General features: G+C 33.4%; 46 protein-coding genes and 1 riboswitch (2 of these 47 running past the window's edge). Of the genes, 3 read left to right on the top strand and 43 right to left on the bottom strand.

The genetic code is table 11. The features are described from left to right. The 9 genes from ACJDUG_RS05375 to ACJDUG_RS05335 form a co-directional block, all read right to left on the bottom strand. Positions 1-3,510: the 5' portion of a glycoside hydrolase family 38 N-terminal domain-containing protein gene (locus tag ACJDUG_RS05375; protein WP_406768876.1), read on the bottom strand. Its footprint begins 1,191 nt before the window's first position; 3,510 of the gene's 4,701 nt are visible here — the first part of the coding sequence; it begins with the start codon at positions 3,508-3,510; its stop codon lies off the left edge, out of view. Positions 3,511-3,740: 230 nt separating this feature from the next. Beyond that, complete coding sequence (locus tag ACJDUG_RS05370; protein WP_406768875.1) at positions 3,741-9,296, bottom strand: glycoside hydrolase family 38 N-terminal domain-containing protein; 5,556 nt, start codon at positions 9,294-9,296, stop codon at positions 3,741-3,743. Between the two features lie 148 nt (positions 9,297-9,444). After that, a complete protein-coding gene (locus ACJDUG_RS05365; RefSeq protein ID WP_406768874.1) occupies positions 9,445-11,238 on the bottom strand; it encodes a hypothetical protein in 1,794 nt (597 codons plus the stop codon). Positions 11,239-11,350: 112 nt separating this feature from the next. Further along, a complete protein-coding gene (locus tag ACJDUG_RS05360; protein WP_406768873.1) occupies positions 11,351-11,662 on the bottom strand; it encodes a PTS fructose transporter subunit IIB in 312 nt (103 codons plus the stop codon). A 25-nt stretch (positions 11,663-11,687) separates the two neighbouring features. Next, positions 11,688-12,734 (bottom strand): PTS fructose transporter subunit IIC, encoded by a 1,047-nt coding sequence (locus tag ACJDUG_RS05355; RefSeq protein ID WP_406768872.1) that lies wholly within the window; start codon positions 12,732-12,734, stop codon positions 11,688-11,690. Positions 12,735-12,806: 72 nt separating this feature from the next. After that, the gene (locus ACJDUG_RS05350; RefSeq protein WP_406768871.1) at positions 12,807-13,256 is read right to left on the bottom strand and encodes a PTS sugar transporter subunit IIA; all 450 of its coding nucleotides are present in this window, start codon (positions 13,254-13,256) and stop codon (positions 12,807-12,809) included. Further along, complete coding sequence (locus ACJDUG_RS05345) at positions 13,243-15,225, bottom strand: BglG family transcription antiterminator (protein WP_406768870.1); 1,983 nt, start codon at positions 15,223-15,225, stop codon at positions 13,243-13,245. Before ACJDUG_RS05345 ends, ACJDUG_RS05350 begins: the two co-directional genes overlap by 14 nt. 170 nt (positions 15,226-15,395) lie before the next feature. Beyond that, complete coding sequence (locus ACJDUG_RS05340) at positions 15,396-16,343, bottom strand: glycosyltransferase family 2 protein (protein WP_406768869.1); 948 nt, start codon at positions 16,341-16,343, stop codon at positions 15,396-15,398. 35 nt (positions 16,344-16,378) lie between these two features. After that, the gene (locus tag ACJDUG_RS05335) at positions 16,379-17,836 is read right to left on the bottom strand and encodes a glycosyltransferase family 39 protein (RefSeq protein WP_406768868.1); all 1,458 of its coding nucleotides are present in this window, start codon (positions 17,834-17,836) and stop codon (positions 16,379-16,381) included. A gap of 253 nt (positions 17,837-18,089) precedes the next feature. Here ACJDUG_RS05335 and ACJDUG_RS05330 point away from each other — a divergent pair, with 253 nt between their 5' ends. Then, complete coding sequence (locus ACJDUG_RS05330) at positions 18,090-18,773, top strand: deoxynucleoside kinase (protein WP_406768867.1); 684 nt, start codon at positions 18,090-18,092, stop codon at positions 18,771-18,773. Between the two features lie 94 nt (positions 18,774-18,867). Here ACJDUG_RS05330 and ACJDUG_RS05325 read toward each other — a convergent pair whose 3' ends face one another. From ACJDUG_RS05325 to ACJDUG_RS05235, 19 genes are all read right to left on the bottom strand, one after another. Beyond that, positions 18,868-20,064, bottom strand: coding sequence for an oxygen-binding di-iron domain-containing protein (locus tag ACJDUG_RS05325; RefSeq protein WP_406768866.1), 1,197 nt, complete (start codon positions 20,062-20,064; stop codon positions 18,868-18,870). 115 nt (positions 20,065-20,179) lie between these two features. Then, positions 20,180-21,505, bottom strand: coding sequence for a GH1 family beta-glucosidase (locus ACJDUG_RS05320; protein WP_406768865.1), 1,326 nt, complete (start codon positions 21,503-21,505; stop codon positions 20,180-20,182). Positions 21,506-21,560: 55 nt separating this feature from the next. Next, a complete protein-coding gene (locus tag ACJDUG_RS05315) occupies positions 21,561-22,577 on the bottom strand; it encodes a LacI family DNA-binding transcriptional regulator (protein ID WP_406768864.1) in 1,017 nt (338 codons plus the stop codon). 59 nt (positions 22,578-22,636) lie between these two features. Continuing rightward, a complete protein-coding gene (locus tag ACJDUG_RS05310) occupies positions 22,637-24,196 on the bottom strand; it encodes a glycoside hydrolase family 43 protein (protein ID WP_406768863.1) in 1,560 nt (519 codons plus the stop codon). A 24-nt stretch (positions 24,197-24,220) separates the two neighbouring features. After that, positions 24,221-25,060, bottom strand: coding sequence for a carbohydrate ABC transporter permease (locus ACJDUG_RS05305; RefSeq protein ID WP_406768862.1), 840 nt, complete (start codon positions 25,058-25,060; stop codon positions 24,221-24,223). Beyond that, on the bottom strand, positions 25,057-26,031 hold the full coding sequence (locus tag ACJDUG_RS05300; RefSeq protein ID WP_406768861.1) for a carbohydrate ABC transporter permease: 975 nt from the start codon (positions 26,029-26,031) through the stop codon (positions 25,057-25,059). The genes ACJDUG_RS05305 and ACJDUG_RS05300 overlap by 4 nt, the downstream gene beginning before the upstream one ends. 161 nt (positions 26,032-26,192) lie before the next feature. Continuing rightward, positions 26,193-27,623: an ABC transporter substrate-binding protein gene (locus ACJDUG_RS05295; protein WP_406768860.1), complete on the bottom strand. Its 1,431-nt coding sequence runs from the start codon at positions 27,621-27,623 to the stop codon at positions 26,193-26,195. A 289-nt stretch (positions 27,624-27,912) separates the two neighbouring features. After that, complete coding sequence (gene mmsB, locus ACJDUG_RS05290) at positions 27,913-29,136, bottom strand: multiple monosaccharide ABC transporter permease (RefSeq protein WP_406768859.1); 1,224 nt, start codon at positions 29,134-29,136, stop codon at positions 27,913-27,915. After that, positions 29,136-30,671, bottom strand: a complete 1,536-nt coding sequence (mmsA, locus tag ACJDUG_RS05285) for a multiple monosaccharide ABC transporter ATP-binding protein (RefSeq protein ID WP_406768858.1) — start codon at positions 30,669-30,671, stop codon at positions 29,136-29,138. Before mmsA ends, mmsB begins: the two co-directional genes overlap by 1 nt. Before the next feature lie 140 nt (positions 30,672-30,811). After that, the gene (gene chvE, locus ACJDUG_RS05280; RefSeq protein WP_406768857.1) at positions 30,812-31,915 is read right to left on the bottom strand and encodes a multiple monosaccharide ABC transporter substrate-binding protein; all 1,104 of its coding nucleotides are present in this window, start codon (positions 31,913-31,915) and stop codon (positions 30,812-30,814) included. A gap of 152 nt (positions 31,916-32,067) precedes the next feature. Further along, positions 32,068-33,351 (bottom strand): response regulator, encoded by a 1,284-nt coding sequence (locus ACJDUG_RS05275; RefSeq protein WP_406768856.1) that lies wholly within the window; start codon positions 33,349-33,351, stop codon positions 32,068-32,070. Continuing rightward, complete coding sequence (locus ACJDUG_RS05270) at positions 33,348-34,826, bottom strand: sensor histidine kinase (protein ID WP_406768855.1); 1,479 nt, start codon at positions 34,824-34,826, stop codon at positions 33,348-33,350. Before ACJDUG_RS05270 ends, ACJDUG_RS05275 begins: the two co-directional genes overlap by 4 nt. Further along, positions 34,816-35,748 carry a substrate-binding domain-containing protein gene (locus ACJDUG_RS05265; RefSeq protein WP_406768854.1) on the bottom strand — a complete coding sequence of 311 codons (933 nt, stop codon included), beginning with the start codon at positions 35,746-35,748 and terminating at the stop codon, positions 34,816-34,818. The genes ACJDUG_RS05270 and ACJDUG_RS05265 overlap by 11 nt, the downstream gene beginning before the upstream one ends. 204 nt (positions 35,749-35,952) lie before the next feature. After that, positions 35,953-36,546, bottom strand: coding sequence for a hypothetical protein (locus ACJDUG_RS05260; RefSeq protein WP_406768853.1), 594 nt, complete (start codon positions 36,544-36,546; stop codon positions 35,953-35,955). A 10-nt stretch (positions 36,547-36,556) separates the two neighbouring features. Further along, positions 36,557-37,867 (bottom strand): cobyrinic acid a,c-diamide synthase CobB, encoded by a 1,311-nt coding sequence (locus tag ACJDUG_RS05255; protein ID WP_406768852.1) that lies wholly within the window; start codon positions 37,865-37,867, stop codon positions 36,557-36,559. A gap of 34 nt (positions 37,868-37,901) precedes the next feature. Next, on the bottom strand, positions 37,902-38,441 hold the full coding sequence (locus ACJDUG_RS05250; protein ID WP_406769097.1) for a cob(I)yrinic acid a,c-diamide adenosyltransferase: 540 nt from the start codon (positions 38,439-38,441) through the stop codon (positions 37,902-37,904). Between the two features lie 150 nt (positions 38,442-38,591). Beyond that, positions 38,592-39,635 carry a pyridoxal phosphate-dependent aminotransferase gene (locus tag ACJDUG_RS05245; RefSeq protein ID WP_406769096.1) on the bottom strand — a complete coding sequence of 348 codons (1,044 nt, stop codon included), beginning with the start codon at positions 39,633-39,635 and terminating at the stop codon, positions 38,592-38,594. 48 nt (positions 39,636-39,683) lie between these two features. After that, on the bottom strand, positions 39,684-40,622 hold the full coding sequence (cbiB, locus tag ACJDUG_RS05240) for an adenosylcobinamide-phosphate synthase CbiB (RefSeq protein ID WP_406768851.1): 939 nt from the start codon (positions 40,620-40,622) through the stop codon (positions 39,684-39,686). After that, entirely contained in the window at positions 40,619-42,142 is a 1,524-nt protein-coding gene (locus tag ACJDUG_RS05235; RefSeq protein ID WP_406768850.1) for a cobyric acid synthase, read from the bottom strand. Before ACJDUG_RS05235 ends, cbiB begins: the two co-directional genes overlap by 4 nt. A 247-nt stretch (positions 42,143-42,389) precedes the next feature. Beyond that, positions 42,390-42,595, bottom strand: a riboswitch (cobalamin riboswitch). Positions 42,596-42,902: 307 nt separating this feature from the next. On the opposite strand from ACJDUG_RS05235, the gene ACJDUG_RS05230 reads away from it, so the two are divergent. Beyond that, on the top strand, positions 42,903-43,331 hold the full coding sequence (locus tag ACJDUG_RS05230; protein WP_406768849.1) for a CBS domain-containing protein: 429 nt from the start codon (positions 42,903-42,905) through the stop codon (positions 43,329-43,331). 86 nt (positions 43,332-43,417) lie between these two features. On the opposite strand, the gene ACJDUG_RS05225 is transcribed toward ACJDUG_RS05230, so the two are convergent. Beyond that, the gene (locus ACJDUG_RS05225) at positions 43,418-43,855 is read right to left on the bottom strand and encodes a putative ABC transporter permease (RefSeq protein WP_406768848.1); all 438 of its coding nucleotides are present in this window, start codon (positions 43,853-43,855) and stop codon (positions 43,418-43,420) included. Positions 43,856-43,989: 134 nt separating this feature from the next. On the opposite strand from ACJDUG_RS05225, the gene ACJDUG_RS05220 reads away from it, so the two are divergent. After that, positions 43,990-44,766 (top strand): alpha/beta hydrolase, encoded by a 777-nt coding sequence (locus ACJDUG_RS05220; RefSeq protein WP_406768847.1) that lies wholly within the window; start codon positions 43,990-43,992, stop codon positions 44,764-44,766. 90 nt (positions 44,767-44,856) lie between these two features. Here ACJDUG_RS05220 and lplA (ACJDUG_RS05215) read toward each other — a convergent pair whose 3' ends face one another. The 14 genes from lplA (ACJDUG_RS05215) to ACJDUG_RS05150 all read right to left on the bottom strand — a co-directional run. Beyond that, positions 44,857-45,837, bottom strand: a complete 981-nt coding sequence (lplA, locus tag ACJDUG_RS05215; protein ID WP_406768846.1) for a lipoate--protein ligase — start codon at positions 45,835-45,837, stop codon at positions 44,857-44,859. After that, positions 45,834-46,694, bottom strand: coding sequence for a lipoyl synthase (gene lipA / locus ACJDUG_RS05210; RefSeq protein WP_406768845.1), 861 nt, complete (start codon positions 46,692-46,694; stop codon positions 45,834-45,836). The genes lplA (ACJDUG_RS05215) and lipA overlap by 4 nt, the downstream gene beginning before the upstream one ends. A 50-nt stretch (positions 46,695-46,744) precedes the next feature. Continuing rightward, positions 46,745-46,981, bottom strand: coding sequence for a biotin/lipoyl-containing protein (locus ACJDUG_RS05205; RefSeq protein WP_406768844.1), 237 nt, complete (start codon positions 46,979-46,981; stop codon positions 46,745-46,747). Between the two features lie 19 nt (positions 46,982-47,000). Continuing rightward, the gene (gene lplA / locus ACJDUG_RS05200) at positions 47,001-47,963 is read right to left on the bottom strand and encodes a lipoate--protein ligase (protein WP_406768843.1); all 963 of its coding nucleotides are present in this window, start codon (positions 47,961-47,963) and stop codon (positions 47,001-47,003) included. A gap of 269 nt (positions 47,964-48,232) precedes the next feature. Next, on the bottom strand, positions 48,233-49,282 hold the full coding sequence (locus tag ACJDUG_RS05195; RefSeq protein ID WP_406768842.1) for an aldose epimerase family protein: 1,050 nt from the start codon (positions 49,280-49,282) through the stop codon (positions 48,233-48,235). 202 nt (positions 49,283-49,484) lie between these two features. Next, complete coding sequence (gene xylB, locus ACJDUG_RS05190; RefSeq protein WP_406768841.1) at positions 49,485-50,972, bottom strand: xylulokinase; 1,488 nt, start codon at positions 50,970-50,972, stop codon at positions 49,485-49,487. A 35-nt stretch (positions 50,973-51,007) separates the two neighbouring features. Next, on the bottom strand, positions 51,008-52,150 hold the full coding sequence (locus ACJDUG_RS05185) for an ROK family transcriptional regulator (RefSeq protein WP_406768840.1): 1,143 nt from the start codon (positions 52,148-52,150) through the stop codon (positions 51,008-51,010). A gap of 59 nt (positions 52,151-52,209) precedes the next feature. Beyond that, a complete protein-coding gene (xylA, locus tag ACJDUG_RS05180) occupies positions 52,210-53,526 on the bottom strand; it encodes a xylose isomerase (RefSeq protein WP_406768839.1) in 1,317 nt (438 codons plus the stop codon). 195 nt (positions 53,527-53,721) lie between these two features. Beyond that, positions 53,722-54,249: a translation initiation factor IF-3 gene (gene infC / locus ACJDUG_RS05175; protein ID WP_406769095.1), complete on the bottom strand. Its 528-nt coding sequence runs from the start codon at positions 54,247-54,249 to the stop codon at positions 53,722-53,724. A gap of 587 nt (positions 54,250-54,836) precedes the next feature. Then, entirely contained in the window at positions 54,837-55,334 is a 498-nt protein-coding gene (locus ACJDUG_RS05170) for a hypothetical protein (protein WP_406768838.1), read from the bottom strand. Between the two features lie 130 nt (positions 55,335-55,464). Next, positions 55,465-55,668, bottom strand: a complete 204-nt coding sequence (locus ACJDUG_RS05165) for a cold-shock protein (protein WP_406768837.1) — start codon at positions 55,666-55,668, stop codon at positions 55,465-55,467. A gap of 115 nt (positions 55,669-55,783) precedes the next feature. Beyond that, positions 55,784-56,347 carry an orotate phosphoribosyltransferase gene (pyrE, locus tag ACJDUG_RS05160; protein WP_406768836.1) on the bottom strand — a complete coding sequence of 188 codons (564 nt, stop codon included), beginning with the start codon at positions 56,345-56,347 and terminating at the stop codon, positions 55,784-55,786. 13 nt (positions 56,348-56,360) lie between these two features. Continuing rightward, a complete protein-coding gene (locus ACJDUG_RS05155) occupies positions 56,361-57,257 on the bottom strand; it encodes a dihydroorotate dehydrogenase (protein ID WP_406768835.1) in 897 nt (298 codons plus the stop codon). Beyond that, positions 57,250-57,671, bottom strand: the 3' portion of a protein-coding gene (locus ACJDUG_RS05150; protein ID WP_406768834.1) for a dihydroorotate dehydrogenase electron transfer subunit. It continues 319 nt past the right edge of the window; 422 of the gene's 741 nt are visible here — the last part of the coding sequence; its start codon lies beyond the right edge, outside the window — the gene reads right to left on this strand; the stop codon is at positions 57,250-57,252. The genes ACJDUG_RS05155 and ACJDUG_RS05150 overlap by 8 nt, the downstream gene beginning before the upstream one ends.

Raw genomic sequence — 57,671 nt, 5'->3', positions numbered from 1 at the left:
AAGCTCATTATTGTTCGTAGCTCCTGTTGCAGTTGCAGCTGCATTTAATGCCAGGTCTGGTCCTAGATAGGTTAATAGCGCTTTAACAGTTATAGGATCTGTTCCCATAGTAACTGTAGTATCACTTGACTTCTTATCTGCTACAGGTCCTTCCCACTCTTTAAACATATAGCCTGCAGGAACAACTGCAGAAATGGATACCTGTGTTCCTTCAGGATAGCTTCCTGCTCCTGATCCGTTTTCTACTGACAGTGGGTAGGTCTTTGCAGCTTCTTTTACATCGTAAAGCGGAGCAGCTGACTTTGTATTTTCATTTTTGTTGTTTGCTGCAGTCATAGCAAATATTAAAATATTACTGTTGTTTGGAAGAGTTATGGTGTTAGCGCCTTCTGGCAAATCAATCTTATACTTAAACATGTAATCAAAATCATAGGCGCTGTTTCCGGGTGCAGAAATAGGTGATGAAGGTGTTTTAACATTTGGATTATGAGTATGAGTAGCTACCCAAGCCACATCGTCACGCTTAATACCCATATAAGTTCCTGCAGCTAAGTTATCCCATCCGCCTACATTCTGTTTATAATCTTCTATCTTTACATTTACTGGATTACCGTTAACTTTGAAGCTGTCTGTTAAATCTCCTGCAGTGGAGGCAGCAAGCACATATAACTGCTTATAACCGGTTGGTATTTTTATTTCCTGACCGCTGCTTACTACCGCATTATTTTGTCCATCTGCAGTAGGCCCTGTCTTAAAGCTTATTCCGCCGCTTTTTATTTCAGCTGGTATAAGTTCTGCAGGAATTGAATTCCCCAGTGTGTCTAGCGTTCCATCTGCCTTATTTCCATCAAAGCTTACAACGTCTTTATTATAAGGCAATGCCACGGAAGTTGAGGTTGGCGCATTTTCCTTAACTGACGGTGCAGCTAAAGTTATTGCAAAGGATTTAGGTTCATATTTTGTCATGTTAAATTTCAATTTGCCATTTTCTACTACAGCAGGTCCTATATTATCTTCATTCCCATTTACTTCTCTTGCGCTAGCTATACCGCTGCCCATAGATAAGGTAATATCTGAAATCGGGCTTCCGCTGGTTTCCTGAACTCTAACTATATACTCATTGCTGTTTTCAGCTTTTTTAATAGCCTTAACAGTTACATTAGGATTGCTTATAGTTAAGAAGGATGTTTCTTTACCTAAGTTTCCGCCATGATTTACAGTTTGGAAGGCCTTTAATTGCTGATTAAGTCTTTCACCCTGAGTTACAGTATTTCCATTTACATAATTTCCGCTGTGTCCATAAATAGAATACATAAATCTATTTTCGCCAAAGTCCTGCACATCCTGCTTGTTAGCACCATAGGAACCTTGAGGGGTGTGTATTAAAGTAAGCCTAAGCAAATTATCTGCTGGCTTATCCCAGCCATATTTGCTGTCATTTAATATACTTACTCCATAGTCTCCTGAATTATCAGTAATATCTGCCCACTCCTGTGCTGGAACTTCATATTCGTTTGCAGTGTTATTCCCTCTTTGAATTGTTCCAAGTCCAAGGTCATAAGTAGCCTTAGGGTTAGAAGCAGTAAGTGGGAAGGATACCTTTAAATTTGCAGCCTTGGTATTCCAATTTACATTATTATCTACATCTACTCGCTGTGCATCATCACCAGCACTCAATCTTATAGTCTGAGTAAATACAGAACCTAAAGTATTACGTGTAACCTTAAGAGCTACTCTTGCAGGTCCGTTCTCAACTACTTGAATGTCAGCAGGACCGCTTACATACGCCTTTGGAGCAGCACTTAAATCACTAAGTTTTACTTCCCAAGAAGGCCATGTAGTAGATGTGTCATTAAGTAGCTCAAGTCTTGATGGAGCAGAAAGAAGTTCTTTATTGTTTACTTTATCATAAACACTTGCTATATCTCCATCAGTATTAATAGTAACTCTATAGGAATTGTTCTCCAATGTAGAATTGCTAACACTTAAACCTGTTGACATATTGCTTGCTGTAGAAGAAGGCTTTACATCATAAGTCTTGTAGCCTACAGAAGGCATGTCTGCAAGAAATAATACAGTGGCAGTATTTCCCTCTGTTGCTTCAATTTGTGAAGGTACTTCCTTTCCCTCTGGGTCAAATACTCTTACTGCTTTTGGGGCTGCTTCTGGGAAGCTTACCTTTGCCTCAACTACATCCTTACGTGCTTTTGAAACTGGGTTATACACTACTACAGGAATTCCAGATACTTGAGTATCCATTGCATTGGCAACTGCTCCCACACCATTTGTAAGTTCCTGAGCAAACTGATTCAAAGATAATACATAATCGTTCCATGAAAAGTTGTATGCTGAAGGTATACTTGTACCAGTTAAATCATCATGGAATTGATGCCATAAAAAACGCTGCCAAGCAGTGTTAAGCTGTTCCTGAGGGTAAGGTGCTCCTCCCAGCCAATCTGCCATAACACTTGTTCTTTCTGTAGCATCTGCAAGAAGTTCATCTTCTCTGTTGAATCTTTTAGACACTGCTTTTGAGGTATAGGAGCCTGTACCGTGCTGTATAGCAACAAGCTCACCATCAAAGGAAGGAAGCTTGTCTGCCAGTCCCTGCTCAGCTATGTCTCTATACATCTGATCTGCTGGTGCACTAACAACATTAACACCTGTTGTTGGATTTGTACCATTTTTAATATCTTGTTCTACATAATTTACTGAACCATCTGTTGGAGATCCGCCGGTATCACCTGTTCCATAATATTTATAGGCAGCATATACTCCAAAGTTAGTACCATTAGCATTAACTCTATTAACCCAGGTAGTATCATTGCTTACAGGCGTAGTAATGGAGGAGGAGTAACTTCCTGGATTTAATGCGGATATTAAGTATTTTCCATCTGGTCCATACCATTTTCCTATATCAAAGGGAATACCATTTGCAGAGCCCCAGGTTAGTTTCTGGGTTGAGAAGCCTGTTAATCCCATATGAGATGCAATAGATGGAAGGGCATACCCAAATCCAAAGCAGTCAGGTAGGAATATATCAGTACTTGTTTTCCCAAATTCTTTTTTGAAATACTGATTCCCATATAAAATATTACGCATTACAGCCTCTGGAGACGGAACATTAACATCCCCTGCATCCCAGGAACTTCCTGTAACATACCACCTGTTGTTTGCAATATAGTTTTTCAGTTGTTCATATTGAGCAGGAAAGTATTCTTTTGCAAGGGCATACCTGAAGGCTCCCTCAAAACTGAACTTATAGTCAGGATACTTTTCAAATAAATTGAAATTATTTACCAGTGTCTTTGGAATATAACTGTTAATGGTTGTCCTTATATCCCAGTTCCATTGGGTATCAAGATGTGCTGTAGCTACTGTATATACAGTTTTGTCTTTAGTTAGGTCATAAGCGTACAAATTTGTAGTAATCATTGAAGTTGTTAAGCAGGTTGATAAGACAGTTGCTAAAGCAGCTTTTTTCTTTAGCTTTTTTTTAGCTTTTCCCATTTTTATTCCTCCTTTTAGTCGGAAGCACTGAGCAATTAAGATTACTCGCTTCCGCTCGCTAATTGCTCGTTAAAGTCCATTTAGGACTTTAACCTCCTTTTAGTCGGAAGCACTGAGCAATTAAGATTACTCGCTTCCGCTCATATTTAGATAATTAAAAAGCCGCTCTTTATGGAAATTATGACAGTCCTTTAGAGCGGCAATAATACAGTATTTATTCTTAATTTTAGCTACTTAGACCACTTGTTTATAAGGGCCTGAGCATCAAGGTTTAAGATTCCCTTGGCGGAATCTGATATGCGGCTGTCCATTGGAGGATTATTAAGGTGCTTTATAAAGTCTCCAATATGATAAATAGCTTGATCCATTTTACTATCATTACTGAAAAACTTTGCTTGGCCTAAACTGTTTGTTAATTGCGGTACTAATGGGCCAACTATATCCTTTCTCTGTGAATAACCGGATAACAGTCTTTCTATGGAAGCAATACTTGTATCTACGGTAATAGTTACTTTATTACTTTCTACAGTTACACCATCTAGGGTTACCTTAGTATAGATTTTTGCTGTACCTACATTACCTGCTGTAATAACACCTTTATTCTTGTCAATAGCTGCAACTGTTGAATCACTTGTGAAATACTCTACCTTTACCTTAGTTATATCAATATCGGTTCCATCATCTAATTTTGCTGTAACAGCTACGTTTGCAGTGTTATTTCTTTCAAGAGCTGTTGGATTAACCTTTATTTCTGCACTGCCTATCTTTACAACAAAGTTTATTTTGTAGGTTGCTGTAGTTAGACCATCCTCAGCAGTAACTCCAATTGATGCAGTTCCAGGGAACTTGCTAGCCTGAGTTACAACTGCATATGCATTTGGGTCATCAGTTGTTACTGTTACCTTAGGTGCAGCTGTGGTTGAAGCTGGAAGCGGTACATTATACTCTAACGTTCCCTTATCAAAACTTGCTAAAGGAGTATCTCCTATCTTTATAGTGCTTAAGCTAGTATTATGAGATAAGGTATCAGGATCCACTAGATTTACTAGGGACATAGCAAATATCTTAGCTCCACTCTTATTTGGCAACGTTATACTTGTAATTTGTTTTGAGCTGTCTACAACAATTGGTTGAATAAACAAATTTGTAGCCGGCCCGGTTATACCGGATTTAGTGTATATTCTATGATCCATAGAATATGCTACCTTTTCGCTTGAGCTTGGGCTTTGGCACCAGTCAGTAAAGTTCAATGATTTAGTTGTATTTGTTCCATCAGAATAATTCACTTTTATACTAACACCAGATTGCGTTCCCGCACCGGATTCAATTAGGTATATTCTATTAGCAGCCGTTGCAGTAGGCAAGGTTATAGTTTGACCTACACAGGAAACTATATTCTTATCAGTGCCTGCCATAGATCCAAGCATAAATTTAATATTAGCATAATTAATAACTGATGGCATTACAGCAGCGTCATAAGCCCATCCAACTGTATCAAACATACCTTCTGCTGGTTTATCAGGTGTACTTGCACCATCAAGATTGAAATAGCTAGATAAATCTACAGAGGTAGATTTATTTTGGAATACCTTAAAGCTTGTTTCTTGTGAAGCTTTACCTTCTCCTAAGATGTTATAAGGAATAACTGTAAAGTAATAAGTCTTTCCTATAGATAGATTATTAACAGTTACGGTATTTCCCATTACTCCTGTGATTACATTGTCATATACCCCTGGTTTTGTACCATATTTTACAGTAATGCTGTCTGTATCTTTAGCAAAATTAAGATTCAATACAGCAGAAGTGTCATTTTGCACTATACTTGTAATTTGTGGTGCTTCAGGCACAGCTTGTGGGAAATCTTTATCATCGCCATACACTTGAAGTTCATAGATTCTCGCTGCTACATCTGATGTATTTGTAGGCTTTGTAGCTTCAAATCTTACATATCTTCCGGTTACTGGTGTAGATAATAAATCTTCTGTAATATTATCCTTGTTTCCAGTTCGTGTAACAGCTGTAGTCCAATTTGTATTGTCGCTGCTTACTAAAATTTTGTATGCACTAGTATTCCAGTCAGTAGTTTCTCCACCAGCTGCTGCATGATAAATCTTGAAACCATCGATTGTCTTATCAGTGCCTAAATCGATAGTGTTCCAGTGTACTTTAGTTGTCCCATCGTTGTAGCACCATTTTGTTGATATATTACCATCGTTGATAAGTGAAGCTGCCTCACTTGCATTCATTTCACCATCAGCTGTTGTAGGTCTAAATAAAGCAATATTGGCTCCGGCATATACTGAGTTTATATTAGATAGAGGACCGATATTACCTGCTTCATCCTGAGCACATACAGCATAATAGTACTTATTTACACTTGCAAAATCTGAATCAGTATACTTAGTATCAGCTGTATTTGCAAGTAACTTAGCATCTGAAAGATCTTCTTTAGTTGCCCTGTAAATGAAATAATTAACAACACCTACATTATCGCTAGCTGCATCCCAGGTTAAATTTATTGAAGGATTATAATACTTTTTAGTTCCTGTAGTCTTAAGATTATTTACTTGGGATGGAGCTTGTTGGTCTGAGGAGATTAGAACATTTCCATCAACAAAAGTCATAGCAGCAAGTTTTATAGCTTTTGCATCAGGTAATGTTATGCTCTTGATTGTTTTTGACGGATCAAGAACCATTTTATAAACATACAGGTTATTATCTATGTCAAAGGTATTTCCAGTTGGTGTGTGTGTATGTGATAGGTTAATTCCTATAGTATCCTTAATATAAGTCTTTTGAGCATAACCTACTGTGTCCTGCCAGCCCGCAAAACTAAAGGTTCTTGTTGAAGAAGTTCCATCTGTATAGTTGACTTTAAATTCTCCAATACCAACTCCTGCTGTAGAATTTCCAAGCATGAATAAGTATTGGTGTTTTCCGGCATTAGCAGTTTCAATTGTCTGGCCTGTTGCCTGAACAATATTTTTATTCCCATCTGCCTTTGGTCCAACATTAAATGTTACATCCTCACTGGTAACCTTATCAGGCATTAAATCTGCAGAAAAGGTTTCACCATTTCCATTTAGATTTCCGTCTTTTCTATTTGAATCAAAAGACATACCGTCTAAATTGTAGTAAGTTGCAAGGTCTACAGGTTGAGTTTGAGGTTTTTGATTTTTAAACATTTCAACAGCATTAAACTTAACCAGAAATGTTTTTATTTCATACTTATTTAGTGTAGTTGAGAAACTCTTTCCGCTAACCTCAGGAGCAGCTGCACCTGAAATTGTATCTTCGATCAGGTTAACTTCCTTGGCGCTTGTAATATTAGCTGGAAGAGTAACATTAACCTTTGTATTATCCTTTCCCTCTGTCTCAACAAGTCTTACTATATAACTGTTAGATCTATCTTCATTATTCTTTTGGTCTATTTGCCTTGTTTCCGCCTTCTTAAATACTGATAATATAGCATTATTATCAGCAGAAGTTGCTTTAGCAAAGGAAGCTGATGCTGCTAAATCTCCTGAGTGATTTATTGCTGCTAAACTCGAAATAGGATAATTGTACTCATAGGATTTTGCTTCAACATCTGCAGTTTTCCAATCTCCGCTGTGTGGATAGAAGGAATATTTTATTTCTCTATTTCCTATATCAGTTGCTCCGCCTCTATTGTCTATTGGAGACCTTAAGAGAGAAAGACGCAGCACACCATTTGGGCAATCCCATCCTTCTTTGCTATCACTTAAAACAGCCACACCATAACCATCCTTAGACATATCAGCAAATTTATAACCTTCTACTTCAAACATGCCTTTTGTATTGGTCGCAGGTCTGCTTATTGTAGAATAAGCTATATCATAGGTAACATTTTGCGGGTGTACGCTCATTGGGAAAGCAACCTTAAGCATTTTCTGCTTTTCATTCCAGTTAACCTTAAGATCTAAATCTATTCTATTAATGTTATTGTATAGAGTTATATACTCATCAATAGTAGATAATCCTGTTGGAGAAGCCTTTGAAACCTTAAAGGTAGCCTTTGTAGGGCCATTTTCAACTAAGGTTACAGGTGCGGTTACAGAATTAACTTCTGTTGGAGCAGCAGACATATCGTCATAGTCAATGTTCCAGGACTCATATTCATTAGGAGTATCAGCCAAGAATTGAAGTCTGTTAAATTGCTGACCAGCATCTACCACTTCTTTATTGTTCTGTTTATCAAATATGCTTGCAATATTCCCAGTAACAGGATCTATGCTTACCTTAAAAAATTGATTTTCAAAGCTCTTATTTGCATTATCAACCTTAATAGTTGTTGAGAAATCAGCGCTCTTTTTTTCTACAGCTCTGTAAATGGAATAACCTAAAGCCGGAATAGCTGCCTCAAATGCCACAACTGCTTTATTTCCGCTCTTGCTTATTACCTGATTTGGTACTTCATTACCATTAACATCCAATATGGTTACGCTGCTGTCTGGAGATGATAAATTTATATCTGTTTGAACTGCATCTGTCCTATCCCAAGATAATGCATTATATAACAATATTGGCTGACCATCACCTTGAGTATTAATTCTATTTGCAATGCCATTTAATGCAGTATTTTTTGCACTGTTTAATTCATTTAAGGCAATTTCTGCATCATTAAAGGCATCAGCATATACTGGTGCTATTGCTGATCCAGGTAGTACGTCATGGAATTGATTAAGTAAGGTCTTTTGCCAAGCGGCATTGATCTTTTGCTGGGGATATGCTGCTGAACCTAAAATTGAAGCAACAGAGCTAAATTTTTCTGCTTGTTCAGCAGTTTCTTCTGAATAGCGATTATATTTCTTCATTGGATCTGCTGTTGTCATTACACCTCTATGATATTGAAAATACAGCTCATTATCTACGTTAGGAAGAACTGCATTTTTATCTTTCACCTGCTGATCAAGGCTTTTTAGAGTTTCGGCTGTAGTTGACATTTTAATTGTTGGATTAGTCGAATTGTTATTGATATTTTTAATATTATTAATATCATTTTGAGTTGGTCCTCCACCGTGGTCACCAGAACCATAAAGTACAAGACTTGAATTAAGGCCTAAACTTGAAGTATAGTTTAAGGTATTTGATAAATTTGAAGCAGTAATAGAACCTCCGCTTAAGGAATAATCATTGGTTGGTTTATAACTAGTGACAGCGCTTCCATCTGGTGCTGTCCAGTTAAAATACTCATAGGGCCATTTATTTGTATCCTGCCAATTAAGCTTTGTGGTAACAAAATAATCCATACCGCTTTTTTTAAGTATCTGAGGCATATTGTAATTAAAGCCGAAAACATCAGGGACCCAACCAATATTAGGCAAAATCCCATAATTGTCTCTAAAGAAATTTTGTGCTAGTAAGGACTGTCTTACTAAAGATTCACCATTTGTATTATTTAAATCTGGTTCAATAACCTGTCCTCCTACAATTTCCCACTGACCATTTTTTATCTTATCATCAATTCTTGCTGCTAAGTCAGGGTAATATTCCTTTGCCCATTGATAAAGCTGAGAAGAAGATTGGCTGAAACGATAATCAGGGTTGGCATCCATTAAATCCAAGGCCCTTTTAAAGGTATCAGGGATTACTGTGCTGATTGTTTCAGCGTATCTCCAATTCCATGCCGCATCAATATGTGCGTTGCCTATCATATTTACTGTAGAAGTTTTATCATATGCTTGAACAGTACCAGCAGGGAGTGTTGTAAGCAGCATTGATGCTGCCATCCCTGCACCCATAAGCTTTTTTATTCCTTTTTTCATACTATCCTCCCATTTTTAATTTACATATGCAGCTTTACTGCATATATACTGAAACAAGCAATTTATAGGGGTAAAATACATTGGATAACTTTTAGTCACCTCCCTCAATTTTAATAAAACACTTTGCTGAAGCTTCTCGTTAGTAAATTTATTTTAAGTTTTTCTTAAAAGTATCCCATTTGTCTAAGTTGCTCTTGCTTGCTGTAAGTTTCTCTCTTAAAGCTGTATCACTATATGCTACAGAACATACCTTAGCTCTAAGAGCATATTCCTTTAATAAATTGTAAATAGTTGGGGAAGTATTTTTTATAGTCTCCTCTGTAGCCTTGTCTGCAAATACGGCCCCTTCTTTTTCTGCTTCCTTAGAAAGTTTCACTAAGTCAGTATCCTCGGTTATATCAAATTGATACAACTGGTTTTCCAATGAAAACCAAGTATATAATTCAAGCTCATAATCATTTAATCTTTTTACTGTCTCTTTATCATCTTTATTTTTATTAGCCATTGTACTCCAAAGTGGTAAAATTTCACTTCCTGTTAAATATTTATTTTCAAAGCTATCAGCATCCTTTCCTAAAAGCTTGCTGACGATTTTTTCAACTGTTACAGTAGTATCTCTGCTATTATCCATTATGTAACTAATAATATTATTCTTCTTACCAGTTTTTTTCCCCACTAAATCCTCCATATAACTTACAGTTAATGGCATCTGCGTATAATGAAGAAATTCTATCCTTGCAGGTGAACTCTGAAGCTGTACTTCCTCAAGAGGAATAAGAGATAGATTTTGTGGATCCTTTAATTTCATATAGGTATAGCGTTCAAATAGATAGCCTAACTCCTTTTCGGGAGATATTTTTAAACTGGTTTTTATATTATCAGGAAGACTTTCTAATGCCATATTTTCATAATAGGTTGCAAGACCTTCATAGAACTCTAATAGAGGAGCTTTAAGATATCTATCAGAAGGAATTTTAGATTCAAAAAATGAATGAAAAACTCTATGAGACAGTAACTGCCAATCTCTCTTATTTGAAGGATCGAAGGTGCTGGCTACGTTTTGTGTACATAAGCCGCCAATAATATAGTTTTTATTTTCCTCACTTTTTCTAAGCAATACAATTGAGTAATTATCCATATCATAATTAAATAGTTCAGTGTAATAATTATATAAATTTTCTATTCCCTTTTTTGCATTTTCATCGTAGTACTGTTCAGCATTATTATCTATATAAACGGTGTAGCCTTTTCCCTTGGAATCTATATGCACATCCTTTTTAAAATTTCCAAAAGTAAAAGTTCCCTGTCTAATTTCATACAAATTATTCCAAGAAGGTTTATCTATTTCAGTTAGGGCATTATCACCTTCTTTTGCAAAAGGTATAATAGCTTCCCAAGTATTTGGTGTTAGGCACTTTACTGAAATTTTATTAATTATATCCTCCTTGACACTGTCATAATTAAGAGCTCTTAGAGGTAAAGCCAATACCGATTCACCAGCAAAAGTTAGCATATCTTGATATGCTTGTCCATTGTCTCCATGCTTACCTGCTCCACCTATAGTTACCTTATAGGAATAATTTAGATATTTAGCGTCATCGCTTAATTTATCCATAACAACAATGCCATTTTCACTTTTAAAATTTACATTTCTATTTAAATCATCTGTACATTTCTCATCACTTGTAAGCATACTTCCTTTGACTAATACAAAGGTTTTGTCATTACCTTTATTTAATGGCTTAATTTTTACATTAACATTCATTATTTTTTCTTCTACAGAATATGGACTCACAGTATATTCTAATTCTATTTTTCTAGGATAGCTGTATATTGCGTATATGACTATACAAACTATTAAACACAGCAAAAACGCAATTAACTTAAACATATAGTTTTTTTTCAACTTCATTTCTTTTTGCTTTTTTTTAGTTTTTTCCATGTTTTCCCCCATACTATTTAGAATTTATTTTTAAAGGTTTTAAAAAATACAGGGCAGGAATAAGCCTGCAGCTTTACTTCCCGCCCAAAATTTTAAAGACATATTTAATTAATTATTGATTTAATATTTTAACTGCATCCTCCACAATGGCCTTAGGATTTTTTATAGCTTTTTGAGCCTCGGCTCTAAAAATTGGCTTATTTTTAAATCGTTTTTCTTCTTTTACTGCAACGTCTGCTGCAAAAATAACTAGATCAGCATTATCCACTTCCTTTTGTGTTATTTTATTTTCTATTCCTATAGAGCCTTGGGTTTCTACTTTTATTTGATGTCCCATACTTTTAGCGGCCTTTTCTAAGGCTTCTGCAGCCATATAGGTATGTGCTATTCCTGTGGGGCATGCTGTAACTGCAACTATTTTCATCTTAATCCTCCAAAATAATTAAATATTACATTCCTAAGCCTTCGTTTTCTTCAACTTCCTGTGAAACTGGTTTCTTTAATGCATTAACCATTAATGAAGTTACTGTAATGCCTACTAAAACAGCTATAATAAACATAACCTTATTATCAACAACTGGTAATACAATTGGCCCTCCATGTGGTGCATGGTCAGCTACCTTACCTAATGCAGCCACTGCTGCACCTACAGATGAACCTATCATTATTGATGGAATAACTCTTAATGGATCGGCTGCTGCAAAAGGTATAGCTCCTTCTGTTATACCTATAAGTCCCATAGCAAGAGCACCCTTACCAGCTTCTTTTTCAGTCTCTGAATATTTCTTAGGTGCTAATAGTGTTGCTACTCCCATTCCAAGTGGTGGAATACATATTGCGGCTGCAACAGGTCCCATAACCGTAGATATACCTTCCGTAATCATTGCAGCTCCAAACATAAAGGCAACCTTATTTACTGGACCACCCATATCAAAGGCAATCATTGCTCCCATAATTAATGCTAAAAATACTGAGCTTCCTTGACTCATGCTCTTTAATCCATTTGTCATGCTTGCCATTAAAGAACTTATTGGACCACCTAAAACATATATCATAAGTCCGCCAACTATTAATGAAGTTAATAGTGGAATAACGAATATTGGCATTATTGGTCTTAGATTTTTATTAACTTTCCATCCTTTTATCCATCTAGCAATATAACCAGCTAATAAACCTGCAATTATACCACCCAAGAATCCAGCCTTTATGTTATTAGCTAAAACACCGCAAACCATACCAGGTGCAATACCAGGTCTATCTGCTATACCATAAGCTATGAAGCCAGCTAAAATAGGTACCATTAGCGAAAATGCAGCAGAACCGATATCCATCATATTTTTTAATACTGGAGCGGTAACAACGGCGCCTTTTCCTGGTTGTACTCCGCTTAGAGCTATAGAGAAAGCAATAAGCACACCACCTATAACCACTATAGGTATCATGTAAGAAACTCCTGTCATTAAATACTCACGAAGTCTTTTAAGCTCGTCATTCATTTAAAATTACCCCCTGTTTAAATTTTTATTGCAAACCCTTTAAAAATTACTAAGGGTTTTCAATCCTTTTAATTAACCTACTTCAATTTCTGATAAGGCATTATAAATTTCCTGCTTGTTATGAGACCCCCTTAATTTTTTTACAAAGTCTTCATCCATTAGTTTTCTAGATAACTGAGCTAGTATCTTAAGATGCAAATTTTCTGTATTTTTTTCCGGCACTCCAAGTAAAAAGATTAAATCCACCAGCTCATTATCTATAGAACTCCAATCTATTTTTTTATTTAGCTTTGCAAAGGCAACAATTGCTTCCTTAACTGTATCAGATTTACCATGAGGTATAGCTATTCCATTTCCAACTCCTGTACTAAATTCGCCTTCTCTATCTAAAACGCATTTATAAAATTCCTCTTCTGAATTAATTTTATTTTCTGCTTTAATTAAAGTAATAAGTCTTTCTATTGCTTCTCTTTTATCCTCTACTTCCATATCTGTTACAATAAGATTTTTATTTATCAACATATAAAAACTCCTCCATTATGCTATAGATCTCTTCACTTTTTTTTGCCTTCTTTAAAATCTCTCTGTTTTTATCATTTTCTATAAAGTTATATAAGCTTCTTACCCACTTTTTTGCTCTTTCTCCATCCTCTGTTCTTATACAAAGAAGAAATATGGTATCAACTTTCTCACTTCCCCAGGTAATAGGTTCCATTAGCCTATTTACAGCTAGGCATGATTGCTTAACAAATTTTGTATCTCCATGAGGAATTGCTATTCCCCAGCCAATTTCCGTTGGCGAAAGCACTTCCCTTTCAAGGACACTGTTCACAAATTCTTCCTGAATATAATTGAAATGTATTAAATCGGTACACATCTCTCTAATTAATGCTTCCATATCCTTAAGGGCGCTGCTTAGCTTAATTAAACTTTTATCAATAATTTTAGGTGATGGTTGATATTCAAAATCTTCTTTAGAGAAGTCTTCTATAAATAATTCAATCCTTCTTATATCATTTTGCTTAAGCAGAGGGCTTATCATTAAAACAGGCTTATTACATTCCACTGGAACTGTTGATATCACTAAATCAATATCCTCTGTTTTTCTACGCTTTAGTTCAATTATAGATATAACATCCACAATATCTATTTGCCTGAAGCTCCTTTCCAGTCTAGCGGAAAGAAACTGTGATGTCCCAATCCCACTAGCGCAAACCACTAATACTTTAATAGGATTCTTATTGCGCTCAACTGCAGCCGCCAAATGTAGACATATATAACCTATTTCTTCTTCAGGCATTGTAATGCCTAAATACCTTTCAAAGATTGTATTTGTCATCCAAGCTGCTCCAAATATTTCAATGTAGTTTTCCTTAATCTCCTTAAGTATTGTATTATGCAAGGTTAGTCCATATTTTAATCGATTTATAGTTGGCCTAAGATGAAGTATTAATCCATTTAATAATTGCTTATCACTGCTTAAATTAATATGTAAAGCTCTTTGAGATACATTTATTATCTCTTTGGCCATAATAACTGCTAGTTCGCTTTCACTTTCATTCTCAAAACTGAAGCCAAGTTTACTGCTTTTGCCTTCTAAAAGCTTTGTTCCTAGAATATGAAGTAAGATATAGCCAATTTCTGATTCTGGAAGCTTTATATTAAAGGAGTTCTGAATATCAAGTGCAATTTGCATTGCTGTTTCATATTCTTCATTTTCTTTTAGAGCACTTAACATTTCATCAGACAGCTTAACATCCTTTTTTTCATTTAATCTCTTAATTGCAATTGCAATATGTATAATTAAGCTTACAAAGGCCTCATCTGAAAATTTAAAGTTTAATTTCGCCTCTGCATTAGTGACTATCTTTTCCAAAATCCTATAATCAATATCAACCAGCTCCTTCAATTTAGAAATTGAGGTATAATCTATTTTCCCATCATAGTCCTCGTAAATAATTTCCCTTAGAATATTATTATATTCCTTATCGCTATCTAAAAGGCTTGCAATGGCCTTTCTTAGGTCCTCTTCCTTCCCGGTAACTTCTATGCCATAATTGGTTTTTCTAATAAGCTTAATCTTAAAGTTAGAAAGCCATTTATCCACTTTCTCTAAATCTTTTAACAGTGTTGCCCTGCTAATATAGAGGCTATCAGAAAGTTCTTTCATAGTAATTGAGGTTTTACTCATAAATAAAGTCTTTAAAATATAGTTAAGTCTATCCTCAGGTGAGTAGGGCTCTATGTAATTGATACTACTTCTTATATTATTTAAAACTTCTAATTTTTTTTCTTCTAAGCCCTCAATAGCTATACCAACACCAGGTTTCTTATTAAGAGTTAAATTTGACTTCTTAACAATTTCTTCTATTTTAAACAAATCATTTCGTATGGTTTTATTAGAGACCTTCAAATTTTCGGCAATAAAGTCAACGGATATGTAATTTTCACTTTTTAATATAAGTTCTAATATTTTAAATATCCTATCCATCACAATTCACCTTTTACATTTATTTACTATTGTATTTTAATTATATCGTTTTCATTGAATTTTATCAATATTCCCAGGTAACCCATTTGTTTCCACAACATTGTGGTAAAACTTTACTAATAAAAAATATGAGCAGTAATTAGTTTAATCTAATTACTGCTCGTTTTGTTTCACTTTGAACTATCCTCAATATTAATTTTACTTTTAATTATGTATAAAGGACGTCCTTTCATTTCGTCATTCATTCTAGAGATATATTCCCCTACAACTCCTAATGAAAGCATTTGAACCCCGCTAAAAAAAGTAATTGCAACCATTATAGAAGTCCAGCCTCGTTCAACATTTCCATTTACAATCTTTATTATTAATGAATATATCAATACAATTAATGACAAAGCAACTGATAATATGCCTAGGTGTGTAATAATTTTTAAAGGCTTATTTGAAAAGCCTATTATTCCATCAGCTGCAAACTTTATCATCTTCTTAAAGGGATATTTGGTTTCTCCAGCAAAGCGTTCGTTTCTTACATATTCAATTGCTATTTGATTAAAGCCTATCCAAGAAATCATGCCTCTAATGAACCTATTTTTCTCAGGCATCGCCAAAAATGCGTCTGCTACCTTGCGGTCTATTAATCTAAAATCCCCTGTATCACTAGGTATATCAATATCAGACATAAAATTTAAAAACTTGTAAAAATATTTTGCGGTAAATAATTTAATCCAGGTTTCCCCTTCTCTCTTTCTTCTTTTTGCATATACAACTTCATAGCCTTGTTTCCAAAGAACAATCATATCCTTTATAAGCTCCGGCGGATCCTGAAGATCAGCGTCAATTATTACTATGGCATCACCCTGAGCCGCTTTAACTCCTGCAGTAACGGCCGCTTGATGTCCGAAGTTTCTTGCAAAATTTATTATCTTTACTCTGTTATCCTTTAATGCAAGTTCTTCCAAAATCGCTTGGGTATTGTCCTTACTGCCATCATTTACAAATATAAGTTCATAGTTTTGTTCATTTTTCTCCATTTCTAAGGTAAGCCTTTTATAACATTCCCCTGCAACAGCCTCTTCGTAGTACATTGGTACAACTATTGAAAGTAAAAATCCCTCCACTCGTAATCTCCCCTTTTAAAGTTCATTTTTTATATTTAAATTGTTATATGTTTTCTTGCAGGTATATTACAGACATTCCTATTTCTAACTGCAAAAATCACTAGTAACCATGCTGCTATAAAGCCGTATCTTTCTTGGGTTTCAGTAATTAGATAGAGAAGTACAAACCCTCCAAAAAGTATAAAAAAGAAATTCATTTTTTCAAAGTCCTCATACTCCCTTTTATACATTGCAATTAGTATTCTTATTAATAAAGAAATATAAATTAAGTTACTTAAAATATTAATTTCAGATTTTGCATATTTCATAAAACTTGCTGCATTTGTATTATCAGCATCCTCAACTGACCAGCCATATGCACCGAAATCTCCAAGCCCCCATTGCGTTGCAAGTTTTACCACATAATGAAAAGCTACTTTATATATAGGAGTCTCTGTAAGTCTTTGAATTATAATTTTTTTTGAAGCCTCTTTAATAGCTTTGGGGTCATAATTAAACTTATAAGGAATACTAGCGTCCTCTTTATTCCATCTTCCATAGTGCGCAATATTTGTACCTTTAAGAATAGAGGTAATTGCTGGTTCCTTCGAATTCCACAATTGAACTTCAGTAATTCCTGTAGAAATCAGTGTCTGGCTAACTAAAACCAATAATAATGTAAAACTTATAATTATTTTTATGGATGATTTTAACCCTTCTTTAAATCCTTTATAAATTAAAAGATACATTATAAATGCTATTAAAAATACTTCTCCTACCATTCTAAACATATTCCCTATCGATAAACTAAGCCCGCAAAGAAACAAGAAAGTATTTCTATTATTATTCTTGAAAGCTTTCAAAAACAAATAAACACTAAGTAAATAAAAAGGTAATGCAATATTCTCAGACATTGCCTCTGATGTATACATTATATAAGCAGGAAATACTGTCATAATAATAGACCCGATAATTGCACTTTTCTTTCCAATAGCTTCTTTAATAACAAGATACAATAAAAAAACTGAAGCAGTTTCATAAATTATATTTAACAGTTTAATTAAAGGTAGTGGATTATTTGTAAGGTGATAAAATAATGAGAAATATAAAACAGTAATAGTATCATGTGCAAATCTAGCAAAATAAGAATTATCTTTAAACATATAAAATTGACCTTTTGCTACATCAGCCGCAGATTTATACATAAGTCCAAAATCTGAGGTAGGATTTGTGGGAATGTTTATTACCCAAAATACCCTGATTATTAAAGCTGCAATAATAATAAAAACTATTACTTTTTCATTATTAAAATCTAATACTTCAGCAATTTTGTTCTTATACTTTCTGTATATTATAAAAATAAAAAAATAAAAAACCAATGTTAAAACGCAAAATATCTTATTATTACTAATGTAAAAGAAGTAACCAACATAAATTATAGACATAATTAAGGCAAAGAAAAGAACAAACATAACAGCAGAATTTAGAAATCTGCTAAAGTATCTATTAAACATTAGTAACCCCCTAGTAAAATAAAGCTATATTAATACATTCTTCAATAATATCATCCTATTATTTACACCCTTATACAATTTATACTTTTTTATACTATAATAACATATATTTTTGATTTTGAATACATTTCAGTTATATATATACATTTGGTGAACTTTATGTTAATAAAATTATAGCAGCTATTATATTTGTATAAACAGCAAAGAAATATTATAATTTTATTGTAACTATATAATTTGAAGGAGAATTAAAATGTCCTTTTATAATAAAATACTTAAACATGTTGGATACGGAGGATATAATGCAATGAAAGAAAATAACTCTATTATTATAGATGCTGTTGTAGGTGCTGGTAAGTCTGCACTAATGCAATTATTAGAAGAAGCTAGAAGTTTTAAAGCCTTCCCTGAACCGGTAGTAAACAACCCTTTGCTGGATGATTTTTATCATGACAGGCAGCGATACAGTTTTCCATTACAGATTTTCTTTCTAAATAAGCGCTTTAAGCATATTAAAGAAGCGTCAAAGTTAGAAAATGCTATTATGGATAGAAGTATTTATGGAGATGCTATTTTTTCTAAGCTGCTTCATGATAATAATGAAATGTCCACTGTAGAATTTGAACTATACTGTGAACTGCTGCAAAATATGCTGGAACATGTTCAAAAGCCCAAATTGATGATTTATCTTGAAATAAGCACAGATGAAGCAATAAAAAGAATAACTAAAAGGGGCCGTTCTTATGAATTAATAGTAGAAAGAGACTATTGGGAACACCTTAATAGGGAATATAGAGCATATTTTTCTCAGTATGATATATCCCCATTGTTAACCATAAGCGTTGACGGGCTTGACTTTATTGGAAACGAAAAGGATAAGGCATATATTCTAGACTTAATTGATAATAAACTGAGAGAAATAGAAGGCAAAGTCTAATTATAGGTTACAAGACAAGGGGCTGTCGTATATATTGCGATAGCCCCTTAATTCATAGATTTTATTTTATAAAACTATGTAATTGCTTTGTAAATTATTGATTCATGGAAGCTGTAACTGCTGCAGCAAATTCTCTGCCAAATTTAATGCATTCCTCTAGATCCTTCTCATCAGGCATAAATTTTATTTTTAATCCTTCCTGTACAACATTAACTTTTGCCTTTTGTAAATAATCCGTAAGGAGCTTTGGACTTTCTCCACTCCAGCCATAGCTTCCAAAGGAGGTTCCTACTTTATTAATAAACTTCAGGCCCATTAAATCTTCTATAACAGGCATTAAGGAGGTTAACAGTCCATTATTTACTGTTGAGGAGCCTAGTATTACACCTTTAGATTTAAACACTTCTGCCATTACATCATTTCTGTCAGCTGTGGAAATATTGAAGATCTTATAGCTTATTCCTTCCCGGCCTATTCCCTTACCTATAAATTCAGCCATTTTATGAGTTGCGCCCCACATTGAATTATATATTATCACCACACTGTTTTCTGATTTACCCCTTGCCCATTCATGGTACTTTTCTACAATCTGCATTGGGTCCTTTCGCCATATTATGCCATGGCTTGGCGCAATAATATCAATAGGAAGATTTAGCTCTTCAAGCATTTCTATTTTCTTAGTTACCATTCTGCTAAAGGGAGTTAAAATATTTGCATAGTATTTCAGTGCTTCTTGATAGACTTCAGTTTCATCAACTTCATCATTAAAAATTCCTGAGGAAGCAAAATGCTGGCCAAAAGCATCATTAGAAAATAATATATTCTCTCCATCTAAATATGTAAACATACTGTCTGGCCAATGCAGCATAGTGGCCTCAATAAAGGTTAAATTATTTTTTCCTATATTTATTTTTTCACCGTTTGAAACTATCTTTAAATTCCAATCCTTATGATAATGTCTCTTAATACTTTCTTCACCTTTTTTGGAAACTATAATAGTTGCACTTGGAATATATTCCATTATAGCTGGAAGTGCGCCTGAATGATCTGGCTCTAGGTGATTCATAACTACATAATCGATAGCCTTAATGTCTACAACTTCACTTAAGTTCTCAATAAATCTATCTGTAAGGGGCTCCCAAACAGTATCTATCAGTACAGTTTTTTCATCTTTAATTAGGTAAGAATTATAGGTACTTCCTCTATGAGTAGATAACTCGTAACCATGAAAATGTCTCACTTTCCAATCTGTTGCACCAACCCAATAAATATTATCTTTTAACTTTTTCATTGCCTTCCTCCTTTCTGTTCCTTTTATTTTTATCCAATTAACCATATTCTATGTAAAAATACAAGATTTAAAAATATCTCAAGCTAGAAAATAAAATTCTAACTTGAGATATTTTTTATACTTCATGGTTTTTAATAATTTCTGCATATTTATAAAAACTGTCCTTTTTTATACGCTGCTGAGTTTCAAAATCCACGTACACTATTCCAAACCTCTCCGAGTAGCCATGAGCCCATTCAAAGTTATCTAAAAGAGACCAGCAAAAATATCCAGCAACATTTAAGTGCAATTCATTCATTTTTGCTACTGCCTGTAAATGGCTTAGTAAATAATTAATTCTTCCTGTATCCTGAATATGACCTTCCTTTATAGTATCTCTCCAGGAAGAACCATTTTCTGTAATATAAATAGGTAGATTTGTATATTTTTCTCTAATCATTTTTATTAAATCAATAAATTCATCAGGAGATATATCCCATCCCATATCTGTTTTAGGGTAGGAGGAATAAGCAGCACTGCATAGGGAAAGAGCCAATGAATCAAACTTAACTATGGAGCGATTATAGTAGTTTACTCCTAAGAAATCACACTTTTCGCTTATAATATCAAAGTCACCCTCTTTTATAAAGGTAAAATCAGAACAGCGTGATGAGTACAAATTTACTATATCTACAGGATAACTTCCTTTAAATATAGGCTCTAAGAACCATCTGTTAAAAGTACCATCCATATTATTTGCGGCTAGTTTATCTGAGAAGCTATTACTTGCAGCATATGCTGGTGTAAGGTTTAATGTAATTCCAATTGGCTTTTGAAAGCCTAATTTATGATAGGCTTTTACTGCCAATCCATGGGATAAAAGCAGATGATGGGCTACCTTTAAGGCTGCAGATATATCCTTTTTACCTGGTGCATGCTCTCCTATGGCATTTGATAAAATTGAAGTACACCAGGGTTCATTATGGGTTATCCACATGTCTACCAGCTCATTAAGCTCTGTAAAACATTTCTCTGCATATTCTAGAAATAAATCAGTTGAATTTCTAACTTCCCAGCCACCCATATCCTGCAGCCATTGCGGCAAATCCCAATGATATAGAGTAACTGCCGTTTTAATACCTTTGCCTTTAAGCTCTGTAAGTAAATTTTTATAGAATTCCATTCCCTTGGGATTATATTTACCATACTCAGGGAATATTCTTGGCCAAGCTATAGAAAATCTATAAAAATCTGCACCTAAATCCTTAATTATTGAGATATCTTCTTTATAGCGATGATAGTGATCGCAAGCCACTGTACCATTATCCATATTAAAAACATTACCTTCAGTATTTGCAAAGGTGTCCCAAATAGAAGGGGTTTTGCCGTCCTCATTATAAGCACCTTCTATTTGATAAGAGGAAGTAGCTACGCCAAAAATAAAATCTTTATTAAAATTCATATTTTTCCCTCCTTGTACTGCACTAAATGATAATTAATCATTTAGCTTCTTGTAATTATATTCTCATGCAGCTGTTTCTTACTATTAATTTAGTTGGAACTCTATTTTCAAGATCTTCCTCAATAGGCCTGTTTTCTATTAATTTGATCAGTGTATCAGCTGCTTTTTTTCCAATTGTTTCTCTATCCTGTTCAATTGTAGTAAGTGAAGGTGATGTGAGCCCTGATACCCGTAAATTGTCGAAGCCAACAACAGATAAATCCTCAGGAATTCTAAAACCCTGTGCTTGAAATGTAGTCATGGCAAATACTGCCGCCTCATCATAAGCTATATAAACAGCGGTAGGTAAATCGCCTATACATTGCTGCAATAACTTACTAGCTGCTCTTGCACCTGATTCAGGAACGTAATCTTCAGCTTCTACTACATAATTTGGGTTTTCTTCAATTCCTTTTAATTTTAAAAATTCTTTATAAGCTGCATATCGTTCCTTACCTGCAACACTATAAAGCGGACAAGCAATATGAGCTATTTTTCTATGGCCAAGAAAATAAAGATACTCCAAAGCCTGCATTGTGCCCATTCTGTTATCTGAAATTACAGTATACTTCCCTGGGTATACCATTTCTACAGATACGCATTTAAGATCGCTGGATAGAACACATTGAATTTCATGTGTATGTGTAGCACCAGCTGCAAGAAGCACTCCATCTACACCTCTATATAAGCAATGTTCAAGATAGGATTCTTCCTTATTTCCAATCTTTTTATTAACAAAAAGAACATCATAACCGTATTCCCAGGCTCTGCTTTGAAAGCTTTGCAAAATTCCGCTAAAATGGGGATGTGCTATACCTGTTCCTACATCTTCAGATAAAAGCACTCCAATAAGCCAAGTTTTTCTTGTAGCTAAGGCTCTTGCATTTGTATTGGGTATATATTCAAGCTCTTCTGCAGCATCCATTACTTTTTTATAGGTCAATTCGTTAACGCCATTATAGTTGTTAAATACCTTAGATACAGTAGCAGGTGAACAACCTGCCAGCTTTGCTACATCATATATTGTTACCACAATTTTCTACCTCGGTTCCTAAATTATATCTTACATTATATACCATACAAATTTGTACTTCAATCTAATACCGTATACTTAAAATAAAAGAAATCTGCATATGAACTGTTACTTTCTAAGTCCTGAGAACCCATACCTACAAAAGCACCAGTAAAGCCCATAGGATCAGCATATTCATCAGATATGATGCTTGAATCAATTTTGTAGGATATTACCTGCCACTTTAGATCCTCCTTGGCATAAGAAAAGTATCCAAATCTATTTTTCACTGTAAGCCTTAGATAAACCTTTCCACTTCCTACAGGTATTTCTTTATCTAATAAAGGCATTGAAAAATTATTTTTATTAAAGCTAAGTATTGCTAATGACTTTTCTCCAAGTTCCTCATTATAAGCAAGCCTCAAGTAATACTGGTTTTCTTCATCATAGCGATAAATAAGCCCTGCCATCTTTTGAAAATGATCAAAGGGCAAAGATAGGCAGGTTTCAGCTTCAAAACTAAAGGCTGTCTGTCTTCTCACTAGCATATTCTGATTATGAACTGAGGATAGAGATTCCTTGCCATATAATCGTAATATACCATCTTTAAGGAGTTCATATTTCGCTGGAACTCTGAGAGACATAAAGTCATTTTTGAAACTTTTATCAGTAAAATTATATAGAGTTTCCTTATTTTCTAATTTGTCACCATAGCCTTCAAAGCTTTCTGGAGGCAGCATTGTAAAGTCTTTAAGATAAGGCCATGCATCCTTCCAAATAACTTCTGCGATGGAGGTTTCCCTTCCAAGAGGACATCGCATACTTTCATCTATAGGACGTCCGCAGAGAAAGGCTGCGAACCATCTTCCATCAGGTCCTCCACATATGCTTCCATGTCCAGCTTTCTTAATATAAGAATTAGGAGCACCCTTTGAACTTACCAAATGTTTATTTGGATGAAGCTCATAAGGCCCCTCAATGTTTTTCGACCTTGCTACAGTAACTGCATGGTCATAGGAGGTTCCCCCTTCTGCGGTAATAAGATAATAATAATCCTTCACCCTATAAAGATGAGGTCCTTCTACCAAGCCTCTATCGGAGCCTTTAAAAATCTTTACTGGTTTTGAAATAGGTTTTAAGGTTTCTGCATCAAGTTCAGTAAGCAGAATGCCCGTGAATTGAGCGTCTCCCAGTTTCCTATAATCCCATTCCATGTTAACTAAATATTTTCTTCCATCACTGTCATGAAATAGTGATGGGTCAAAGCCTGAACAGTTTACAAATACTGGGTCACTCCATGGCCCCTCAATATTTTCTGATGTTGTAATATAATTAGGTGTATCTTTAAATGGACTAAAGGTCCATGTTTTTACATCAGTAAACACTAGATAAAATAGGCCCTTAAAGTAGCTAAGACAAGGAGCCCAAATTCCACCTGATTTAGGATTACCCCTCATATTTAGCATATGAATACTATTAAGTGGTGCAGGGATGCTGCTCCAATTTGCCAAGTCCTTTGAGGAGCTGATACAAACTCCTGGAAAATATTCAAAAGTAGAATTTGCAACATAAAAGGTTCCATCCACACAAATCATGCTTGGATCTGGATGAAAGCCAGGAAGTACTGGATTCTTAATCATTTTAGCACCAACCTTCTGGATAATTTATTCTTTTACTGCCCCCATAGCTATTCCATTAACAATGTACTTTGAAAAAATAGCATAAACAACTATTATTGGCACAATTGATACCGCAAGACCGAGATAAATGCTGCCGTATTCAGTTCTGTAGGTATCACCTCTTAAGGTTTGTACAAGCATTGGCAAGGTGTACAGTTTCATTTTTGAAATCATAATAAAAGGTGTAAAGAAGTTGTTCCAAGAGGCAACAAAGGCAAATATACCCATAGTGAAGGCACCTGGTTTTGCAATGGGAAGCATTATATTATGAAATATTTTTAATTCACTGCAGCCATCTATTCTGGCAGCATCAATTAAGTCTTTGACAATTACAGCATCTAGATACTGCTTTGCAAAGAATATGGAGCCCGGTGCAGCAATTGCAGGTAAAATAAGCGGAATATATGAGTTAATAAGTTTTAAATTGGACATATATCTATAGAAGCCAATTATTGATACCTGTGTAGGTAATAGAACCAAAACAATTACAAAGCCATAAATAAACTTATTATATGAAAAATCATAAACATGAATAGCATAGGCAAACATCATAGAGAAATATACAGTTAGAACAGTAACAGAAACAGAAATTTCAATGCTGTTTAAGAATCCACGTGAAATACTAAAGCCTCTTCCTGTAAGGGTTTGCCAGTTTCTTATAAGATTATGTCCCGGAAGTAAACTTATGCCTTGCTGTATTTGAGCAGTACTTCGGGTAGAATTAACTAGTAATATCCAAAGAGGTAAAACACATATAACTAATAAAATAACTAATACAGCGTATACGAAGATTCTTAATAGTCTTGTTTTCATTTTATAACTCATGCTGTTATATCCCCCTTTACTGCTTTTTTAGCTGTACTTTTACTCCCCTTGGGTTCTCTATCTCTAAGCAATCTTAATACTATTAGTGCTGCAATACTTGTTACTATAAATATCATAATACCAACACTGGCTGCTGCTCCAATATGGCCTTTACTGCTTGAAAATTTCATATACATAAGTACATTCATAGTCATAATTGAACCATTAGGGGAGCCTCTTCCATCTGTAAGCATATAAGGAATATCAAACATTTGCATACCACCTACTAAGGAAGTAACTAATGTGTAGACAAGTATAGGTCTTAGAAGTGGAAGCGTTATTTTTCTAAACATCTGCATACCGCTTGCACCGTCAACCATTGCTGATTCATAATAACTTGGGGAAATAGAAGTCATACCTGCCATAAGAATAATAAGGGTAGAACCAAACCACATCCACCACTGCACAAAAACAACTATTGCCTGTGTCCAACCTGTGCTTCTAAAATAATCAATAGCACCATTTACAATTCCGGAACGCACAGTGATCTGATTAATAGGACCATAAAGTGAAAATAGATTAAAAAATAACACAGCTATAGTAGCTGGCATAAGAAGATTTGGTAAATAATAAATAGCACGCCAAACTCCTACAAATTTCAATTTAAGTCTAGTGCTTGTAAACCAAACAGATAAAAGCATTGCAAAGCCAATCTGTGGTATAAAATTAATTAGCCATATTTTCCATGTATTTCCTAAAGCTTGAACAAAAAATTTATCTTGAAAAAGGTTTTTAAAATTGTCAAGTCCTACAAGTTTATAGCCGTCACCCATAAGTGTCATATTTGTAAAGCTTAAATAAAAAGTATATATCAAAGGATAGAAACTAAATGCTAAAAAGCCAATTATAAAGGGAGCAGTAAATAAATAGCCATAGTAATTCTTATTTATTTTACCGCTGCGTTTTTTTAATTTAGAAGTGCTATTTAACACGGCAAAACTTCCTTTCTCTAAAAATCAAACTTCTTAAAACAACTTAATCTATTAAGGATGTAGCTAATTTAAAATTAATTTAAACTCTTCATATCTCCAAATTATTGATAAAATCTGCGATGCTAAATAAGCACCGCAGATTTTATCTATAAGAAATGAGCTTAATTTACAGTTAAATCCGGTAAGGCATTTTTAACTGCATCTTTAAATTGCTTTATAGCCTCGTCCTTTGTAGCTTTTCCAGAAGCATAGTTTGTCATAGGATCATTTAACGCACGCTGAATAGCATCATCTGAAGCTTGAATTAATTTAAGGCTTATATTTGGTGCTATTTGTGCAAAGTTCTTATAGGAGTTTTGTCCAGATAAGAATTTGCTAGTTGTAGCATTATCAAACTCAGGTATTATTTCATTAACTACCTTTTGACTTGATACAAAGTCTCCAGCGCCTTGAGCTAGTTTGTCACCTATAGTTGGATCTATTTTCTTTAAGTAATCATTTGTATAAACACCAGTTGCCCAGTTTTTAAGTGTAGTTGCATTTAAAGTACAGAATTTAATAAATTCTTTAGCTAAGTCTTGGTTTTTTGAATCTTTTAATGCACCTATAAAGGTTCCACCCCATTGATAAGGCATTGGTCCATCTATGCAAGCCCAGTCGCCAGAAGTATCTTTTCCAACTTTAGCAGTCTTATCAGCATTGTCCTTTGGAGCAGCATTAGGCATTAATGTATATGGAAGTCCCCAAGTAGGAAGCAAATAACTAAATACTTGTTTTGCATTACCTTTTGCATCTACTAGAGAATCATTCATTCCAGCAAACCAGCCTTCCTGCCACTGTGTAGCTTGAGCTTCATAACCATTTTGTCTGAAGGATTTTGCCATATCTAAAAGTTCATTAACCTTGGGATCGATTACAAGTTTGTTATCAACTACCCATGGAGACTTACGATTAGCAAAGTATAAATTAGCAAAGTCACCTGTAGAAGCTACCATATAGGTATTTCCATTGGACTTTTCTTTAACTGTCTTAGCTGCCGCTTCAAACTTACTCATATCTGAAACTAGTGCTTGAATTTTAACTGGGTCATCAGTTCCAAAGTATTGTTTTGCAAGGCTTCTTCTATAGAACATTGCACCTGGAGTAGCTTGATAGGAATAAGCTTTTGTCTTACCCTCATATGTTCCGATATCTAAAGTAAATTGGTATGTTCCAAGATCTTTAGCTGTAGGTAATAAATCTGATAAATCTGATAAGTAATTACTTTCAACATATTCTCTTACAAAGGAAATTTCTAGTGAAACAACATCAGGTACATCTCCTGACTGAAGTGTTGATTTTAGTTTTGTTTGGAATTCGCCATTTGTCATAGGAATCATGGTGTATTCTATTTTTACGTCTGGATGTTCTTTTTGGAATGCCAAAGCCATGGTTTTTACTTCATCAGTAAAAGACCAAACCTTAAGTGTCTTAGTAGCAGTACCAGGTTTATCAGTGCTTGGCCCATTTGTCGCAGCTGAATTAGAGCAGCCCGCGAATAGACCTACTGTCATTAGACAAGAAAGTGCTAATGCAAGAGTCCTTCTTTTCATTTTTTACCACCCCATAAAAATAATTTTAAACTAATGTCAATTATGGAAACCGGTTTCATTCCATAATTAAATATTATCATAGTTGCATTTATTTTACAATATATTTTTTCAATTTTCTTAATAGTTTGTTAATATATTTAAAAACGGGCTTATCAGCCCAAATACAAAGTATTAATTCATTGAAATGATCATAGATTTTAAATAAGCTATATGTCAAACAATTAACAAATAAAGTAAACTTATATTATATGTTTCGAAACCGCTTTCTATGACAGTTTTCTATAACTTCTTAACTTCTTTCCTTCTTTTTAGAGAGAACATCAAAGGCCACAGCCATTAGAAGTACAAAGCCCTTAATAGTCATCTGCATATCGCTGCCTACACCTATAATAGACATGCCATTGTTAAGAACACCCATAACTAAGGCTCCTATAATCGCTCCAACAACCGTTCCAACGCCACCATAGGCTGAAGCTCCTCCAATAAAGCAGGCAGCAATAGCATCTAATTCAAAATTCATTCCTGTTTGCGGAGATGCAGCGTTTAGACGAGAACTAAAAGCTATTCCTGCAACTGCAGCTAGAACAGCCATATTAACATAAGTAAAGAACAGCACTTTGTTTGTATTAATACCTGAAAGCTTGGCAGCTTTTTCATTTCCACCCATGGCATATATAAATCTTCCTTGAACAGTTCTTGTGGTAAAGAAGGAATAAATAAATATTAATGCCCCGATAACTAGCAATATTACTGGAATACCCTTGTATTTTGCTAACCAATAAGAAAATAGATTAATTACAAATAAAATAACTATAATTTGAGAAATAAAAAGTGGTAAGGATACCTCATCCAAATTATATTTTTGTCTTTCCTTTCTCTTTTTTGCCTGCACAAACACATAAATAACTGATATTATAACTCCTAATAAAATTGCAGTAAAATTTAGTTTTGTCCCAAAACCTTTAAAAATATCTGGCAGAAAGCCAGCACTGATTATTTGAAACCTTTCGGGAAAGGGTGATAATGTAAGGCCTTTAAGCATTGTAATAGTTAGCCCTCTAAACATAAGCATGCCTGCTAGCGTAACTATAAAAGCTGGTATTCTAACGTAGGCAATCCAAAATCCCTGCCAAAGCCCAACTATAACTCCAATTAAAAGGCAAATTGCTATAGCAATTATAATATTTATTTTCATGTTTATCATAAGAATTCCAGCGATTGCACCAATAAATGCACATAGGGAGCCCACCGATAGATCTATGTTTCCACCTGTTAAAATGCAAAGAGTCATACCTATTGCTAAAATAATAACATAGCTGTTTTGAAGTATTAAATTAGCAACATTCATTGGTACAAGAAGTATGCCTTTGGTTAATATTTGAAAGAACACAATAATAACTAAAAGAGCAATAAGCATGGCATATTGTTTAAAATTGCTCTTAAAAGTATTTTTAATAGTTTCAGAAGCCTTTTGTTTTAATTCATTATTAGGAGTATTCTTAACTGTTTGCATTATACAACCTCCCTGTTACTCTGCATTATGCACTTCATAATACTTTCTTGAGATGCATTATTTTTCTCAAGTTCTCCAACAATTCTTCCCTCATTCATTACATAAATCCTATCACACATTCCTAATATTTCAGGCAATTCTGAGGAAATAAGTATAATTGCTTTTCCCTCTTCTGCTAATTTGTTTATTATAGTGTAAATTTCATATTTAGCTCCTACATCAATTCCCCTAGTTGGCTCATCTAAAATTAGCACCTCTGGATCAGTAAATATAGACTTACTCAGTACCACCTTTTGCTGATTTCCGCCTGAAAGATTTCCCGTTCTTTGTAAAATACTTGAGGATTTTATATTTAATCTCTTTCTATAATCTTCAGCTAGTTTAAACTCCTTATTTTCATCAATAATCTGATACCTGCTTATTTTAGAAAGTTTTGAAAGAGAAATATTTCTTTTTATATTGTCAATTAGAACAAGTCCTGCTGCTTTACGATCTTCTGTAACATAGGCTAAGCCATTTACTATGGCCTGCCGTACATTTTTTATTATTATTTCTTTACCATCCTTTATAACCTTTCCAGTAATGTGTTTTCCATATGCTCTGCCAAAAATACTCATAGCAAGCTCTGTTCTTCCTGAACCCATGAGCCCTGATAAACCAATAACCTCTCCTTTGTTTACTTTAATACTTACATCTTTAATAACCTTTCTGCCTTCAATTAAAGGATCAAAGACATTCCAGTTCTTGACTTCGAAATAAACCCGACCAATTTTAGTTTCTCTTTTAGGAAAGCGATTTAGTAAGTCCCGACCTACCATTCCTTTAATAATTATATCCTCACTTACATTATTTTCGTTTCTTAAGGTTTCAATTGTTGCTCCATCCCTTAATACTGTAATTGTATCTGCTACCTTTAAAACCTCATTAAGCTTATGAGAAATAAGGATTGAAGTTATTCCATCCTTTTTAATCTCCAATATTAGATTCAATAAATTGTTGGAATCCTCTTCGTTTAATGCTGCTGTGGGCTCATCTAAAATAAGTAATTTTACCTCCTTTGCTAACGCCTTGGCAATTTCAACTAGCTGCTGCTTTCCTACTCCAATATCTTTGATGAGCGTTTGTGTTCTTTCCCTAAGCCCAACTTTTTTTAAAAATTCAGCTGCTTGTTTATGAGTTAAATCCCAATGTATGATGTTGTTTTTTGATCTCTCGTTACCTAAAAATAAATTTTCGCCTATTGAAAGATATGGTATAAGTGCTAGTTCTTGATGAATTATAGCAATACCTATTTTTTCACTATCCTTTATTGATCTAAAAATACATTCTTTACCTTCAAAATTTATTTCGCCGCTGTAGGTACCATAGGGGTATATTCCACTAAGCACACTCATTAATGTAGATTTACCAGCCCCATTTTCTCCAACAAGTGCATGAATTTCGCCTGATTTTACTTTGAAATTTACATTATCAAGTGCTTTAACCCCTGGAAAAAGCTTAGTAATATTTTTCATTTCAAGTATAAATTCAGCCATACCCTCACCTCCAATAACTATGTTTTACGAAATGAATGATGAATGAAGAATTGTGAATGTTTTTAACAGAAAAATCTATTCTGCCAAGCTGTACATTCTTAATTCTTCATTCTTCATGCTTCTTTATTTATCAATTGCTGCTAATTTGCCTTAAGGTCAGATTCTTTATAATATCCACTATCTATAAGTATCTGCTTGTAATTATTAACATCTGCATAAACAGGATCACAAAGGAAGGAAGGTACTACTTTAACCCCATTATTATAAGTCTTAGTGTCGTTAACTGAAGCTTCCTTTCCTTGAAGAACAGCATCAACCATTTCAACAACCTTTGCTGCTAGAGTTCTTGTGTCTTTAAAAATTGACATGGATTGTTGACCATTGATCATGGCAATTACGTTAGGCTTATCACAATCTTGTCCTGTAATTATTGGATATGGCTTGTCAGAAGTACCATAACCTGCATTCTTAAGTGAGGCAATTATTCCTATTGCTAAACTATCATTAGGTGAAAGTACTACATCTAGTTTTTTACCATTAGCGTAGTTAGCAGTAATAAGATTATCCATTCTTGCCTGTGCTTTTGCAGATTCCCAGCCTTGAATTGCAATTTTGGTAAATTCCTTTTGTCCGCTTACTACAACAAGCTTACCATTGTCTATATAAGGCTGCAAAACACTCATTGCGCCATTAAAGAAGAAGGTGGCATTATTGTCGTCTGGTGATCCACCGAATAATTCAATGTTAAAAGGTCCCTTCCCGTCTTTAAGTCCTAGTTTGGTTTCAATATATTGTCCTTGAGTAACACCAACTTTGAAATTATCAAAGGTTGCATAATAGTCAACATTACTGCTGTTCATTATTAGTCTGTCATAAGCTATAACCTTAATCTTATTATCAGCAGCTTTTTTAAGAACATCAGTAAGCGCTGAGCCATCAATAGATGCAATTACAAGAGTTTTACAGCCCTTTGTAATCATATTCTCAATTTGTTGTGTCTGAGTATTTACATCATTGTTAGCGTACTGAAGGTCAACCTTGTACCCTTTTGCTTCAAGCTGAGACTTCATATTTGCACCGTCTTGATTCCAGCGCTGAAGTGATTGTGTAGGCATTGCAACACCTATTAACTGTGCTGCTGAATCCTTTGATGGATTATTAGTTGAATTTGTTGGATTACTGCTGCAGCCTACCACCCCAAAAGCTAAAGCTGCCGTTAAAATTGAAGCAATTATCTTTTTCATTTTTATTCCCCCTAAAAATGTATTGTTTTTACATCTTAATAATAATACTTGTAAACATTACTATAAATGGATAATGTTGCTATATTGCTTGAAATTATTGCTTACTTTTTTACTATTGGAAGCAAAAAAATGCTAGGCATTTTGCCAAGCATTTATTTTAATTTCTCTTTAAATTCTGTAGGACTAATACTTTCGTATTTCTTAAAAACCTTGCTAAAATAATTTGGATCGCTATAGCCTACTGAATAACCTATTTCTTTAATACTCATATAGTCTATTTTAAGAAGTTCCTTTGCCTTTTTTATTCTAGCAATATTAATAAAATCAGAAAAATTATAGCCCATAGCCTCCTTAAAGCTTCTGCTAAAATAATATGGACTTAAATTAAATCTTGCTGCAGTATTTTCTAAATCTAATTCCTTCTTCAAATTATCTGTAATATATTGCTCTACCTGCTTAAAAACGGCAATTTTTTTCTTCTCGAGGTTTTGAAATTTTTCATTAGCAGCGTTGCTAAGTATCAAGCTATTTTTGATATCTTCAAAATGAATTATATTTACATTCTCTGATTTGTATTCTAATGAGCTCATAGCCTCTTCATAGGATTTGTGTATTAAATCTAACCCACTGTAACATTTGCCGATACCAATTTTTAAGGATACATTAAATGTACTTTTAACCTCTCTTCTAATACCAGCTGAAAGGTTAACAGTTTGATACCTTGCCTCATACTCATCTAACAAATTATTAATTTGAATGAAATAAACAAAATCCTTAGAAAACCTATAACTTCCTATTGCTCTATATTTTCTATTTATATATTCCTTTATATATTCTCCAAGTTGAAGTTTAACCTCTTCATCGTAAATTTTTTCCTTACTTTGCATAACAATTGAACAAGCTTTATTAAAGCTAATATCTAGATATCTTAAATAAGTTTCATATTCCCTTAAGTTGATGGTATTATTTATTATTGAATAGCTTAACTCATTTTCTAATACAGGTATTAGATTATATAATTTTTCTTGATTTTCAATTTCGCTTTTTCTCCTCTCCTTTTCAGTATTAATAAAATCAATGCCTATTTTAATTTTCTCAGTAAGCTCATTTCTACTGAATGGTTTTAAAATATAACCTTTAACATTATTTTTAACAGCTTCAATTGCAAAGTCAAAATAATCATATGCAGTCAATATTATAAAATAGGCATTAGGAAGAAACTTTCTTATTTCTTCTATGGCCTTAAGCCCATTAATACCTGGCATTTTAATATCCATAATTATTATTTCCGGTCTCAACCTCTCTGATATCTCAATAGCTTCTCTTCCATTTCTGGCTTCATCAATGTCCAGCAGATCTTTAAAGGAGAGACTTAATATGTGATTTATTGATTCCCTATCATATTTTTCATCATCAGCTATTAACAGCTTTATCATAGAAATTTCAACTCCTTAAGTGGGATTTTCAGGTAGATACTTGTACCCAAGTCTTTTTTGCTCTCAATCTCAAATATATTTTTTACGTCATACATTATTTCTAGCCTTTCTACAACACTTCTTATTCCCATTCCAGTAGTATGACCTATATGATCTGCATATTTTTCTTTAGAAACAATTTTAGTTAAAATATCCTCATCTATTCCACAGCCATTATCCTTAATTTCTACAATGCAGGCTTCTCCCTTTTCATAAATATCAATATCTATATTGCCGCCTTCTTCCTTAGGCTCTATACCATGAATAAAGGCATTTTCAACAAAGGGTTGAAGTGTCATTCCTGGCACCTTTACCTTTGTTAAATCTGCTTTAATATTAATAGTATATTTGAATCTATCTTTATATCTTGATTCCTGTATAAACATGTACTCTCTAGTAATATTTATTTCTTCCTCAAGTGTTGCATCTCTATCCATCATATTTAAGCTATATCTTAATATATCTGCTACTGATTTTATTAAGCTTTCTGTCAGCGCCGCATCTTCTTTTATGGCAGTCTGATTTATGCAGTTAAGAGTATTAAATAGAAAATGAGGATTTATTTGTGACTGTAAAATCTTAAGCTGGGACATTTTTAAGGCATTTTCGTATTTTAAAAGCTTCATTCGGTCATCCCTGATTTTACTTTCTAATTTAGCGTTTTCCTCTATTGAGTTAATATGTTTCTTAATATTATTAATCATTGTACTAAAGGCTTCAGATAATATATCTAATTCATAAATTGAGGTTTTCTTACCTTCCTTATAAGAGAAGTCACCAAAAGAAACTTTTTTTGAGGAATCAACAAGCTCACTAAGCTTGTTTAAAATATCTTTAATAAAGAGCAAAGTATAAATTATGCTAATGGATAAAGCAGTAATTATATAAATTACCATAACCCAATAAACAAACCTTTCCTTATCCTTAAGTTTATTATAAATATTGTTGTTATATTTAAGATAGCTGTCAATTAACTTTGAAATAAAAGTGTTACAGTAAGATGAAATTTCCTTTGTAAATACGTAATCCTCATAATATGCATCAACTGAGCTTTTCTTACTATATATATAAATTGTTTTATCTGCAGATACATTATAACTTTCAAGTGAATTTAATAAATCTCTTAAAATATACTGACTTTCTAAATCAGAATTTAATTGAAGGAGTTTAACCTTATCAATAGCCTTATTGTAATTAACCTCATAAAGCCTCTTACTTTCATTAGAATTTGTTAATATATATTTATTAAAATTAGAAAAAGAATCATTAAGACTGTTTTTTATTTCATTGGTCATGCTCATTTTACTCAGCATTATATTATAATTTTCATTAATCTTCCTGCTCATTATAATGGTAATAATATTACTTGTAGCTATAGGGGTAATAATAATAATGGCAAATATTATGAACTTCCTCTTTAAACTGCTAGTTTTCATTTAAATAATTTCCTTGCTCTTTTTTAAAATCTTGAAGGTTATCCTTATTAATTACAGATACATCAGTAAGAAACACCCCTTTTGTTTCTTTTCCCTCAATATTATCCATAATTATATTTACAGCCTTATACCCCATAATATAAGGCATTTGCACAATTGTAGAGGTTATAATACCCTTTTCTATGTAATTAAGGGTTTCAGGTAAATCATCGAAACAAATTATCTTAACCTTTCCTTCCATACCGAGTCCAGTTATTGCCTTTGCTGCTCCTTCTCCATCTAAAGCTGAAGTACAGAGTAATGCCTTAATGTCCCAGTTATTAATTAGAATTTTCTTTGCAGCAAGCTCAGCTTCTAAAAGGTATGAATCAGAAGATTCAATTTCAGAAATAGCTAGCTTTGAATTCTTATCTATGTATTGTTTAAAACCCTCTACTCGCTCCACTTGGTTTTTAACAGTTTTTCCTCCCATAATTATTCCTACTTTTCCGCTCGTACCAACTTTATCGATCATTTCTTTTGCAGCCATAGTTCCTGCAGCCGTATTATCAGTACCAACATAAGCTAATCGATTACTATTCTCTGCATCTGAGTCCACAGTTACAATGGGAACTCCTCCTTCTACTACCCTATTAATAATAGGCTTGTACCTGTTTTCATCCTGCACATAGGCAATAATGCCGCTTGCTTTTGCAGCATAGGCCATGTTTATAAATTTAATGCCTTCATCTATGTTTGCAGTATCAGGCCCTTGAAAATCAATGACTGCATTTCTTTCTTTAGCTGCCTTCTCAGCACCCATTTTAATGTACTGCCAATAGGGATTCGAATAAACATGAGCTATAAGAACTATTTTGGGCTTAATATATCCTTCAACAGCTTTTTCCCCTATTAAGCTATTTAAAAGAATAAAGTTAAACATAATAAAGAGTAAAAAAATAGCGACATATCTTATAAATCTTAAGAATCTCCTCATTTTCATCCCTCATAACTATTTTCCATTATTAACTATATTATATATAAATTAGCAGTAAATAATCAATATAATAAGAAAAATGTTTTTTAAAAGAAAAAGCAGCAGAGTAAAAATACTCTTCTGCTTTATAAGATACATATAATAATAAATTTATGTAAAATCTTTTATAATATCTTTTACATTATTAACATATTTATTGCTAGCTTTTATATTCATATTTTGAAAGGCAATGCCATCAAATAGACTTAAGCCAAATTTATTAAATAATTCTTCCTCATCACTTAAATAATCCGATGTTCTTTGAAGTAATTCATCTTTTTCAGTGTTGCTAAAATTAAAATAATAATAAATGTTGTAATCTTTGATTATGCCCATCATCTTATTTAGACTATCTGGTGAAATAATGATGCCAATTATCCATCTTTTAGCTTTGGTGCTGCTAGAAACCTTCATAGCTATACCTAAGACCTTAACTGTTTCATCTTCCTTTATTATCATTTCTTCATATGGTATACTTAGCTCTTCAAGTGATAGTTTTAAATTCTCAAGAGAGTTATTAAGTTCCTTATACTGAAGCTTCGAATCTATAACCGCTAGACATAAGTTGTTTCCTAATAAATTTTTCAAAAAACTCACTTTGAAATCTTCAATATTTTTAAGCTTGTTGTAGTTAATATTGAAGGTTGTCACTTCATTTTTACTATCAATTTTAACCTTTAATTTACTATTATTAAAAATGCCCATTTCATTCTCCTTAAGACTTGCTTAGCAAATTATTAAGCATATTCATATTTTCAAAAAAGTGTACATGCCCATAGGCAGCTAAAGTATTATTTTTTAGATAACCGCAGGTCCACTGTTTTATGGAGCCATCATAAACTTCTTTGGTTAAAGTATATATTTTATCTTCATCAATACTTACATTGGACTTATGAAACTCATGGCAATTAATTATAGTACCTTGAGCTAGCATTGAATTTTTGGAAGTTACCTCAATTGATGCATATCCAAAGTTTTGAAGTCTGTCTGTCATAAATGACTTTCCCTTTAAAAAACCAACTGTTTCTTTCCCTTCAATTTTCTCAGTTAGGTACATTAGACCTCCGCATTCTGCATAGCACTTACTGCCATTTTCTAATGCGCTTTTTATGCTATGAAGCATGTCTTTGTTCTCACTAAGTTCGTCAATAAAAACTTCGGGATATCCTCCTCCTAAGTAAATAAAATCAACATTATCTGGAAGCCTACAATCTTTCATAGGACTAAAAAATATTACCTCTCCTGCCTCTTCTAAGAGTTCTATATTCTCTCTATAGTAAAAATTAAAGGCCTTGTCATATGCTACAGCTGATTTTATCCCTTTTACTTCAATGTGAAAGTCATCCTTATAGCTTTTAGCTATGGCAAAATGTCTTAATAACTCATCAATATCCACATGTTTTTCCAATAATTTTGCACAGAGCTCAATTTTATTATCTAAATCTTCTATTTCACTGCTCTGTATTAACCCAAGATGTCTGCTTTTTAGACTTAGGTTTTCATCACTTGGAAGATATCCAAAAACTTTTGCATTACATTGTAATTCTATAGCCATTTTTAAAAGCTTATAATAATCTTCGCTAATATTATTTAGAATTATACCTGCTATATTTACTTTTTCAAAGCTTTTCATTCCATTTATTTCAGCGCAAAGTGTTGCAACCTGCGCCTTAGGTGTTAGCACTAAAACTATAGGCAAACTGAGCACCTCAGCCACATGAGCTGTTGAGTATTTAGGGGTAATATCTATTCCATCATATAATCCCATAACACCTTCTACTATTCCTATATCACCTGTGCCTCTTGAAAAACTTGCTTTTACTCCAGCCTCTCCCATTAAATAAAGATCCAAGTTTCTACCTGGTATTCCAGTTATATGAGTATGAAAAGCATTGTCTATATAATCCGGCCCAACCTTATAGCTTTGAGTTTTATATCCACGATTTATTAAGGCCTTTAAAAGTCCCAAGGTTACTGTAGTTTTTCCACCGCCACTTGTATTCGAAGAAATAACCATGCATTTCATCTATTTACTCCCTTTACTTTTATCTTTTAAATAATTAAAATTCAATTCCCTTTCTAGGCGGAACATTCTTTTCATAGTAATGCTTGATTTCTCTCATTTCAGTAACTAAATCTGCCTTCTCTGCAATTTCCTTAGGTACATCCCTACCTGTTAATATAAGCTCTACATTCTCAGGCTTGAGCTCAATTAACTCCAATATTTGATCAATTGTAACAAGTTTATTTGTTAGTGCGCCCATTACTTCATCCATTATTAACAAATCACATTTTTCTTCCTTTAAGGCATCCATACAAAACCTAAAAGCCTGTTGAATTTCTTCTTTAAGCTCTCTTTTTTCCTCTTCATTCAATGTCCAAAAAAAGCCCCTCTTTTTCTCAAATCTGTAAATTTTAAAATTAGGCTCTAATTTCTTTGCACTTTCAAGCTCCCCTGTAGGCATAGATTTTAAAAATTGAACCATGGAAACTCTAAGTCCGTTTCCCGCAGCTCTCACTGCCAAACCAACTGCAGCTGTTGTCTTTCCCTTTCCATTACCGGTATAAACCTGTACATAACCTTTTTTTAATTCCATTATAATTCCACCTTTCTTAATGTGGCATAGAAACGTCCCCATACCACATTTTTTATAATTATTTTTGTTTTAAAACTTTTAAAAATTCATAAATGGAGATTGTTCCAGTTGGTTCTAGCCAATGAGACCCGTCCCTATTGGTTCCCCATTGGTTCATTCTATTTGTTTTATAGCCTCTAAAAGCTTATTATTTAATTTTCTATCCTTTATTGCAAATCTTACAAAGTATTCATTAAGCCCTTTAAAATTGCTTGCTCTTCTTATAATTATGCCTTTTTTCATGCAGAAATTATAAAGCTCTTCATCGGTTATTCCTTTTAGCCTGCACAATATATAATTAGAAAAACTAAAATATATCTTATCTATAAATACTAATTTTTCCAAACTCGAAGGAAAATAACTTCTTTCGGTTTCAATCCACTTTAAGGATTTTTTTATGTATTCCTCATCCTTTAATATATACTTTACCGCATGTTCAGCGAAACAGTTTATATTCCAAGGATTTTGCTTTTGCTTTATTTTTTGAAGAAGCCTTTTATTTTTACTTATTCCATAACCAAATCGTATACCTGGCATGGCAAAAAATTTAGTTAAAGCCCTTATAATAAATATACTTTTATATTCTTTAATATCTTCAGTAAAACTATAGTCTTTTTTACCTGTAAATTCTATAAAGGCTTCATCTATAATTATAGTTTTTCCTTCACTTTCTGAAAAATCTAAAATACTTTTAAATTTAGTTTTATCTATAATATTACCGTTTGGATTATTTGGATTTCCTATTATCAAAGCCTGAGTTTTATGAAGCTTCATTAAAATATCTTCATAATCAAAATCCATTTCTTCATTTAAATAAGAGTATTCTATGCTGCAGTTCCATTTAACAGCATCAGCTTCATATTCTGCAAAGGATGGAACAACAATTAAAATACTTTTAAAACAGCTAATAACTAAATCAATAATTTCCGAGGCACCGTTTCCTAGAACAAAGTGCTCCTCATTAATACCAGTATAATCCCTAAGTGATCTAAGGACTTTTCTATATTTAATATCCGGATATCTTTCAATATTTTTTAATGCTTCATCAATTGTATCAGTAAAAGATTTTGGAACTCCAATTGGATTTATATTTGAGCTAAAATCTATAAGCTCAATTCCCTTTAAAAGCCCTTCAGTGTAAACATCTCCGCCGTGAATCAAAATAAAACCTCCCATGGAAACTTTCCTTCAAAATTGCTGCATTATCTACTTAAAGCTTAGAAAAAATAAGTATATACAGATTAAAATTAACTCAGCTCCATACATTAATTTAATTGAATCCATTATATTTATAGACTTCAAATCCCTTATTTTATCTCCTATTGTAGGTTTGTAAACTAAATCACCAAAATAACTGTTTGTTCCACCAAGCTGAACCTTCATGGCTCCGGCAGCAGCTGCTTCAGGATAAGCACAATTAGGGCTCTTATGATTTTTTCTATCTCTAAACATTATCTTAAGGCTTTTATAAATATTTCCGTGAGCAATAGGTGCTGCAAGTGAAATAAGTACTCCACTAATTCTAGCTGGAATTAAATTAAATAAATCATCAGTCTTCGCAGGAAAATATCCTATAAATTTGTATTTATCATTCATATAGCCCAGCATTGAATCCATAGTATTTATTCCCTTATAAAGCATTGCAAGAGGTGCTCCTCCTATCATTGCAAATAGAAGCGGTGCTATAACTCCATCTGAAGTATTTTCAGCTACTGTTTCAACATCTGCTCTTATTATTTCTGAAACATTTAAACTCATGGTATCTCTTCCAACAATATAAGACAGTTTCTTCCTTGCTTCTTCAATATCATTGTTCTTGAGAGCTTCATAAATTTTAGCAGCTTCCTTATGAAGGCATCTTGCTGATATAGTAGTCCAAATAATTAATATATTTATAATGTGATAAATTAAAGGAAAAGGCTTTGCAAGCCTTAATAAGCTATAAGGAATTAAGAAACTCAAACCTGCAACAATTATAACTATAACTCCACCATAAACCCTTAGAGTCTTTTCATGCTTTGCTAATGTTCTTGCTTTTTTCTCAAGGATACTTATAAGTTTTCCTATATATATTACAGGATGAGGAAACCAATAAGGGTCTCCTATTATAAAATCAAGGACTACTGCTAAAATAATATCTATCATCTTTTGATTCCCATAAGCTTATAGATGCCTTCAATATCAATAGAGCTTCTTACAATATCCGCAAGCTTATCCAGCTCCTTTTCTCTTAAGTTTTCATATATTGAGGATTGTTTCAAGTTTATACCCTTTTTTTCTCTTAACATATTAGATATATATTCTCTAAAATAAATGCTGTCAAAAATTCCATGGATATAGGTTCCCATTATATTTCCACTTTTACTAATTGCGCCATCCTTATAATTTGCCTTTTGTTCATTCTTATTGTTTATATTAAAAAGGGCCTCAGTATCAATGCCATAATTGGTTATTCCCATATGTATCTCGTAGCCATAAATTTCAATTCTATCTTCTTCGTGATTACAATATTTTAATATATTACTTTTTATTTTTTGTGAGTTAATATTGGCCTTTATTCTTGTAGTTATCTTTTCTTCTTCAAAAATCGTATCAACATCTAACAGCTTCATACCTTCGATTTCTTTAAATTTCGATTCTGCTTCAAAAGGATCCCTTATTGTATTGCCTAGCATTTGATAGCCACCGCAAATACCGATAATAGTACCACTTTTGCTATACTCCACTATTTTTTCTTCAAGTCCATTTTCTCTTAGTGCCATTAAGTCAGCTATAGTATTTTTGCTTCCAGGAATAATAAGTAAATCTGGATGCCCAAATTCTTCTACACTAGTAATAAATCTTACAGAAATATCTTCCTCTAGCTTTAAGGCATCTAAATCTGTGAAATTTGATATATGATAAAGCTTAACAACTGCAACATCAATTGGCGCTGTAATACTTTTATTAAATTCAATGGCTCCATCTTCATCTTCAAGAGAAAGTGAAAAATATGGAACTACCCCAAGAGTAGGAACATGAATAATATCTTCAATCATTTCAATACCTGGTTTTAATATTTCCACATCTCCCCTAAATTTATTTATTATAGTTCCTTTTATCCTCTTTCTCTCATCTTCATTTAGAAGCAATAATGTTCCTGCTAGTGAAGCAAATACACCACCCTTATCTATATCTCCTACTAAAAGTACAGGAGCATCAACAAGTTCGGCCATTCCCATATTTACAATGTCCCTATCCCTTAAATTTATTTCAGCAGGGCTTCCAGCACCCTCCATCACTATAATATCAAAGTTTTTTTCTAATTCCTCAAATTGCTCCTTTAACATGTCCTTAAACTCAACTTTTAAATTATGATATCCAATTGCATCAGAGTTACCATAAACCTTACCATTAACAACTATCTGGCATTCTTTGTCTGAAGTAGGCTTTAAAAGTATAGGGTTCATATAAGCCTCTGGCTCTAGGCCGCAAGCATAGGCTTGCAATACTTGAGCTCGCCCCATTTCCTTGCCATCTAATGTTATATAAGAATTTAAGGACATATTCTGAGATTTATAAGGTATAACCTTGTAGCCATCTTGCTTAAATATCCTTCCTAAAGCAGCTACTAAAATACTTTTCCCAACAGAAGAGGCGGTACCTTGAATCATTATATTTGCCATATTATCACACCTTTTAACTAAATTTTGAATAATAAATATATATTTTCTTTATAGGATAAAACTTTGTTATATAAAACAATATTAGCTTTTACAAAAAATTAACCACCAGGGACAGTCCCCACTGATTTTTTATCCATTATTCCTCAAAATAAAAAATAGTGAGCTTTCATCGCACACTACCTTCAAAATAAAAAAACCGACATTACGTCGGAAATTTACTTCAAAAATACCTCTCCCACCGAAAGCTTTATTAACCATAACATAGGCAGGTCTCCTGGCTTGTGCATCATTCTCCCTTTAACCTTCCTCTCATAAGTATGTTAAGTTTCATACATAAAGTTAGAGTGGTATTACTAAAGGTTGTCTTCACTTACAGTAGCGTGTGGGCTGCTGCGGATTTAAACCGCATTCCCTTTTCACCTGATAACAGGCACCTAAGTTAGTATTTACTTGTAATTTTAGCTTAACTTATATTAATAATTATGTCAATGACATTGTCCATTTGATTCATATATTAACACATTTGTTTATTAACATCTTATCTCATATTTTCAAACTCATCTTCATATAGTAATGTGGTTGCTATTTCTATTAAATATACAGTTTTACAAAGGGTTAATAATTTCTACACAAAACTGTCGTATTCAGTATGTAAGATATATATATCGAAGATTTAGTAATATATGTAATTTATTATTTGTTTTGTCGCTATTTAATGAAGAATATTGAAATTACTATTTTAAGAAAGAGGTTAATAATTATGAATATAGCATTTTTCTTAACACCAAAAACAGATGTAGTTTTTGAAAAATCCAGTAATACCATGAGACAGGCTATTGAGAGAATGGAATATCATACCTATACTGCTATTCCTATTTTAGATGACAAAGGTAGATATGTTGGTACCCTGACGGAAGGAGACCTTCTTTGGAAGCTAAAAGATGACTCAAATTTAGATATAAAAAACACCTCAAAAATAAAGATTTACGAGATTCCAGTTCATTCTAATATTAGACCAGTCCACATTGATGCTAATATAGAAGATTTGTTTGTAACTTCCATAAGCCAAAACTTTGTCCCAGTGGTAGATGATTATAATGTATTTATAGGAATTATAAAGAGATCAGACATATTAACTTATTTTTATAATAAAATGTATAAGGTATTCCGGCATCAACTACTTGCTTAGCCCTATACTGAAAACTCCATCTTATGTAAAAATCAACATTACCAATGTTGATTTTTACATTACTATTTATAATAGAATTTTGCCTACTATTTCAACTTTATTAAGTCTCTATATACCTGCTTTAAATTATAGTGCGCCCCATCACCATATATTTCCCATCTTAACCAATCATCAAGCCAAATAACAGCAGGAGTTATTATAAACCACAAAATAGTGTATGTAATGCATACTTGTCCCATGATATTTCCATAATGTTTTGAATAATCCCAAATATCTAATTTTAGACAAATATTTAAAATAAATCCAGAAATAAATTCTATTGAAACAATTATTAAGGTTCCAAGTAGGCACTGCTGCCAAATTTTAAACTTATACCGCTTTGGAAATTCATTTAACAAACCTATAAGAACAGCACATAAGCCACCCACAAAAAGCATTGAAATATTAGTCCACCCCCTCCAAAAACCTTCAGCAGTAAAATAAAGCATACCCATAATGAAGCCTAAGACAGCTAGTTTCTTCATTCTAGACACCTCCGAAGCATTCAATTATTTGTACAATTAGTATAACCTTGATAACTATATTTAATTTATTGTTTTATTATTTCTTAAATTATATAATGTTAATAATTGTAATGATTTAAAGGAGGTTTAAATTTATGGCATTTATTACTTGTAACTTTTCTTCAGAGGTACTTGGCATGAACACATCTATTTACGTGATTTTGCCTCAAAATAAGACTTCTCAAATAGGCAAGGAAGGATCATTTGCTTCTAATAAATATAAAGCCTTGTATTTGCTTCATGGATTATCTGGAGATCATACTGATTGGCAGAGAAAGACTTCTATAGAAAGATATGTAGATTCAATGGGACTTGCAGTTGTAATGCCTGATGCCGGAAAAAGCTTTTATACAGATATGAAGAATGGAGAAAGATATTTTACCTACATAGCTGAGGAATTACCTAAGATAGCAAGGCAGTTTTTTCCCTTAAGCGAAAAAAGAGAAGATAACTTTATAGCAGGACTTTCCATGGGGGGATACGGAGCATTTAAAATTGCTCTAAGCTGTCCTGAAAAATATGCTGCTGCAGCAAGTCTTTCGGGCGCACTTGATATGACAGAAATTGTTTCTACGGTGGATGATACTGATAACGCTGGGTTATATAATATTTTCGGTGACTTAAGCATGTTAGCAGGAAGTGAGAATGACCTTTATTTCCTCGCAAAAAAACTTTTAATTTCCAAAGAACCAAAGCCAAAATTATATCAATGCTGTGGGACAGAAGACTTCCTCTATGGAATTAACCAAAACTTTAAAAAGTTTATAGAAACAACTAACATAGATTTTACCTATAATGAAGGCTCTGGTGAACATACCTGGGATTATTGGGATGCAGAAATACAAAAGGTTTTAAAGTGGCTTCCTTTATAAGATAAAGAGGCGATGCGGCATAGGGGCGTTTCTAATGCCACATACCTCCCAATGAGGCACTAGATACTTCCCCGTGCCACATAAACTATTCTAACAGATTATATCAAGTAATTCCTCGAAATTGATATTATAAAAAGCGTTATGCAAATCAAGCTTTGATAAGGCTTCCCTTATACTTTCCTTATTATAGCTTACGCCAATTAAGGCACTACATATGGTAGAAATATCAATTAAGCCAAAGAAATCTCCATAGATATTGCAGCTTTCAACAATTCCCTTATTTACATCCAGCTTAAACTCTATTTTTCCACCTTTAAAACGTCCTGTTTTTGTTATATTAAATTTCGGTGAGGTCCCATAATTCCACTGCCAGCTTTGAAACTTTTCCCTAGCTATTTCCTCAATTCTAGTTAGATCCTCTTTAGTTAATTTATATTCCTTCTCTGAGCCATTCATAATACTATTTACCATAAGCTTTTTAAAGCTTAATTCATCCATAGGCTTAGCTAAGTGTTCAGAAATATTTGTTACCCTCTCACGAACCGACTTAATTCCCTTTGAAATAATTTTATAATCATCTACAGTTATACACCTTACCATTTGCTCAAAATCAGTATTAAAAAGCAGAGACCCGTGATGGAGGGTATAGCCATTACTCATACACTGAGCATTTCCCGAGAACTTCTTTCCTTCAATAACAAGATCATTTCTGCTGTTAAATTCAGCATGGACATTTATGTCATTTAAAGCCTTAAGTATTGGTTCAATATACTTTTGAAAATCTATCTGGCTTGCAGAGCCCTTTGTTATAAAGCTGAACTGCCAGCCTCCCATATCTGTGTATATAGTTCCACCGCCAGTTATTCTTCTTACTACATTTACCCCATGTTCCCTTACATAGCTTTCATTTATTTCCTCTAGAGTATTCTGATATTTTCCAAGCATCACCGTAGGTTCAGTTCTCCAAAATATAAATACACTGTCCTCAGGAAGCTGCTTTTCATAAATAAGGTAATATTCTAGTGCAAAATTAAAATATGGATTTGTAGAATTGTTATCTATATAAATCATTTTCTCTCTCCTCCATAATTTAATGCCTCTTCTGCCCTATAGGAGCTTCTTACAAGAGGGCTGCTTGCTATATATTTAAAGCCTTTTCCCATTCCTACTCTTCTGTACTCTTCAAACTTTTCCGGTGTAACATATTCTTTCATTTCAATATGATTCTTTGAGGGCTGCAGATACTGGCCAATTGTGAAAATATCACAGCCTGCCCCTAAACTGTCATCCATTAATTCATAGATTTCTTCATCTGTTTCTCCAAGGCCAACCATAATACCGGTTTTGGTAAAGATGTTAGGTGCCTTGCTCTTTATATAGCTGATAACCTTTAGAGACCTTTCATAATCTGCCTCAGGGCGAACCTTTCTATATAAGGATTTTACTGTTTCGATATTATGATTTATAACTTCTGGATTTGCCTTTATTATAATATCCAGATTTTTAGCTTCTCCCTTAAGATCAGGAATAAGTACTTCAATAGTTGTTTCAGGATTTAATTTTCTAACCTCATTTATAGTTTTAGCAAAATGCTCAGCTCCGCCATCTGTAAGATCATCTCTTGTTACACTTGTAATAACAACATGCTTTAACTTAAGCTCCTTTACGGCTTCTGCAAGATGCTTTGGCTCCATAGGGTCCACCTCTTGAGTACAGCCCTTTGTCACATTGCAAAATCTGCAATGTCTGGTACAAACACTGCCTAAAATCATAAAGGTTGCAGTTCGCTTTTTATAACACTCCCCAAGATTAGGACAATTTGCTTCCTTACACACAGTATTTAATTTAAGATTTGCCATTAGGCTGCTTATCTCTTCCACAGCTTCCTTATTATAATTCACCTTAAGCCAGCTAGGCTTCTTATCCATAGTCTTCCCCCTTATTAGTCCGAAACATTTAATAGCTAACCTTTTGTCTTTTAACCTTCAATTACTGCAATTGTTTCTCCTACTCTAACCTCGTCGCCCTCTTCAAAGAAAGCCTCCTTTAAAATCCCCTCTTCCAGGGATTCAATTTCGCTTACAACCTTATCTGTTTCAACTTCAAAAAGTATGTCCCCTTTTTTCACCACATCTCCTATCTTAATATTCCAGCCTGCAAGAACTCCCTTTTCCATATTTTCACTCAACTTTGGCATTTTAATTTCCTTTTTCATAATGTATACCTCCTTAAATTTAAAAAAAGCATAGTGCTAATTCTTCTTTATTTATATTTTCAATACTTTTAATAGCCTTAAATCTCTTTAATAGCTCCTGATAATTATAGCAAGCACCCTGCAGAGCCTCCCTAATATTTGCATTAGATATTTTGTTTACCGAAATCTCTGAGTCTATAATAGTTCCCTTTTCTACCTTTAATTTTACATAGATGTCCTTATCTAAAAGCCTCGACTCTTTCTCATAGATAAACTTAGGTGAATTTCCGTAATTCCAATTCCAAAGAGCATATTTATTTTCTGCCAGTTCTCTTATTTCTACAAGTTCCTCATCTGTTAGATTAATTTTCTCAATGCCCTCTGGAAATAAGGCTTTAAGTAAATGTTCTTCAAATTCCTCTATAGTCATGTTCTGGTCCTTCATAAAGGTCTTTATATTTGTAACTGGACTTTTTACTGATTTAACAGCCTTTGAAATTATTTTTCCCTCTGAGGGCTTTAAAATTTCATTAAGTTTAGATAAATCACTGTTAAAAAGCAAGGTCCCATGATGAAGTATCCTACCCCCTTTTATAGCCTCAGCACTTCCTGATATTTTTTTCCCCTCTATGGCAATATCACAATCCCTTCTTTTTTCAGCTGGAATTCCAAGTGACCTCAAAGCTGAAATAACTGGATTTAAAAACTTATCATATTCTATAGATGGATCTAGTCCATGGTGAGTTATAAAGGAGTAATTCAGGTTCCCAGTATCATGAAAAACTGTGCCGCCTCCGGTATTCCTTCTTGCCACTCTTACTCCCATTTTTTCAGCTGTCAGTGTGTTGATCTCCTCAAAGATATTCTGATGCTTTCCTAAAACTATACTGTTATCATTTCTCCAAAGAAGTAAATAACTATCTTCTTTAAAGTTATTAAACACATATTCCTCAAGAGCAAGATTGAAATAAACATCCTTATCTTTATTCTCTATATATTTCATTTTAAGTCTAACTCCTCTATCCAGAACATAATTCTTCACCAAAATGTCGCAAATTTAGTCCTTATTTCTACAATTTTAAATTATCAAACAACTTTATTATACATTATTTTTAATAACTATTGTTGAAATATTTATTCTTTTTCTTCTTATTTTAATACAAAAATGCCTCAATAATCATAAGATATACCGTAAAAAGGTATTAAAATGATTATTGGGGCATTTTTAAAAAGTCAATTTATTTTGCTTGATGACATTGTTCCCGTGCCACATTATCTAAACTTATAGATGGTAGTGTGTCTATATTCTTCCTTTGCCCTAAGTATTGGTGAAGGGAAATGCTTTATATTTATGGAATTAGGGAAAAATTGAGTTTCTAGGCATAAGCCGCTGTAATCTGAATACCTCGCTTCATCTTTTCCAAGACCCTCTACACCCTCTTCTATAAAGTTACCTGTATAAAATTGGACTCCTGGCATGGTAGTGTATACTTCCATACTCCTTCCACTGTTATCGTCCACCACCTCACAAGCCTTTACTAACCTTTCATCCTCCCTGTTAATAACAAAGTTATGATCATACCCCTTTGCAAAGGCAATTTGCTCATAGCTACTTCTTATTTCATCACCAACTTTTTTTAGTTTAGTGAAATCCATTGGCGTACCTTCTACTTCTCTAAGTTCACCAGTAGGGATGGAATCTTTATCTGCAGCTGTAAATTTATCAGCATTTATATAAACTTTATGGTTTAAAATATTGCCAGAAGCATGACCTGATAAATTGAAATAAGAATGATTTGTAAGATTTACAATAGTATCTTTATCAGAAAGTGCAAAATAATCTATTTTAAGTGAATTATCCTCAGTCAGAGTATATGTTACCTTAACCTCTAGATTCCCAGGATAGCTCTCTTCCATATCCTTACTGATATAACTTAGTTCTAAGCCTCCAGTTTCAAGGATTCTAGGTTCCCATATTACCTTATCAAAGCCTTTTAAGCCTCCGTGTAGATGATTTGGTCCATTATTTATTTCTAATTTATATTCAATTCCATTAAGGTTAAAGCTTCCCTTTGCAATTCTATTAGCGTACCTTCCAATAATGGCTCCAAAATATGGACCTTCCTTCTTGTAGTCTTCTAATTTATCAAACCCAAGAACTACATCATCGAAGCTGCCCTTGTCATTTTGCAGCTTAAGTGAACGAACTATGCCACCAAAATTAATAATTTCAACTGCTGTTCCCTTTGAGTTAGTCAAGGTAAAGGAATATATATTAGTTCTATCTGGCGTGCTGCCAAAATATTTTTTTTCAATACTCAATTTAACCCCTCGTTTCTTTTTAAGTTTACTTTATTATTAAATATTATACTTTTATACAAATCTTAATTCCAGAAAAGTATTTAAAATTTTTAAAATAGAAAAGTAAAGGTCTTAATTTAATTATACTTTTTCTAATTGACATCCTATAATAAAACAATAAAATTTAACTATGCAAATAAGATTTTACTTCTGCGTTCTTTGTCTAAACTAATTTTTTAAAGGTATCCTTGAAAATTCCATATAAACTGCTGTATATCTTGTACAGTCTTTCATATTCTAAAAAGTTATTAAGGTTAGGGCTTACACTTTCTGTAACCTTTATAAGTGTGCAGCAGGCCTCATTTACTGAATTAAAGCTTCCTCCTGCCACAGAAGCAAGTATGGCAGCACCATAGGATGGTCCATCCACAGAATTTATCATATCTATTCTTGTCTCGAATACATCTGCAAGGATTTGTCTCCAAAGCTTGCTCTTTGCACCGCCGCCGCATACTCTAACTTCATTAATAGGAATATTTAATGCCTTAACGAGCTCTAAGGAATCCTTAAGTCCAAAGGCAACACCTTCTAAAATAGCTCTTGTCATATGAGCTCTAGAGTGTGTAATACTAAGTCCTATAAAACAGCCCTTAGCATTTGCATCACTATATGGGGTTCTTTCACCCATTAAATAAGGTAAAAATATTAAGCCATCACTGCCAGCAGGTATCTTTTCAGCTTCCTCTAAAATTTCCTCAAAGGACTTTGAGGTATCTTTATTTATTTCCTCTACCCACCATTTTAAGCAGGAAGCAGCCGAAAGCATAACACCCATTACATGCCATTCATTATTAGCATGGCAGAAGGAATGAAGCCTATTTTCATCTTCTACCTTATATTCCTTTTGAGATGCAAAAATAACTCCAGAGGTACCCATGGCCACAGAAATAATGCCGGTTTCTACAGTACCAGTTCCTACTGCACCAGCTGCTTGGTCTCCGCCGCCGCCAGCTACAAGAGTTCCCTTGAGTAATCCTGTAGTGTCTGCTGCTGCTTTATTAATTGTACCTGTAACTTCAAAGGACTCAAAACACTTTGGCATTACCTCTTCTGAAATATCAAGTATATTAAGCATTTCCTTTGACCAGCATCTATTTTCCACATCAAATAAAAGTGTACCGGAAGCATCAGAAACATCTGTAGCATACTCTCCAGTAAGCTTAAATCTAATATAATCCTTAGGCAGAAGTATATGCCTTATTTTATTATAAATTTCTGGATTGTGTTTTTTAACCCACAGAATCTTAGGTGCTGTAAAACCTGTCAAAGCCTTGTTTCCAGTATATTTTGATAGCTTTTTACTGCCTACAAGTTCTGTAATATAATTACATTCATTTTCAGTTCTTTGATCACACCACAAAATTGCTGGAAAGAGCACCTCATCCTTTTCATCCAGCGCAACTAATCCATGCATTTGCCCACTAAAACCTATAGCTTTTATAGTTTTATTATCTATATGATTTATTTCAATAAGTTCTTTAATTCCATCTCTTGTGGCATCCCACCAATCCTTTGGATTCTGCTCTGCATAGCCTATCTGAGGATAATAAACAGGATAATCCTTGGATAGGCTGCAATTAACCTTACCTTGCTCATCCATGATAATAATCTTAACCGAGGAAGTGCCTAAATCTATACCTAAATAATTCAATTTCTTAACCCCCTCACAATATTGTATTAATTAATTTAAAAGCCAAAGCTCTGAAAAATAGGTATCAAAGCTGCTCCTAATATATTCGAATCCTTTCCAAGACTTGAAAATAATATTTCTACGTCCCCAGCCTTATAAAATTCATTATTTTTAAAAATCAGTTCCATAAGTTTATCTTGAAAAATGTTTGAATACTTGCTTATTTCTCCACCAATAACAATATAATTAGGATTAAAAATAAAAATTAGATTTCCAATACCCTCTGCTAAATCTTCTAAATATCTATCCATAACCTTAATTGCAATATTGTCATGTTCTTTGTATTTTTCAATAATTTCTCTAATGCTTAATGCCTTTGTTTCACTTAATTCATTGTAATCATTTATAAGAGCTCTATTAGAAGCATAGGTTTCAAAACAGCCCTTCTTCCCACAGCTGCACTGTCTTCCTCCTTTATTAATGGTCATATGTCCTATTTCTCCAGCTCTTCTGCTTTTACCCTTATAAATTCTTTCATTTATAATAAGACCTCCGCCAATACCTTCTGTTATAGAAACATAAATTAAATTATTTAAATTCTTTGCTATACCTAAATTGGATTCAGCTAAGGCGCCTGCATTTGCCTCATTCTCAAGAAAAACGGGTAAATTAAAACAGTCAGAAAGTTCCTTAAAACACAAATTCTTAAGTCTAAAATTTGGTGCAAGCTCTAATTTTAATTCCTCTTCATTTACTGTTCCGGGCAGTGAAATACCAATGCCTAAAACCTTCTCTTTTATATTTTCTCGTGAATCTAATAGGCCATTGATTAACTTCTTAATGTCCTCAAGAACCTTTACCTCATTTATAGACCTTAGAAACAATTTATTATCTTCTAAAATTTTACCGTCCAAATCTGTAATTACAGCTCTTATATAATTTTTCTCTAAATCTATTCCTATACTGCATCTAGATTCAGGTAAAAACCTTATTATAACTGGCTTCCTGCCTCCAGTTGAAGTAGCCATACCTGCCTCTTCTACTAAATTCTCCACTAAAAGCTCTCCAACAATTGTAGTTACCGTAGGAACACTAATGTCTAGTTTACGGGAGATATCAAGTTTTGTAAGTTCCCTTTCCTGAGCTAAAAGCTTTAGTATACTCTTCTTATTGACAGTTTTTATTTCACTGTGATCCATAATTATCTCACTTTCTAGGGAATTTGCGCTGCAAAATAAATTACAGCGCAATGTACTTATTAGCTAAAGATATGCTGATTTACTATTGCTTCAAGCATCTCTTGTCTTCCTGATTTATTTATAATGTTTGTATTATTTAATGCATAGGTTTCTAATGCTTCAAAATCAACCTTCCCTTCAACTATAGCTTTTCCAATTCCCTCTGTAAAGCTTTTATATCTATCTGCTACAAAGTTCTCCAATTCCCTGCTTTCAAGCAACCCATGTGCAACTTTTAATCCCTTAGCAAGAGTATCCATACCTGCAATATAAGCAAGGAACAAATCTTCTATCTCAAAGGAAGCTCTCCTAACCTTGGCATCAAAATTAAGTCCACCAGGAGCTATTCCTCCTGCTTTCAGAACTTCATACATAAGCATAGCGGCATCATAAATATTTGTAGGAAATTGATCAGTGTCCCAGCCTAAATTGGGGTCTCCTTGATTTATATCAAGGCTTCCAAGTATTCCATTAACTCTAGCTACAGCTACTTCATGCTGGAAGGTATGTCCTGCAAGTGTAGCATGGTTCGCTTCTATGTTAACCTTAAAGTATTTTTCAAGGTCATATTTCTTTAAAAAGGCCATTACTGCTGCAACATCAAAGTCGTACTGATGCTTTGTTGGTTCCATTGGCTTAGGCTCTATTAAAAATTGACCTGTAAATCCAATTTTTTTTGCATAATCTACTGCCATGTGAAAAAATCTAGCCAAGTTATTCTGTTCAAGCTCTAAGTCTGTATTTAACAGAGTTTCATAGCCTTCTCTTCCTCCCCAAAATACATAATTTTCTCCACCTAGTTCTTTAGTTACCTCCAAGGCCTTTTTTACTTGAGCCCCAGCATAAGCAAAGACATCAGCGTTACAGGTAGTAGCAGCACCATGAACAAATCTCGGATTTGTGAACATATTTGCTGTACCCCACAGAAGTTTCTTGTTATATTTTTCCATAAGCTCCTTACAGTAGTTAACCATTATATCAAGGTTTTTGTTGGTCTCTGCAAGATTTTTACCCTCTGGTGCTATGTCTCTATCATGAAATGCAAAATAATCTATCCCAATTTTATCCATAAACTCAAAGGCTGCTTCCATTCTCATTTTTGCTTTTGTCATAGCATCTTTCTCAACGTTCCAAGGTCTTTCCATGGTACCGACGCCAAAGGGATCTGCCCCTTCTCCAGTTAAGGTATGCCAGTAAGACATAGTAAATCTTAAATGCTCCTTCATAGGTTTGCCGTCGATAACCTCCTCTGGATTGTAATACTTAAAGGCAAAAGGATTTTTTGACTTCTCACCTTCGAATTTGATTTTCGTTACCTTTTCAAAATATTCACCCATTATATCCCATCTCCTTTTATTTATTATTTGTAATCATTTTCATTTGTTTACTATTATTTTACTTTTTTTTAAATACTTTTTCAAGTAATTTTAAAAAGTATTTTAATAACTTCCTAATCTGCTGCTTAAGTCCAAAAAAAGTAAAAAAAAAGTTTTAACCATCCTATTTGCTAGATGTTTAAAACCTTAATTACTTTACTTATTTGTGGTCTTTTTATTAGGAGCCATAATCATAGTCATATTGCTTCCTTCTAATTTTGCAGGCTTCTCAATAACCCCTACTTCACCTATTTTAGAAGCAAATAGTTCCATTATTTCATAACCTACGCTGGTATTATTATGTTGTCTTCCTCTAAATCTAATGGAAACCTTAACTTTATCCTCTGCAGCAAGAAATTTCTTGGCATTATTAGCTTTAATATCTATATCATGTTCCTCGATAGTAGGACTAAGCCTTACTTCTTTAAGGTCAACAACCTTTTGATTCTTTTTTGCTTCCTTTTGTTTCTTAGCCTGCTCATAAAGGAACTTATTATAATCCATAATTTTACATACTGCTGGTTTAGCATTTGGTGAAATCATGACTAAATCCAAGTCTCTCTCTATTGCCATCCTTAATGCTTCTTTTGTTTTAATAATTTGACTTTCTTCTCCTGCTTCACCAACAAGCCTAATTTCAACTTCTCTTATACCCTCATTTAAGTTTAAATCTTTATTAATAATTAAACACCTCCAAATTTTTTGTCTATATTACTATTTTATTTACAAACTTTATTTATGTTATTATTATAACCAGAAATTACAATTAAATAAATAATAAAAGCCATCAATACCGAAAAGTACTGATAGCAATCTTTAAAATTAGTCAGCCAAACATTCGGCTAAACATTCTTCAATAACTTCTTCGGTTATTATAAATATTTCTTCTTCTCTCATTTTATCCTCCTATTATTTCTTATAGAATTGTCACAACATATAATATATTCTTAAGAAATAATATTAGTACCTACCCAAGTAATAATTCTAGAATTAGTGACTAAATTAGAAAATAAAAATTGAAAAGTCTAAAAATTGTTAATTAAAAAATTCACCATTGTTCTAATTTTACATAACCTTGTTTATATGAATTAATTCTATTTTTCTTAAATTGCAACTCGTAACTATTCTATAATTGAATTTTTGCAACTAATTTAGTATACTTTATTTCTAAATAAATTGCAAGGATTTTTCTGCAAGTATCCTAGTTCTTAATGTTTAAAATCCATACTGCACTGTCAATAATTAAATTGTAAATTTGTAGCTGTTTCACATTACCTTTCAGATCTATAGGTCATGCCATTAACTATATCTAAATGAGCCTGTGAAACTGGCGGACACACTGTAAATATTGTATCTATAATGTAGTCAATGTTTCCATCTTCTATAGCCTTTGCACCAATTTCATCAATATCTATTTTCTCACTATGCAAGGTCTTGTATATGGTATCCACTATTGGAGCCTGAGCAGCATCATTACTTTCTAAGCACTCTTCCGAAAAGTATAATACCCCTTCCTGAACAACTAACTGCCCGTAAATAAATTCCTTATTCATTTTCTCAGTTTCAGTTCCACAAGTAACAGCACATTCATGGGTAGTATGTTCTATGTGCTTTAAGTTAAACCTATCGTTATTTTCTTTTCTAGTTAATACACACCTTTCACCAAGCTCTTTAAGCCTTACTTTTATATGTTCAGAAAAGTTTTCTCCAAACTCAGCTATAAATTGTTTCATTGATAATGTTTTTTTCATATTATAAATTCTTCTCATAAAAATCCTCCTTTCATCATAAACCGAGTGTTTAAATAACTGGTAACATTTTGTATAGAGTTTTAAATACGATAAAAAACCACCTATAAAGGTGGTCTGAATTCAAGCTATCTATATAAAAAGACAAATATTATAATTTTATAACGTTTGAAGCTTGTGGTCCTCTTGCGCCTTCTTCAACATCAAATTGAACTTTTTGGCCTTCTTCTAGATTTTTTCTAGCAGAATCATCTTGAATTGCACTGAAGTGAACAAATACATCTTTTTCACCTTCAACTGAAATAAATCCGTAACCTTTTTCTGAATTAAACCATTTAACTGTACCAGTTTTCATATATAGTCCTCCTAAGGCAGAACACCTTATTCTTGATAAATCTAAAATTTTATATCAACAGTGTTTCACTACCAATTTTTAATTATACCATTATTAATATAAAAAGCAAGTGTTTTTAAAAACTTCGACTTCCAGGTTTAACGTACTCTATTCCTTTTTTACATAGGGGACAAGTCTCCTTATCATAGGCCTTAATGTTAAACTTTACGGCACTATAAATGGTAAGAGGTGTTGCTGAAACACTTCTATCAGCTATACAAGCAATTCCCACAACTTCTCCACCATATTGTTTTAAAATTTCCGCTGTTTCCATAGAGGACTTAGCAGTGGTTACAACATCTTCAGCAATTAGAATCTTTTGACCTTTCTTTATTTCAAAGCCTCTTCTAAGGTTCATAACACCTTTAACTCTTTCAGTAAATATTGCTGGCTTTCCAAGCTGCCTGCCAAGTTCATAGGCAACAATTATTCCTCCCATAGCAGGTCCAACAATTAAATCAAATTTTATATCCTTAAGTTTATCAGTTACCACCTTTAAAACCTCTTCAGCCTTATCTGGATACATAAGCAGCTTTGCACACTGACAGTATTTATCACTATGTTTTCCTGAGGACAATAAAAAATGCCCTTCAAGTAATGCCCCTGTTTCAGTTAATAAATTAATAATTTTGTTTTCCAAAACAATTCCTCCCTTAAATTATCCCTCTAATTTCAGATAAATTCTTGATTCCTTGTGATTCCATAAATTCTCTTAAATCTTCAATAATTTCTAAACCCGCATTAGGTTTAATAAAATTAACCGTTCCTATTTGTACTGCTGCGGCTCCTGCCATTATAAATTCAATTGCATCCTTGTAATTCATAATTCCGCCAATTCCTACTATTGGAATATCAACTGCTCTGCACACCTCATAAACCATTCTTAAAGCTACAGGTTTAACTGCTGCTCCTGAAAGTCCTGCAAAAACATTATCAAAAACTGGTTTTCTTTTATTTATATCTATTGCCATTCCCTTTAAAGTATTTATTAAGGAAAGTGCATCTGCACCAGCCTCATAACAGCTGTATGCCATGTCCACAATATTTTCTGCATTTGGTGATAGCTTTACCATAAGCGGCTTTTTGCAGACTGACTTTACTTCTTTTACAATATAATAAGCTATATCTGATTTTATTCCAAAGGCCATTCCTCCGCATTTCACATTAGGACAAGATATATTAAGCTCAAGCATATCAATACTAGTGCTATTTAATTTCTCTACAGCAGTTAAATATTCTTCTAAGGATGCACCTCCTACATTAGCAATTATCTTTGTATTGTACTTCTCCATTTTAGGAAGTTCATATTCTATAAAATAATCCACCCCAGGATTTTGTAGTCCAACACTGTTAAGCATACCTGAGCTTGTTTCATAAAGCCTTCTTCCACTGTTGCCTTCCCTTTTAAAAATAGTTAAGCCCTTTGTGCAGATGCCTCCAAGCTCTCCTACATTATAAAGCTCATTAAATTCTTCTCCAAAGCCAAAGGTTCCTGAAGCTGCAATTATTGGATTTTTAAAATCTAGTCCACAAAAGTTCACCTCAAGCATTAAGCATCAAATCCTCTCCTAAAAATACAGGCCCGTCCTTGCAGGTTCTCTTATTGCCATATATTGTACTGCATGTGCATACAAGGCAGGCTCCAAGACCGCAAGCCATATATCTTTCCATTGAAACATAAATTGGTACCTTATGCATTTTACATGTCTTTAAAAGCTTTAGCATCATAGGTTCAGGTCCGCAGGAGAGTACTATCTCATATTTTGAAGCATCAAGCATTTCAGTTACATATCCCTTATGTCCTATTCTTCCGCTTTCAGTTGCAATATAAATCTTGTTAACAAAGGACTCCAAACCTTCAATACCGTAAATATCATTTCTAAAGCCGCAATATAAATCTATTTCACAATTATAAAGGTTCTTTACCAGCTGCTTCATAGGAGCTATCCCCATTCCTCCTGAAA

The organism is Candidatus Clostridium stratigraminis (assembly GCF_045310675.1).
GTDB lineage: Bacteria > Bacillota > Clostridia > Clostridiales > Clostridiaceae > Clostridium_AT > Clostridium_AT stratigraminis.
Note: the sequence above shows the minus strand (reverse complement) of the source record. Positions and strands in the feature narration are given on the sequence as shown.

Excerpts from the sequence above, each read along its gene's own strand:
- ACJDUG_RS05370 (WP_406768875.1), bottom strand. The coding sequence starts at position 9,296 with ATGAAAAAAGGAATAAAAAAGCTTATGGGTGCAGGGATGGCAGCATCA.
- ACJDUG_RS05365 (WP_406768874.1), bottom strand. The coding sequence starts at position 11,238 with ATGGAAAAAACTAAAAAAAAGCAAAAAGAAATGAAGTTGAAAAAAAAC.
- ACJDUG_RS05360 (WP_406768873.1), bottom strand. The coding sequence starts at position 11,662 with ATGAAAATAGTTGCAGTTACAGCATGCCCCACAGGAATAGCACATACC.
- ACJDUG_RS05355 (WP_406768872.1), bottom strand. The coding sequence starts at position 12,734 with ATGAATGACGAGCTTAAAAGACTTCGTGAGTATTTAATGACAGGAGTT.
- ACJDUG_RS05350 (WP_406768871.1), bottom strand. The coding sequence starts at position 13,256 with ATGTTGATAAATAAAAATCTTATTGTAACAGATATGGAAGTAGAGGAT.
- ACJDUG_RS05345 (WP_406768870.1), bottom strand. The coding sequence starts at position 15,225 with ATGGATAGGATATTTAAAATATTAGAACTTATATTAAAAAGTGAAAAT.
- ACJDUG_RS05335 (WP_406768868.1), bottom strand. The coding sequence starts at position 17,836 with ATGTTTAATAGATACTTTAGCAGATTTCTAAATTCTGCTGTTATGTTT.
- ACJDUG_RS05330 (WP_406768867.1), top strand. The coding sequence starts at position 18,090 with ATGTCCTTTTATAATAAAATACTTAAACATGTTGGATACGGAGGATAT.
- ACJDUG_RS05325 (WP_406768866.1), bottom strand. The coding sequence starts at position 20,064 with ATGAAAAAGTTAAAAGATAATATTTATTGGGTTGGTGCAACAGATTGG.
- ACJDUG_RS05320 (WP_406768865.1), bottom strand. The coding sequence starts at position 21,505 with ATGAATTTTAATAAAGATTTTATTTTTGGCGTAGCTACTTCCTCTTAT.
- ACJDUG_RS05310 (WP_406768863.1), bottom strand. The coding sequence starts at position 24,196 with ATGATTAAGAATCCAGTACTTCCTGGCTTTCATCCAGATCCAAGCATG.
- ACJDUG_RS05305 (WP_406768862.1), bottom strand. The coding sequence starts at position 25,060 with ATGAGTTATAAAATGAAAACAAGACTATTAAGAATCTTCGTATACGCT.
- ACJDUG_RS05295 (WP_406768860.1), bottom strand. The coding sequence starts at position 27,623 with ATGAAAAGAAGGACTCTTGCATTAGCACTTTCTTGTCTAATGACAGTA.
- mmsB (WP_406768859.1), bottom strand. The coding sequence starts at position 29,136 with ATGCAAACAGTTAAGAATACTCCTAATAATGAATTAAAACAAAAGGCT.
- mmsA (WP_406768858.1), bottom strand. The coding sequence starts at position 30,671 with ATGGCTGAATTTATACTTGAAATGAAAAATATTACTAAGCTTTTTCCA.
- chvE (WP_406768857.1), bottom strand. The coding sequence starts at position 31,915 with ATGAAAAAGATAATTGCTTCAATTTTAACGGCAGCTTTAGCTTTTGGG.
- ACJDUG_RS05275 (WP_406768856.1), bottom strand. The coding sequence starts at position 33,351 with ATGATAAAGCTGTTAATAGCTGATGATGAAAAATATGATAGGGAATCA.
- ACJDUG_RS05270 (WP_406768855.1), bottom strand. The coding sequence starts at position 34,826 with ATGAAAACTAGCAGTTTAAAGAGGAAGTTCATAATATTTGCCATTATT.
- ACJDUG_RS05265 (WP_406768854.1), bottom strand. The coding sequence starts at position 35,748 with ATGTTTAACTTTATTCTTTTAAATAGCTTAATAGGGGAAAAAGCTGTT.
- ACJDUG_RS05260 (WP_406768853.1), bottom strand. The coding sequence starts at position 36,546 with ATGGGCATTTTTAATAATAGTAAATTAAAGGTTAAAATTGATAGTAAA.
- ACJDUG_RS05255 (WP_406768852.1), bottom strand. The coding sequence starts at position 37,867 with ATGAAATGCATGGTTATTTCTTCGAATACAAGTGGCGGTGGAAAAACT.
- cbiB (WP_406768851.1), bottom strand. The coding sequence starts at position 40,622 with ATGATAGATATTATTTTAGCAGTAGTCCTTGATTTTATAATAGGAGAC.
- ACJDUG_RS05235 (WP_406768850.1), bottom strand. The coding sequence starts at position 42,142 with ATGGCAAATATAATGATTCAAGGTACCGCCTCTTCTGTTGGGAAAAGT.
- ACJDUG_RS05230 (WP_406768849.1), top strand. The coding sequence starts at position 42,903 with ATGAATATAGCATTTTTCTTAACACCAAAAACAGATGTAGTTTTTGAA.
- ACJDUG_RS05225 (WP_406768848.1), bottom strand. The coding sequence starts at position 43,855 with ATGAAGAAACTAGCTGTCTTAGGCTTCATTATGGGTATGCTTTATTTT.
- ACJDUG_RS05220 (WP_406768847.1), top strand. The coding sequence starts at position 43,990 with ATGGCATTTATTACTTGTAACTTTTCTTCAGAGGTACTTGGCATGAAC.
- lplA (WP_406768846.1), bottom strand. The coding sequence starts at position 45,837 with ATGATTTATATAGATAACAATTCTACAAATCCATATTTTAATTTTGCA.
- lipA (WP_406768845.1), bottom strand. The coding sequence starts at position 46,694 with ATGGATAAGAAGCCTAGCTGGCTTAAGGTGAATTATAATAAGGAAGCT.
- ACJDUG_RS05205 (WP_406768844.1), bottom strand. The coding sequence starts at position 46,981 with ATGAAAAAGGAAATTAAAATGCCAAAGTTGAGTGAAAATATGGAAAAG.
- lplA (WP_406768843.1), bottom strand. The coding sequence starts at position 47,963 with ATGAAATATATAGAGAATAAAGATAAGGATGTTTATTTCAATCTTGCT.
- ACJDUG_RS05185 (WP_406768840.1), bottom strand. The coding sequence starts at position 52,150 with ATGGATCACAGTGAAATAAAAACTGTCAATAAGAAGAGTATACTAAAG.
- xylA (WP_406768839.1), bottom strand. The coding sequence starts at position 53,526 with ATGGGTGAATATTTTGAAAAGGTAACGAAAATCAAATTCGAAGGTGAG.
- ACJDUG_RS05170 (WP_406768838.1), bottom strand. The coding sequence starts at position 55,334 with ATGAGAAGAATTTATAATATGAAAAAAACATTATCAATGAAACAATTT.
- ACJDUG_RS05165 (WP_406768837.1), bottom strand. The coding sequence starts at position 55,668 with ATGAAAACTGGTACAGTTAAATGGTTTAATTCAGAAAAAGGTTACGGA.
- ACJDUG_RS05155 (WP_406768835.1), bottom strand. The coding sequence starts at position 57,257 with ATGCTTGAGGTGAACTTTTGTGGACTAGATTTTAAAAATCCAATAATT.